The sequence below is a fragment of the Celeribacter baekdonensis genome (assembly GCF_003047105.1).
Classification (GTDB): Bacteria; Pseudomonadota; Alphaproteobacteria; order Rhodobacterales; family Rhodobacteraceae; genus Celeribacter; species Celeribacter baekdonensis_B.
In genome coordinates, this window is the sequence record NZ_CP028475.1 from 561,245 (window position 1) to 617,224 (window position 55,980).

The 55,980-nt window shown below is 57.7% G+C and carries 58 protein-coding genes and 1 pseudogene (2 of these 59 only partly in view); 41 read left to right on the forward strand and 18 right to left on the reverse strand.

The features are described from left to right. The 5 genes from DA792_RS06190 to DA792_RS06210 form a co-directional block, all read left to right on the forward strand. Positions 1-692 carry the 3' end of an ABC transporter substrate-binding protein gene (locus DA792_RS06190; protein ID WP_107719050.1) on the forward strand. Its footprint begins 883 nt before the window's first position, so only the last 692 of its 1,575 coding nucleotides appear in the window; its start codon lies off the left edge, out of view; it ends in the stop codon at positions 690-692. An 84-nt stretch (positions 693-776) separates the two neighbouring features. Next, a complete protein-coding gene (locus DA792_RS06195) occupies positions 777-1,724 on the forward strand; it encodes an ABC transporter permease (RefSeq protein WP_107719052.1) in 948 nt (315 codons plus the stop codon). Continuing rightward, on the forward strand, positions 1,724-3,604 hold the full coding sequence (locus tag DA792_RS06200; protein ID WP_107722583.1) for a dipeptide/oligopeptide/nickel ABC transporter permease/ATP-binding protein: 1,881 nt from the start codon (positions 1,724-1,726) through the stop codon (positions 3,602-3,604). Before DA792_RS06195 ends, DA792_RS06200 begins: the two co-directional genes overlap by 1 nt. Next, entirely contained in the window at positions 3,601-4,596 is a 996-nt protein-coding gene (locus DA792_RS06205; RefSeq protein WP_107719054.1) for an ABC transporter ATP-binding protein, read from the forward strand. The genes DA792_RS06200 and DA792_RS06205 overlap by 4 nt, the downstream gene beginning before the upstream one ends. Positions 4,597-4,752: 156 nt before the next feature. Continuing rightward, entirely contained in the window at positions 4,753-5,541 is a 789-nt protein-coding gene (locus tag DA792_RS06210; RefSeq protein WP_107719056.1) for a DeoR/GlpR family DNA-binding transcription regulator, read from the forward strand. Between the two features lie 35 nt (positions 5,542-5,576). Here the strand turns inward: DA792_RS06210 and DA792_RS06215 are convergent, their stop codons facing one another. Together DA792_RS06215 and DA792_RS06220 are read right to left on the reverse strand one after the other, a co-directional pair. Beyond that, positions 5,577-6,902 carry an aspartate aminotransferase family protein gene (locus DA792_RS06215; RefSeq protein WP_107719058.1) on the reverse strand — a complete coding sequence of 442 codons (1,326 nt, stop codon included), beginning with the start codon at positions 6,900-6,902 and terminating at the stop codon, positions 5,577-5,579. Further along, positions 6,899-7,915, reverse strand: a complete 1,017-nt coding sequence (locus DA792_RS06220) for a phosphotransferase enzyme family protein (RefSeq protein ID WP_254679369.1) — start codon at positions 7,913-7,915, stop codon at positions 6,899-6,901. The genes DA792_RS06215 and DA792_RS06220 overlap by 4 nt, the downstream gene beginning before the upstream one ends. A gap of 211 nt (positions 7,916-8,126) precedes the next feature. Between DA792_RS06220 and DA792_RS06225 the strand changes: the two genes are divergently transcribed. The 6 genes from DA792_RS06225 to DA792_RS06250 all read left to right on the forward strand — a co-directional run bounded on the left by DA792_RS06225 (position 8,127) and on the right by DA792_RS06250 (position 13,540). Next, positions 8,127-9,260 (forward strand): ABC transporter substrate-binding protein, encoded by a 1,134-nt coding sequence (locus DA792_RS06225; RefSeq protein WP_107722585.1) that lies wholly within the window; start codon positions 8,127-8,129, stop codon positions 9,258-9,260. 66 nt (positions 9,261-9,326) lie between these two features. Continuing rightward, on the forward strand, positions 9,327-10,397 hold the full coding sequence (locus DA792_RS06230; RefSeq protein ID WP_107719060.1) for an ABC transporter ATP-binding protein: 1,071 nt from the start codon (positions 9,327-9,329) through the stop codon (positions 10,395-10,397). Continuing rightward, on the forward strand, positions 10,381-11,238 hold the full coding sequence (locus DA792_RS06235) for an ABC transporter permease (protein WP_254679370.1): 858 nt from the start codon (positions 10,381-10,383) through the stop codon (positions 11,236-11,238). Before DA792_RS06230 ends, DA792_RS06235 begins: the two co-directional genes overlap by 17 nt. Beyond that, complete coding sequence (locus tag DA792_RS06240; RefSeq protein WP_107719065.1) at positions 11,235-12,035, forward strand: ABC transporter permease; 801 nt, start codon at positions 11,235-11,237, stop codon at positions 12,033-12,035. The genes DA792_RS06235 and DA792_RS06240 overlap by 4 nt, the downstream gene beginning before the upstream one ends. Before the next feature lie 53 nt (positions 12,036-12,088). After that, entirely contained in the window at positions 12,089-12,868 is a 780-nt protein-coding gene (gene fabG / locus DA792_RS06245; protein WP_107719067.1) for a 3-oxoacyl-ACP reductase FabG, read from the forward strand. A 3-nt stretch (positions 12,869-12,871) separates the two neighbouring features. After that, positions 12,872-13,540, forward strand: coding sequence for a cysteine hydrolase family protein (locus tag DA792_RS06250; protein ID WP_107719069.1), 669 nt, complete (start codon positions 12,872-12,874; stop codon positions 13,538-13,540). Positions 13,541-13,609: 69 nt separating this feature from the next. Here the strand turns inward: DA792_RS06250 and ald are convergent, their stop codons facing one another. From ald to DA792_RS06265, 3 genes are all read right to left on the reverse strand, one after another. Next, on the reverse strand, positions 13,610-14,722 hold the full coding sequence (gene ald, locus DA792_RS06255; protein WP_107719072.1) for an alanine dehydrogenase: 1,113 nt from the start codon (positions 14,720-14,722) through the stop codon (positions 13,610-13,612). A gap of 175 nt (positions 14,723-14,897) precedes the next feature. Beyond that, on the reverse strand, positions 14,898-16,019 hold the full coding sequence (locus tag DA792_RS06260; RefSeq protein ID WP_159075183.1) for a surface lipoprotein assembly modifier: 1,122 nt from the start codon (positions 16,017-16,019) through the stop codon (positions 14,898-14,900). A 44-nt stretch (positions 16,020-16,063) separates the two neighbouring features. Next, complete coding sequence (locus tag DA792_RS06265) at positions 16,064-16,765, reverse strand: hypothetical protein (RefSeq protein WP_107719076.1); 702 nt, start codon at positions 16,763-16,765, stop codon at positions 16,064-16,066. Between the two features lie 366 nt (positions 16,766-17,131). Here DA792_RS06265 and tig point away from each other — a divergent pair, with 366 nt between their 5' ends. The 3 genes from tig to DA792_RS06280 all read left to right on the forward strand — a co-directional run bounded on the left by tig (position 17,132) and on the right by DA792_RS06280 (position 19,739). Next, a complete protein-coding gene (tig, locus tag DA792_RS06270) occupies positions 17,132-18,460 on the forward strand; it encodes a trigger factor (RefSeq protein ID WP_107719078.1) in 1,329 nt (442 codons plus the stop codon). A 176-nt stretch (positions 18,461-18,636) separates the two neighbouring features. Next, positions 18,637-19,326, forward strand: a complete 690-nt coding sequence (aqpZ, locus tag DA792_RS06275) for an aquaporin Z (RefSeq protein WP_107719080.1) — start codon at positions 18,637-18,639, stop codon at positions 19,324-19,326. Positions 19,327-19,442: 116 nt separating this feature from the next. Beyond that, positions 19,443-19,739 carry a hypothetical protein gene (locus tag DA792_RS06280; protein ID WP_159075184.1) on the forward strand — a complete coding sequence of 99 codons (297 nt, stop codon included), beginning with the start codon at positions 19,443-19,445 and terminating at the stop codon, positions 19,737-19,739. On the opposite strand, the gene DA792_RS06285 is transcribed toward DA792_RS06280, so the two are convergent. The 4 genes from DA792_RS06285 to rpsF all read right to left on the reverse strand — a co-directional run bounded on the left by DA792_RS06285 (position 19,736) and on the right by rpsF (position 21,643). Continuing rightward, positions 19,736-20,218: a lytic transglycosylase domain-containing protein gene (locus DA792_RS06285; RefSeq protein WP_107722586.1), complete on the reverse strand. Its 483-nt coding sequence runs from the start codon at positions 20,216-20,218 to the stop codon at positions 19,736-19,738. The two genes, DA792_RS06280 and DA792_RS06285, sit on opposite strands and share 4 nt — an antisense overlap. A gap of 205 nt (positions 20,219-20,423) precedes the next feature. Next, on the reverse strand, positions 20,424-21,026 hold the full coding sequence (gene rplI, locus DA792_RS06290; protein WP_107719084.1) for a 50S ribosomal protein L9: 603 nt from the start codon (positions 21,024-21,026) through the stop codon (positions 20,424-20,426). A gap of 11 nt (positions 21,027-21,037) precedes the next feature. Continuing rightward, positions 21,038-21,265, reverse strand: coding sequence for a 30S ribosomal protein S18 (gene rpsR / locus DA792_RS06295; RefSeq protein ID WP_005852865.1), 228 nt, complete (start codon positions 21,263-21,265; stop codon positions 21,038-21,040). A gap of 21 nt (positions 21,266-21,286) precedes the next feature. Beyond that, a complete protein-coding gene (gene rpsF, locus DA792_RS06300) occupies positions 21,287-21,643 on the reverse strand; it encodes a 30S ribosomal protein S6 (protein WP_009571394.1) in 357 nt (118 codons plus the stop codon). Positions 21,644-22,124: 481 nt separating this feature from the next. On the opposite strand from rpsF, the gene DA792_RS06305 reads away from it, so the two are divergent. The 5 genes from DA792_RS06305 to DA792_RS06325 all read left to right on the forward strand — a co-directional run bounded on the left by DA792_RS06305 (position 22,125) and on the right by DA792_RS06325 (position 25,741). Next, complete coding sequence (locus tag DA792_RS06305) at positions 22,125-22,676, forward strand: hypothetical protein (protein ID WP_159075185.1); 552 nt, start codon at positions 22,125-22,127, stop codon at positions 22,674-22,676. A gap of 333 nt (positions 22,677-23,009) precedes the next feature. Further along, positions 23,010-23,294, forward strand: coding sequence for a hypothetical protein (locus DA792_RS06310; protein ID WP_107719089.1), 285 nt, complete (start codon positions 23,010-23,012; stop codon positions 23,292-23,294). A 207-nt stretch (positions 23,295-23,501) separates the two neighbouring features. After that, a complete protein-coding gene (gene fabD / locus DA792_RS06315; RefSeq protein WP_107719091.1) occupies positions 23,502-24,431 on the forward strand; it encodes an ACP S-malonyltransferase in 930 nt (309 codons plus the stop codon). 111 nt (positions 24,432-24,542) lie between these two features. Beyond that, positions 24,543-25,280 carry a 3-oxoacyl-[acyl-carrier-protein] reductase gene (gene fabG / locus DA792_RS06320; protein ID WP_107719093.1) on the forward strand — a complete coding sequence of 246 codons (738 nt, stop codon included), beginning with the start codon at positions 24,543-24,545 and terminating at the stop codon, positions 25,278-25,280. Between the two features lie 227 nt (positions 25,281-25,507). Next, positions 25,508-25,741 carry an acyl carrier protein gene (locus tag DA792_RS06325; RefSeq protein ID WP_009571390.1) on the forward strand — a complete coding sequence of 78 codons (234 nt, stop codon included), beginning with the start codon at positions 25,508-25,510 and terminating at the stop codon, positions 25,739-25,741. A 99-nt stretch (positions 25,742-25,840) separates the two neighbouring features. Here DA792_RS06325 and DA792_RS06330 read toward each other — a convergent pair whose 3' ends face one another. Beyond that, complete coding sequence (locus DA792_RS06330; protein WP_159075186.1) at positions 25,841-27,031, reverse strand: PilZ domain-containing protein; 1,191 nt, start codon at positions 27,029-27,031, stop codon at positions 25,841-25,843. A 206-nt stretch (positions 27,032-27,237) separates the two neighbouring features. Between DA792_RS06330 and fabF the strand changes: the two genes are divergently transcribed. The 3 genes from fabF (at position 27,238) to DA792_RS06345 (ending at position 30,920) form a co-directional block, all read left to right on the forward strand. Beyond that, positions 27,238-28,500: a beta-ketoacyl-ACP synthase II gene (gene fabF / locus DA792_RS06335; RefSeq protein WP_107719097.1), complete on the forward strand. Its 1,263-nt coding sequence runs from the start codon at positions 27,238-27,240 to the stop codon at positions 28,498-28,500. Beyond that, positions 28,500-29,666 (forward strand): endolytic transglycosylase MltG, encoded by a 1,167-nt coding sequence (gene mltG, locus DA792_RS06340; protein WP_107719100.1) that lies wholly within the window; start codon positions 28,500-28,502, stop codon positions 29,664-29,666. The genes fabF and mltG overlap by 1 nt, the downstream gene beginning before the upstream one ends. A 63-nt stretch (positions 29,667-29,729) precedes the next feature. Further along, positions 29,730-30,920 (forward strand): hypothetical protein, encoded by a 1,191-nt coding sequence (locus DA792_RS06345; protein ID WP_107719103.1) that lies wholly within the window; start codon positions 29,730-29,732, stop codon positions 30,918-30,920. A gap of 3 nt (positions 30,921-30,923) precedes the next feature. Here the strand turns inward: DA792_RS06345 and DA792_RS06350 are convergent, their stop codons facing one another. Further along, entirely contained in the window at positions 30,924-31,697 is a 774-nt protein-coding gene (locus DA792_RS06350) for a potassium channel family protein (RefSeq protein WP_107719105.1), read from the reverse strand. Positions 31,698-32,026: 329 nt separating this feature from the next. Between DA792_RS06350 and DA792_RS22425 the strand changes: the two genes are divergently transcribed. The 19 genes and pseudogenes from DA792_RS22425 to cysE all read left to right on the forward strand — a co-directional run bounded on the left by DA792_RS22425 (position 32,027) and on the right by cysE (position 48,585). Continuing rightward, complete coding sequence (locus DA792_RS22425; protein ID WP_199908210.1) at positions 32,027-32,368, forward strand: hypothetical protein; 342 nt, start codon at positions 32,027-32,029, stop codon at positions 32,366-32,368. After that, positions 32,316-33,652: pseudogene (locus DA792_RS06355) on the forward strand (DNA-packaging protein). Before DA792_RS22425 ends, DA792_RS06355 begins: the two are co-directional and overlap by 53 nt. Positions 33,653-33,753: 101 nt before the next feature. Then, positions 33,754-34,098 (forward strand): hypothetical protein, encoded by a 345-nt coding sequence (locus DA792_RS06360; protein ID WP_107719107.1) that lies wholly within the window; start codon positions 33,754-33,756, stop codon positions 34,096-34,098. 553 nt (positions 34,099-34,651) lie between these two features. Further along, positions 34,652-35,875, forward strand: a complete 1,224-nt coding sequence (locus DA792_RS06365; protein WP_107719109.1) for a phage portal protein — start codon at positions 34,652-34,654, stop codon at positions 35,873-35,875. A 1-nt stretch (position 35,876) separates the two neighbouring features. After that, positions 35,877-36,452: an HK97 family phage prohead protease gene (locus tag DA792_RS06370; protein ID WP_107719112.1), complete on the forward strand. Its 576-nt coding sequence runs from the start codon at positions 35,877-35,879 to the stop codon at positions 36,450-36,452. Positions 36,453-36,554: 102 nt separating this feature from the next. After that, on the forward strand, positions 36,555-37,769 hold the full coding sequence (locus tag DA792_RS06375) for a phage major capsid protein (protein WP_417268436.1): 1,215 nt from the start codon (positions 36,555-36,557) through the stop codon (positions 37,767-37,769). Positions 37,770-37,940: 171 nt separating this feature from the next. Then, positions 37,941-38,537, forward strand: a complete 597-nt coding sequence (locus DA792_RS06380; protein ID WP_107719116.1) for a head-tail connector protein — start codon at positions 37,941-37,943, stop codon at positions 38,535-38,537. Further along, positions 38,537-38,878 (forward strand): head-tail adaptor protein, encoded by a 342-nt coding sequence (locus DA792_RS06385; protein ID WP_107719118.1) that lies wholly within the window; start codon positions 38,537-38,539, stop codon positions 38,876-38,878. The genes DA792_RS06380 and DA792_RS06385 overlap by 1 nt, the downstream gene beginning before the upstream one ends. Further along, complete coding sequence (locus DA792_RS06390) at positions 38,875-39,285, forward strand: DUF3168 domain-containing protein (RefSeq protein ID WP_107719121.1); 411 nt, start codon at positions 38,875-38,877, stop codon at positions 39,283-39,285. The genes DA792_RS06385 and DA792_RS06390 overlap by 4 nt, the downstream gene beginning before the upstream one ends. Positions 39,286-39,310: 25 nt before the next feature. Then, positions 39,311-39,724, forward strand: a complete 414-nt coding sequence (locus tag DA792_RS06395; protein ID WP_107719123.1) for a phage major tail protein, TP901-1 family — start codon at positions 39,311-39,313, stop codon at positions 39,722-39,724. A 3-nt stretch (positions 39,725-39,727) separates the two neighbouring features. Next, positions 39,728-40,042 carry a gene transfer agent family protein gene (locus tag DA792_RS06400; protein WP_009571377.1) on the forward strand — a complete coding sequence of 105 codons (315 nt, stop codon included), beginning with the start codon at positions 39,728-39,730 and terminating at the stop codon, positions 40,040-40,042. A gap of 10 nt (positions 40,043-40,052) precedes the next feature. Beyond that, positions 40,053-40,280, forward strand: a complete 228-nt coding sequence (locus DA792_RS06405) for a rcc01693 family protein (RefSeq protein ID WP_107719125.1) — start codon at positions 40,053-40,055, stop codon at positions 40,278-40,280. Then, positions 40,273-40,950: a phage tail tape measure protein gene (locus DA792_RS06410; protein WP_107719127.1), complete on the forward strand. Its 678-nt coding sequence runs from the start codon at positions 40,273-40,275 to the stop codon at positions 40,948-40,950. The genes DA792_RS06405 and DA792_RS06410 overlap by 8 nt, the downstream gene beginning before the upstream one ends. Before the next feature lie 54 nt (positions 40,951-41,004). After that, on the forward strand, positions 41,005-41,637 hold the full coding sequence (locus DA792_RS06415; protein WP_107719129.1) for a DUF2460 domain-containing protein: 633 nt from the start codon (positions 41,005-41,007) through the stop codon (positions 41,635-41,637). Beyond that, positions 41,637-42,560: a DUF2163 domain-containing protein gene (locus tag DA792_RS06420; RefSeq protein WP_107719131.1), complete on the forward strand. Its 924-nt coding sequence runs from the start codon at positions 41,637-41,639 to the stop codon at positions 42,558-42,560. Before DA792_RS06415 ends, DA792_RS06420 begins: the two co-directional genes overlap by 1 nt. A gap of 4 nt (positions 42,561-42,564) precedes the next feature. Further along, positions 42,565-43,005 (forward strand): NlpC/P60 family protein, encoded by a 441-nt coding sequence (locus tag DA792_RS06425; RefSeq protein ID WP_107722587.1) that lies wholly within the window; start codon positions 42,565-42,567, stop codon positions 43,003-43,005. Then, positions 43,005-46,910 carry a baseplate multidomain protein megatron gene (locus DA792_RS06430; protein ID WP_107719133.1) on the forward strand — a complete coding sequence of 1,302 codons (3,906 nt, stop codon included), beginning with the start codon at positions 43,005-43,007 and terminating at the stop codon, positions 46,908-46,910. The genes DA792_RS06425 and DA792_RS06430 overlap by 1 nt, the downstream gene beginning before the upstream one ends. After that, entirely contained in the window at positions 46,903-47,616 is a 714-nt protein-coding gene (locus DA792_RS06435; protein WP_159075187.1) for a DUF2793 domain-containing protein, read from the forward strand. Before DA792_RS06430 ends, DA792_RS06435 begins: the two co-directional genes overlap by 8 nt. Positions 47,617-47,772: 156 nt before the next feature. Continuing rightward, complete coding sequence (gene cysE / locus DA792_RS06440) at positions 47,773-48,585, forward strand: serine O-acetyltransferase (protein WP_107719137.1); 813 nt, start codon at positions 47,773-47,775, stop codon at positions 48,583-48,585. Positions 48,586-48,712: 127 nt separating this feature from the next. On the opposite strand, the gene DA792_RS06445 is transcribed toward cysE, so the two are convergent. The 7 genes from DA792_RS06445 to DA792_RS06475 form a co-directional block, all read right to left on the reverse strand. After that, positions 48,713-50,020, reverse strand: a complete 1,308-nt coding sequence (locus DA792_RS06445; protein WP_107719139.1) for a pyruvate dehydrogenase complex dihydrolipoamide acetyltransferase — start codon at positions 50,018-50,020, stop codon at positions 48,713-48,715. A 12-nt stretch (positions 50,021-50,032) separates the two neighbouring features. Further along, a complete protein-coding gene (locus DA792_RS06450; RefSeq protein ID WP_107719141.1) occupies positions 50,033-51,406 on the reverse strand; it encodes a pyruvate dehydrogenase complex E1 component subunit beta in 1,374 nt (457 codons plus the stop codon). A 19-nt stretch (positions 51,407-51,425) separates the two neighbouring features. Further along, complete coding sequence (gene pdhA, locus DA792_RS06455) at positions 51,426-52,451, reverse strand: pyruvate dehydrogenase (acetyl-transferring) E1 component subunit alpha (protein WP_107719143.1); 1,026 nt, start codon at positions 52,449-52,451, stop codon at positions 51,426-51,428. A 157-nt stretch (positions 52,452-52,608) separates the two neighbouring features. Further along, complete coding sequence (locus DA792_RS06460; protein ID WP_107719146.1) at positions 52,609-53,217, reverse strand: lytic transglycosylase; 609 nt, start codon at positions 53,215-53,217, stop codon at positions 52,609-52,611. 58 nt (positions 53,218-53,275) lie between these two features. Next, positions 53,276-53,578, reverse strand: coding sequence for an FtsB family cell division protein (locus tag DA792_RS06465; protein ID WP_107719148.1), 303 nt, complete (start codon positions 53,576-53,578; stop codon positions 53,276-53,278). 210 nt (positions 53,579-53,788) lie between these two features. Continuing rightward, positions 53,789-54,682 (reverse strand): fructose bisphosphate aldolase, encoded by an 894-nt coding sequence (locus DA792_RS06470; RefSeq protein ID WP_107719151.1) that lies wholly within the window; start codon positions 54,680-54,682, stop codon positions 53,789-53,791. Between the two features lie 299 nt (positions 54,683-54,981). Beyond that, positions 54,982-55,980, reverse strand: partial view of a phosphoglycerate kinase gene (locus tag DA792_RS06475; protein ID WP_107719153.1) — the 3' portion only. The gene runs 189 nt beyond the window's last position; 999 of the gene's 1,188 nt are visible here — the last part of the coding sequence; the start codon falls outside the window, past its right edge — the gene reads right to left on this strand; its stop codon occupies positions 54,982-54,984.

Here is a 55,980-nt window from a genome sequence, read left to right on the forward strand (position 1 = left end):
GGCTGCGTCAAGCGGCGAACTATGCGATCAACAAAGAGGCGATCGTCAATGATGTGCTCGAAGGCACGGCTGAGGTGGCCGCTGGCCCGACCCCGCCCGCCTTTGCCTGGGCCTATAATGATGCGCTTGACCCCTATCCCTATGATCCCGAGCGCGCGCGGGCGCTGATTTCCGAGGCCGGAGCCGAAGGGGCGGAGCTGACGTTTTATGTCACCGAAGGCGGATCGGGGATGTTGGACCCGGTGGCCATGGGCACCGCGATGCAAGCCGATTTGGAAGCCGTGGGGTTTGACGTCAAGATTGAGACCTATGAGTGGAACACGTTCTTGGGCAATGTGAACCCCGGTCTTGAGGGCAAAGCGGATATGGCGGAAATGGCGTGGATGACCAATGACCCGGACACGTTGCCGTTCTTGGCGTTGCGCACCGAGGCATGGCCCGACAAAGGCGGGTTCAACTCCGGCTATTATTCCAACCCGAAGGTGGATGACTTGTTGGATGCCGCTCGCGTTGAAACCGATCAAGCGGAGCGCGCACGCCTCTACAAAGAGATGCAAACCCTCGTGCATGAGGACGCGCCTTGGGTGTTTGTCGCCAACTGGAAACAGAATGCGGTGACGTCGGATCGGGTCGAAGGGTTCTCGCTTCAGCCATCGTTCTTCTTGCTTTTGGGCGATGTGACCAAAAACTGATCGCGGCTTTTGACGCTTTGGCCCTGTCGGCGGCTGGCTGGCAGGGCTCCTTTTTCAGACCGTCTTTTATCACGGGATTAGGACATGACTGGATATATCCTCAAGCGGTTGATCTCGGCCATCCCGGTGTTGCTTGGCATCAGCATCATCGTTTTTTTGATCATGGCGATGATCCCGGGCGATCCGGCGACGGCGATCCTTGGATCCTATGCCACGCCGGACAATGTTGCAAAATTGAACCGTGATCTGGGCCTCGATCAAGGTCTGGTGCCGCGCTATTTCATCTGGCTGAGCAATATGTTGCACGGCGATTTTGGCCGCAGCTTTGCCCTCAATCGCCCGGTGTTGGATGAGGTGACGGATCGGTTCGGGGCCACACTTGTGTTGGCGGGAACGTCTTTTGTGATGTGTTCGATCCTTGGCATCGTTGCCGGGGTGATTTCGGCGGCGCGCCAATATGGTTTGGCCGATAAGGCGATCACTTTTGTCGTTCTTTTGGGCATCTCCATCCCGTCATTTTTCCTCGGCATGATGATGATTTTGATCTTTGCCGTGCGGCTGAAATGGGTCCCGGTGTCGGGCATGTGGCCGATCTACGGCGACCGCACTCTCTGGGTGTTGCTCAATCATTTGGCCATGCCTGCCTTTGCTCTGGCAGTGGTGGCGACCGGGGTGATTGCGCGTCTGTCACGCTCGGCGATGTTGGAAGTCCTGCGCCAAGATTTCATCCGCACGGCCCGCGCCAAAGGCGTGCGCGAGCGTGGCGTGATTTGGCGGCATGCCCTACGCGCGGCGATGGTGTCGATCATTCCGGTGCTGGGCATTCAGGCCGGGTTCGTGCTGTCCGGCGCGGTCTATATCGAGATGGTATTTCAATGGCCCGGCGTTGGCCGGATGTTGGTGGATGCGATCCTCAAACGCGATATTTTACTGGTGCAGGGCGGGGTGGTGTTCATTGCCGCCTGTTATGTGCTGTTCAATATCCTTGTCGATGTGGCGCAGGCGATGCTTGATCCGAGGATCAAGACATGATGGCGTTTCTCAAACTTTTGGCCCGCAATCGCTTGGCCTTGGTCGGGCTTGTGGTGATCTGCGCCGTCGTGGGGTTGGCTGTGATCACGCCGCTTTTGCCGCTGGCCGACCCGAATGTGACGGACACGGCCAATCGGTTCAAACATCCATTCACCGCAGGCGCGCTCTTGGGCACCGATCATTTGGGCCGCGATCTGTTGAGCCGCTTGCTTTGGGGCACCCAACTCAGTCTGGCGATGGGCTTTGCCGCCGCAGTGATTGCGGCGGCTTTGGGATCGGCGGTGGGCATCATTGCGGGCTATTATGGCGGGCGCATCGACAACCTGATCATGCGCGGTGTCGATATGTTGATGGCCTTTCCCTATATCCTCTTGGCGCTGGCGATTGTTGCCGCGCTTGGCCCCGGTTTGACCAATGCATTGATCGCGGTGGCGGTGGTGAACGTGCCGTTCTTTGCCCGCAATATACGCGGCATCACAGTGGGGATCGCGCATAAAGAATTCATCGACGCCGCACGTTTGGCCGGGATGCGCGACCGCGACATCATCTTTTCCGAAATTCTGCCCAATGTGGTGCCGGTGATCGTCATCGCCATGTCGACCACGATTGGTTGGATGATTTTGGAAACGGCAGGCCTGTCGTTTTTGGGCCTTGGTTCGCAACCACCACAGGCGGATTTGGGGTCGATGTTGGGCGAGGCGCGTTCGGCGTTGATCACCAACCCGCACACTTCCATCGTGCCGGGGGTGATGATTTTGCTGATCGTGATGGGGATCAACCTGTTGGGTGACGGGGTCCGCGATGCGTTGGACCCGCGGTTGAAATCCGGCGCATTGAGCCGTCCGATGGCAGCGACAAAGGTGGATCGCACCGGTCCGGGTCCAGCCGCGCAGAGCCAAAGCCTGTTGGACATCACCGGGCTGCGCACCGAATTTCGGGTGCGGGGCCGGGTGTATCAGGCCGTTGGTGGCGTTGATTTGCATGTGGCCAAGGGCGAATGCCTTGGCATCATTGGGGAAAGCGGTTCCGGCAAATCGGTGACCGCGCTCAGTATTATGGGGCTTGTCGCCTCGCCGCCCGGTGTGATCACCGGCGGTGCGGTGCATTTTGACGGGGTGGATCTGATCGGCGCGCCTTATGAGGTGTTGCGCAGCCTGCGTGGGCGCCGTGTCGCCTATATTTTCCAAGACCCTTTGGCGACCCTGCATCCGCTCTATAAGGTCGGCGATCAGTTGATCGAAGCGATCCAAAGCCATGACCCGGTCTCGCGTCAAGCGGCCCATACCCGTGCCATTGCTTTGCTCAAATCGGTACGTATTCCCAATGCCGAAAGCCGGATCGACAGCTATCCCTTTGAAATGTCAGGTGGAATGCGTCAGCGCGTGGGGATCGCGATGGCCTTGGCCAATGATCCCGATGTGATCATCGCGGACGAACCGACCACTGCGTTGGATGTGACCGTTCAGGCGCAAATTCTTTCGGTTCTAAGCGATCTGCGCCGCGAACGCGGCTTGGCGATCATCTTTATCACCCATGATTTTGGCGTGGTTGGCCAATTGTGCGACCGGGTGGCGGTGATGTACGCGGGCCGGATTGTCGAAGAGGGGCCAACCGAGGCGGTGCTGCGCGCGCCGCAACATCCCTACACCAGCCGTTTGATCGACTGTGTGCCAACATTGGGCGGGGGACAGCGCAAATTGGCGGCGATCCCCGGTCTGCCGCCGGTGGTGGATCGACTGCCGGAGGGCTGTGCTTTTGCCGAGCGCTGTGACAAGGCGCACTCTGCCTGCCGAACGGGAGAGATCGCCTTGGCCTCCACCGGTCCAGGCCGCAAAACCCGCTGCATTGCCCCAGACCAACCGAAGGAGGCGCTGTCATGACTGCGGCTTTGACCCTGACGAACCTGTCGAAATCCTTTCCCGTCGGCAAGCGCCTGTTTGGCCGCCCAAAGGCGATGGTCCATGCGGTTCAGCCGCTCGACATCACGGTGCAGACGGGGGAGACATTGGGCATTGTGGGCGAGTCGGGGTGTGGAAAATCGACCTTGGCCAAGATGTTGGTTGGGTTGTTGCCCCCCAGCACTGGCCATATCGAGATTGAAGGCGCGGCTTTGGACACTGCATCGGCAGCCGCCTTTGGCAAGCGCATTCAATACGTGTTCCAAGACCCGATCAGTAGCCTCAATCCACGCAAAACCATCCGGCAAATCATGGACGTGCCGCTTCGAAAGTTGCACCGGATGGACGCCGCCGCGCGCGCTGTGCGCATTCGCGAGATTTTCGATGCGGTGAACCTGCGCGAAGAATTCCTTGACCGCTATCCGCATGAGTTTTCTGGCGGGCAGGCGCAGAGGATCGGTATTGCCCGCGCCTTGGCCGCACAGGCGCGCATTTTGATTTTGGACGAACCTGTCTCTGCGCTCGATGTTTCGGTGCAGGCACAGGTGTTGAACCTTTTGGCCGATTTGAAACAGGAGTTTGGCCTCACCTATCTGTTCATCAGCCATGATTTGGCGGTGGTTGAGGCAGTCAGTGACCGGGTTGCGGTGTTGTATTTTGGCGCGGTGGTCGAGATCGGTGCGGCCCGCGACATTTTTGCCAACCCGCGCCATCCCTACACTCAGCTTTTGGCCCAAAGCGCACCTGTGGTCGGGCGACCCATTGCCGCGCCTGAACAGGCCGAAACCGAATTGCCCGACCCGTTGTCTCCGCCCACAGGCTGTGCGTTCCATGACCGTTGTGCCTATGCAACGGATCGGTGTCGTGTGGAAAGGCCGGTTTTGACGGCGACGGGGGGCGATCGCGACATTGCCTGTTTCAACCCCCTGCCAGTGTCGATGCCAGTGTCGATGCCTGCGCCGTTGCCCGAGTAGTTGCCCGTATCAGAGCGCGAAACGGCTCCATCTGCCTTGACTTCATAAGGCGACAGCGGACACTACATGTCACGGGCCTGTTGTAGGCCGTTGGCATGGGGCGTCTTTGGGCCTTGGACACGCCGTTTGAGACCGATCAAAGAAGAGGAGCCGTCAATGCGTGAAGGCGCTGTCAGATTGTCAAAGCGCGCCCAGCGTCAAAAGGACATTCTACGGATTTTGTCCGACGAACCCACGATGCGGGTCAAATCACTTGCGGCGCAATTGGCGGTGACGACGGAGACGATCCGGCGTGATCTTGAGGAATTGGCCGAACAGGGCGTGATCAGCCGGACCTATGGCGGGGCGATGTTGAAGGCGGAAAACGAGCCGGTTTTGTCGCATCGTGAACGCCATCTGGTACGAGAACGCGAAGCCATCGCGCGTCAGGCCTTTCCTGTGATCGCGGAGGGGCGCACGTTTATGATTGGGTCGGGGGCGACGACAACGATTTTGGCCAAACGGCTGGCCTTCGAGCTGCGCAATGTCACGGTGATCGCTCATAGTTTTGCGGTCGCCACCGCCTTGGCACAAAACCCAACCATTCGCACCATTATGGTGCCCGGCCTTTATCATGCCGGAGAGGGGGCGATGCATGGTGCGCAGGCGGTTCGGTTCCTACAAGATTACACCGCCGATTGGACCATTCTCGGCGCCTCCGCCTTGTCCCCGGATGGGCCGAGTGACGCCCTGATTGAGGCCGCCGATGTCTATGCGACCATGCTGCGCCAATCGACGCAGAGCCTTGTCGTCGCTGATCATAGTAAATTCGACCGCATCGCCACGGCCCGCTATGCACAGTGGAGCGACATTGACGTTTTGGTCAGTGACGGTCGGCCCGAGGGTCCGTTGATGCGGGCGCTGGAGCGCAGCGAAGTTCGATTTGTACAGGCCTCGCCACGCTGAGCCTCGGGGGACACTCTCTGTGTGGCCCGTGGGGATCACCGCGACAACGCGGTTTTGAAACAGGTGATGAATTGTGCCGCTTCGGCCTCGTTGAGGCAGAGGGGCGGGCGGACTTTCAGGGTGGCACCATAACGCCCCGCCGCGCCGATCAACACAGCTTGTTGGCGCATGGCATCCATCACCCGCACTGTCAGATCGGGATCCGGGCGCCCGCTGTGCTCATCGGACAGGTCGATGCCGATGAACAGCCCTGCGCCACGCACATCAGAGACGCGCGCATCCACAGCGGCGATCTCGCGCAGGCCGTCTTGCAACAGCGCGCCGATGGTGCGGGCGTTGGCCTGTAGCGCCTCGTCCCGGATCACCTCCAACACGGCCAAACCGGCGGCGGCGGCGACGGGATTGCCGCCAAAGGTGTTGAAATAGCCAACATCGGCGCAGAACCGATCAAGATACTCGGGGCGTGCCGCCAGTGCGGCCATCGGAAATCCATTGCCCATCGGTTTGCCCATGGTGACCAGGTCGGGAATGATGCCGTGGCGTTCGAACCCCCAAAAGGCCTCGCCCGTGCGGCCAAACCCCGGCTGGACCTCATCGGCAATGAACAGCCCCCCGGCGGCGCGGATGGTGGCCACGGCGTCGGTCAGAAATCCGGGCGGATCGGCAAAAATACCGTCCGACGAAAAGATTGAATCGACCAAAAGGGCGGCAGGCCGGATGCCGCGGCGGGCGAATTCAGCAAGCGCAGTCTCGACGCTGGTGCGAAAGCCCTTGGCAATCTCGGAGCCATAGTGATGTCGGCTGGGCGGGGGCACGGCGATGACATGCGGGGGCAAACTGCCGCGTTTGAGCGAAGAGGGCGAGACCTCCGTCACAAGCCCGGTGTTGCCGTGATAGGCGGTTTCGGTGACGATGATGCCTTGGCCGCCGGTTGCAGCTTGGGCCACTCGGATGGCAAGGTCATTGGCCTCACTGCCCGAACAAGTCATGGCAATATTGGACAGGGGCTCCGGCAGGTGGGATTTGAGGGCCTCGATATAGGTGTCGACGATGGGCACGATGTAGCGGGTGTGGATGTTGATTTTTTGAATCTGCTCCGCCACGGCCTGTGCCACCTTTGGGTGGCTGTGACCGACACTGGGCACGTTGTTGTAAAAATCCAGATAGCGCGTGCCGTCCTTTGCGGTCATCCACGCGCCCTTGGCAGAGACCATTTCAATCGGTTGGCGGTAAAACAACACCGAAGCGGCCCCGAAATTGGACAGCCGACGTTGCACGGCCGCGCTGCCTGTGGTGGCGGGATCAAACGCATTCATATCAAGGATGGGGCGCGCCCCGTCGCGGGGAGGAGAGGTCGTCATAGTTGATCCTCCAGATAGCGGGCGGCCAACTCTATGGTGCCTTGGGTGTAGCGGCCATGTCCGGCCTCGCGCGCGGTTTCTGTTTCGGCGTGGCTGGCAATCCAAGCGGTCAAAAGCGTGCGGCGGAACATGATGAAGTCGGGGATCATCGCGATGTCAGCCTCAGAGAGGGCACGCGCGCTGGCGTAGCCCTCAAGCCACGCGGTTTTCAAATCCGGTACAATCGGGTTGAGTTCGTGAAAGGAAATGGCGGCGGCAAAATCATAGATGAACCAAGAAAAACCGCAGTCGTCAAAGTCGATGACGCCAATGCCGTCGTCGCGTTGGAGCAGATTGGCCAACCGCAGATCGGCATGGATCAGGCCGAACCGATTGCCGCTTTTGCCATAGGCGTCAAGCCGGTCTTTAAGTTTATGGAGGGCACGGGTGATGAGGGTTTCGCCCGCCTCACTCAGCCCGATCGCGTCGCGCCAATCGCCCCAAAGTGGAGATGCCCCAAAGGCGCTTTCATAGTCCCATGTTTTGCGCGTGAACCCCGCCGGTTTGACCCAGGTTTCGACATGGCTGTGCAGCCGGGCAGAGATGTTGCCCAAAAGACGAAAACCGGCGATCAAAGAGGCATCTGCATCCGGTTCGCGCCCGGCCATAAAATCAAATGCGACCACATATCGGGTGTCCTCACCGTCCTGGAATGAGGTCAAATATGTGCCGTCAAGTGTCGGGACGAGGGCCGGGGTGTCGACAGCGCCTTCTTGTCGCAACGCAGAAATCCAGGTCAATTCAGACTCAATTTCTGTGACTTGATGGTAGTTTGGTCTGTGAACTCGCAGAATTATAGATGACTGCCGGTCTGGGTCCTGCGCAATGAAAGTGGCGTTCTCCGAGACTGTCAAAAGCCGCAATTCGGTTGAATCACTCAATTCCCATTGAGGAAGAAGGGATTTTAGCCCGTTTTCGAGCCGCGCGATGAAGTCGTCTTGATAGAGCACGGTGAAATTTTCCTCATTCGCCAATCTACAGTGTCATTAGTAAATCAAAAAATCTGTGACTTGCAACATTTCTCTTGCAACTGCGGAAAATTTTTGGAAGCGTGACCATAAGGCGCTCATCAGAAGCCGCTGTAAATGTCTTTCCCTCGATGTCCCGCGGCCTATGCGTGTCGCGGCCCACCTCTAAATGTCTCGGCTCGTTTGGGCCGGATGTCCGACAGATATGGAGAACACCATGAACCTTACCCGCCGGTCTTTCACCGCAGGCCTTGGGGCCGCAGGAGCCGCCAGTCTGATCCGTCCCACACGTGCTTTTGCCGAGCGCAGCAGCGAGCTTAATATCCTGTGTTGGGAAGGCTACAACACCGATGACGTGTTGGGCCCGTTCCGCGATTTGCATCCGGGCGCAACCGTGCGTGCCGAAAGTGGCACCTCTGATCCTGACATGATCAACAAGCTGCGCGCAGGGGAGGTGAAGGTTTGGGATCTGATCAACCTCAATCAGCCATGGGCGCGCGGCGAACTTTACCCGGCTGGCCTGATCAAGCCGCTCGATAAAGAGCGTTTCATGCCATATTTTGAGAAAATGACGCCGGACTATGGCACCCCTCCGTACCCGCTGGCCTTTGGTGAGGATGAGGAATTGATTGGGATGCCGCAACGCTACGGTCCATTCTCTTTCGTCGTCAATACCGACAAAATCAGTCGCGAAATGGCCGAAGATATGGGCTGGAAACTGTTCCTGGAGCCTGACATGGCGGGGCGGTTTGGCATCCTGACCTATGACAATTGGAACCTAATTCACATGTGCCTGACCGGGGATCTCAACCCGTTCAATCCGCTGGATGAGGCCGGGTTTGCCACTTTTGAAGCGACTGCCAAGACCCTTTTTGGCGGCGCGAAATTGATGACGGATGATCTTGTGGCGATGAACACCGCCTTGATCAACGGTGAGATCGACGCCTATTTCACTGGCGGCACCTATACCTCATCACCGGCGCGTCTCGATGGCATGACCCAAGTGCGGGCGGTGACGCCGAAATCCGGGCCGATTGACGGCAAAGGGGGTGTGGTTTGGGCCGAATTGACCTCCTTGGTCAACAACCCGGACGCAAGCCCCTTGGCCTCCGATTTTCTTGAGTTTGTACAAAAGCCTGAGATTGCCAAAGCCGTTGGCTTTGCCGAAGGCACCTATAATCCAGTGGCGCAAATGGGCGATCCTGAGGTGTTTGCGCTTTGGGATACGGACGAGCTTGATGCGATCCAATGGGACAGCCTCGAAGAGGAAAGCGCCCGGTCGGTCGAATACAGTTCCGTGGCCGATTACGACAAGTTGATGGAAATTTACACCAACGCACGCCGCGGATGATGTCCCCCGACGGCTGCGCTTGGCCCCTTTGGGCGCAGCCGTCCTTTTCAGAGATAGAAGAAGACGATGACGCAAGCCTCCCCGATCCTGCGGATCAACGCGCTGACCAAGACCTTTGACACGTTCACTGCGCTGCATGGCATTGATTTGAATGTCTCAGATGGTGAATTTCTGGCCATCGTCGGACCTTCCGGGTCTGGCAAAACCACTCTGATCCGCATTTTAGTGGGGATGGATGAGCCCTCGGATGGGGCGGTATGGCTGCGTGACACACGGATCGACGTGATCCCCGCCAACAAACGCCCGACCTGTATGGTGTTTCAGTCGCTGGCCCTGTTTCCACATCGCACGGTGGGTCAAAATATCGAATTTCCACTAAAGCTGCGTGGCGTGGCACGCGCGGACCGCAAGGCGCGTGCGCTCGAGCTGTTGGATCTTCTGCGGTTGCCACAGGAGTATTACGACAAGCGGATTCAGCAATGTTCGGGCGGGGAAAAACAGCGCGTCGCTTTGGCGCGGGCACTGGCCTATGATCCCGAAATCCTGTTTTTCGACGAACCCCTCTCCGCCCTCGATTACCGCCTGCGCAAGACCTTGGAGAAAGAACTCAAGGACCTGCACCGCCGCACCGGCAAGACCTTTATTTACATCACCCATTCGCTTGAAGAGGCGATGGTGATGTCAGACCGGATTGCGATCATGAAGGCCGGGCGGTTTGAACAGATCGCGCCTGCCGAAGAAATCTATGCCCGCCCGGTGTCCAAATTTGTCGCTGAATTCATGGGCGAGGTGAATTTCTTTGATCTGAGCGCGGGGGATGCCGCCGGGGTGACGATATCGCCAAGGGCCAAAACCGCGCTTGGGGCGGCCACGGGCACGTTGACGATCCGACCCGAAAGCCTTCGCACATTGGGTGCGCAGGAGACGGCGGATTTGTCCTTTGAAGGGGTGATCGTCGCCGAATATCTGCTTGGATCGCGGGTGCAATACCGGATGGAATTGGCCACGGGCCAAGAGATGATCGTCGAAGTGTTGCGCGAAAATGCGGTGTCGGGCGGGATTGGGGCGCGCTTGATCGTGGGCTGCGATCTGAAGGCGGCGCATTTGATTGAGGAGGCCCATGATGCAGCGGCGTGAACGCAAACTGGGGCTGCTCTATTCCGCACCGTTGTCGCTTTTTCTCGGGCTGACGTTTCTTGCGCCCATTCTGTTGGTCGCGGCGTTTTCGATCATGCCTGAAAAGGTGTTTACCCTGACCCAGATGCCAGATTTTTCCGCCTACCGGGTTGTGGTTGAGCAGGGCTATTGGCGCTCAGTGGCGTGGTCGCTTTTCATGGCTTTCGTGGCGACGCTGATCTTGTTGGTGGTGTGTTGGCCGCTGGCCTTTGGCATGGCGAAAGTGTTCAAACGGTTTTCACTGGTCTTGACCATCGGCGTGGTGATGACGCTGTTCGTGTCGGAAAACATCCGCCTGTTTGGCTGGGTTTTGACACTGATGAAGGGCGGGTTGATCGAAGGCTATTGGCGGCACTGGACCGGCACGGGTTTTGATGCGCCGCTGTATAATGGTCCGGTCATCGTGTTTGGACTGGTCTATGTCTATTTGCCCTTCATGTTGTTTCCGTTGGCGCAGGGCATTTCGATGGTGCCCGATGATGCCCGTCAGGCGGCCTATGATCTGGGAGCGTCGCGGTGGCAAATTCTCAAAGAAATTGATCTGCCGCTGGCGATGCCGGGGATCATGGTCGGCGCGCTTTTGACCTTTGTTTTGGCGGCGGGGGCGATGGCGGAATCCAAACTTTTGGGCGGACGCGCCATCATCACCATCGCAGACGAGGTTCAGACCGCGTTCACCTATGGCCAAAACTGGCCGCTGGGATCGGCCCTTGCGATGGTGTTGATCGCGATCATTGGCACGGTGGCCATTTGGGCGATTTCCAAAGCGGATTTGGACAAAATGATGGGGCGAAAATCATGAAAACCTCTCGTCTGTCTGCCGCATGTCTTGTGGCCTATGGCTGTGTGATCCTGGCCTTTTTGTACCTGCCTTTGGTGTCGGTCGGCCTCGCGTCCGTGTCGAAAGCGCGCTACCTGTCTTTTCCGATCAAAAAATACGCCTTTGGCTGGTATGAAGAGGCGGTGACCTCGGGCACGGTCCACACGTTGTTGACGATTTCTCTGAAGGTTGCGGGCATCGTCACTGTGGCCTCTATGATCATCGGGTTCTTTGGCGCACTGGCCTTTGCCCGCTACAATTGGCGCTATCGCAAGACCTATCAAAAGCTCATCCTGTTGCCGATTTTCTTTCCTCAGACCGTGCTTGGGCTGGCGCTTTTGATGTGGTTCAACGCGCTCGGGATCATCCCGTCATGGAAAACCGCCATCATCGCGCATTTGGTCTGGATCGCGCCCATCGCCACGCTGGTGGTGTCGATCCGGGCATTTTCTTTTGATGCCGCGTTAGAGGAAGCCGCGCGCGACATGGGGGCGACACAGTGGCAAACCCTGAAAGAAGTCACCATTCCTCTGTTGATGCCGGGGGTAACCTCAGCGGGGTTGTTTGCCTTTTTGCTGAGCTGGGGCAACTTCCCTCTGTCGCTGTTTTCAACTGGCGCTGACAGCACCTTGCCCGAGTGGTTGTTTGCGAAAATGGTGTCCGGTTATTCGCCACTTGTGCCCACAGTCGGCATGTTGACTGTCGCCACCTCAGCCATTTTGGTGTGCGCGGGCTTGCTTTTGGCTTGGGCGTTCAAACGGCTGCGCGCGCCCTCCTGATACAGATCACACATCCATAAAGACCATCCATAAAGACCATAAGGGAGCCTCCCATGTTGAGCACAATCGCAGGAAAAACCACCATCGTCACAGGCGGTTCGAAAGGCATCGGCAAAGGCATTGCCAAGGTGTTTGCCGCCCAAGGGGCCAAAGTGATGATCGCAGCCCGCACAGAAGAGGCCGCCAAAGCCGCCGTTGCCGAGATTACAGCCGCAGGTGGCACAGCGGCCTATCATCTGTGCGATGTTGCTGATTGGGCCGAGGTCGAGGGGCTGATCACGGCGACAAAAGCGGCCTTTGGCTCTGTTGATATCCTCTGCGCCAATGCCGGTATTTTCCCGCAAAAGAAGATGGTCGATATGAGTGCTGAGGACTGGGACGGGGTCATGGCCACCAATCTCAAATCGACCTTCCTCTGTGTCAAAGCCTGTATTCCCGAATTTGAGGCCAACGGGCAGGGTCGCGTGATTGTCACCTCTTCGATCACCGGGCCGGTGACCGGCTATCCGGGGTGGTCGCATTATGGCGCATCGAAGGCCGGTCAACTTGGCTTTATCAAAACCGCCGCGATGGAACTGGCGCGGTACAACACCACGATCAATGCGGTCATGCCCGGCAATATCGTGACCGAGGGGCTTGAGGGGTTGGGAGAGGGGTATCTCGCCACGATGGCGGCCTCGATCCCGTTGAAACGGTTGGGCTCGGTCGAGGACATTGGCAACGCGGCGCTGTTTTTCGCCTCTGATGAGGCGGGTTATATCACCGGACAGCAGATCGTCGTGGATGGCGGGCAAATTCTGCCGGAAAGCCTTGAGGCGATTGCGGAGATTTGAGCGATGGGGTGGAAAACGGAATGGCGCTCCTTTTATTATGAGACTGCCGAAGAGCCTGCGGATCTTCTTCTGGAACCACAGGAAACGGCGCTGTTGGTGATTGACCTTCAAAACACCTATCTTGAGGTGCCAGAGGCGCCCGAAGACGCGGCGCGGTGGCAGCCGTTTTTGACCCGGATGCAGGAGATCGTCCTTCCCAACACCCGTGCGGTGCAAGACTGGGCGCGGGGGCAGGGGATTGAGGTGATCCATGCCCGCATTGCCTGTCTCAAACAGGACGGGCGGGACAGATCGCTGAGCCAAAAGAAACCGGGGTTCAACCATTTGCTTCTTCCGAAAGATCGCGCCGACAGTCAGATCATCGAAACTGTCGGACCGCTGGCGGATGAGATTGTGGTGACGAAGACCACGGATTCGGCGCTGACCGGCACGAACCTGCGGATGGTGCTGCATAATATGGGGATCAAGCGGGTGATTTGCGCCGGGATTTTCACCGACCAATGCATCTCCTCCACCGTGCGCAGTTTGGCCGATGAGAGCTTTGATGTGATCGTTTTGGAAGATTGCTGTGCGGCGGCGACGCGGGCGTTGCATGAGCATGAGCTTCGGGTCATCAACATGATTTATTGTCAGGTGATGGCCGCTGATGAGCTAAAATCGTTGATCGTCTGAGGCCGCTGAACGCAAGCCCCGCTCATTTGTCATGGGCGGGGCTCTTTGGTCAGGGATCAGTCAGAGGGCCTAAAGCAAACTGCCCGCATCGACGGTGTCGATCCCCAAAGCGTTCCCAACCGCAGCATAGGTCAATTGCCCGGCATGGACATTGAGACCGTTCAACAGATGCGGATCGGCGCGGCAGGCCTCTTTCCATCCCTTGTCGGCCAGAGCCAACATGAAGGGCATGGTGGCGTTGCCAAGCGCCAACGTCGAGCTGCGCGCGACCGCACCGGGCATATTGGCGACGCAGTAATGCATCACGCCATCGACTTCATAGATCGGATCTTGGTGGGTGGTGGCACGCGAGGTTTCGAAACAGCCGCCTTGGTCAATTGCCACATCGACCAGAACCGCACCGGGTTTGAGGTCTTTCAACTCATCACGCGAGATCAGTTTGGGGGCGGCGGCACCGGGGATGAGGACCGCGCCGACGATCATATCGGCCTGGCGCGCCAGATCCAGAGTGGCGGCTTTGGAGGCGTAGCCGGTTTTGAACATGCCGCCGAATTGATCGTCGAGCTGCCGCAACCGGGGCAGGGAGCGGTCCAACACGGTGACATCCGCCCCCATGCCCGCCGCAATCCGTGCGGCATGGGTGCCAACAACGCCGCCGCCGATGACCAGCACACGCGCAGGGGCCACGCCCGGCACACCGCCCATCAATACGCCGCGACCGCCATTGGCCTTTTGCAGGGTCCATGCGCCAACTTGCGGTGCCAAACGGCCCGCCACTTCGGACATCGGCGCCAAAAGCGGCAAGCCGCCGCGCGCGTCGGTCACGGTTTCATAGGCGATACAGGTTGCGCCGGAGGCCATAAGCGCCTTGGTTTGCGCCGGATCGGGGGCGAGGTGCAGATAGGTGAAGAGAATTTGACCCGCGCGCAGCATGGCGCATTCGACCGGCTGCGGCTCTTTGACTTTGACAATCATGTCGGCGCGCTCAAACACGGTTACGGCGTCGGGGGCAATTTCTGCACCTGCTGCGATATAATCATCATCGGTGAACCCTGCGCCAACCCCCGCGCTGGTTTCGATCAAAACGGTATGGCCATGCGCCACGGCTTCGGCCGCAGCGTCGGGGGTGAGGCCGACACGGAATTCTTGAGGTTTAATCTCTTTCGGACAACCGATGCGCATAAATGTCTCCTGTTGGATTGCGGTGTGGTTGCCGAGAGTTTCGCCCGATTTTAGGGAGAAATCGTACCGAAATACGGGATATATGCAAAAAATATGGGAGAATAATTTAGTTTAATCAAAAATACCGGGACGTATCTGCGCTGCAATGCAGCGTCATCTGGGATTTATCCCGCGCTTAGAAATCGCGCCGAAACGAGAGAGAGCAATCGACCGCGTTGTAATCATAAAGCGCCACGTTTGAGCCGTGATCGCGTAGGGTGCAAGAGAGCATCGGGGAGGTGTCGCGGAGTTTGAGTTTGGCATGAGACAGGCCTAAACTTACCTCATTGACTTGATCCTCGCGGGCATAGGACAGCGCGGTGAACGTGTCATCATAGGACCGCAACGTGGCGGCCGCCCCCAATTCCCAAGACAGGCCGGATGCAGTGGTGCGGCCATATCGGGCCCCCAGTTTGATGGAGCGGTAGGACAGGCTTTCACGGGTGAGATCGGCCTGTTCCAGAGTGGTTTGAACCGCGATCTGGGATCTGCGGGACAAGGGGTGGGTGTAGCCGATGGACAGCGCGGTGGTGAGGCCATCGCGATAGGCGTAATAGGCCTCATCTGAGTTGCGGACACTTGCGGTGAACGACCCACGCAGGGTGTCGCCGGAGGCAAGTTTTCGCGCCGCAGACATTGAAAGACCAACGGCGGTCCAATCGAGCGACGGGTCTCCATCATGTTCAGAGTATTGCGCCATGTCGTGGAACAGGCTGAGCGCATAGGTGGCGCCGGTGCCGTACCATTCATGACCCAACCTCAGGCGTAGAAAGGCCGAAGACAGATCACGGTCACTGTAGAGGTTGCCCCCAAGATCCACACCGATCGAGATTTCCCGCCCCGGCTGATAGGCGCGGGCGGCGCTGGTGGAGAGGGTGAGGTTGAGGCCAAGGCCGCTGTGATCTTTGTCGCTGTCACCAAGGTAATAGGTGCCACCGTCGGTGTAAAAATAACTCTGCGAGCTGGCGCGTTTGAGGTTGGTTGAGGGGGCAAGGGCGGCCGAGGTGCCAAAGGTGAGGGGCTTGCCGTCCCGCAGTTTGGCCAAGGCTTTTTGATAGGTCAGGCTATGGGAGGGGTGATCCGTGTCGGTGAACAACAACCAACGCAGGCGGTCGTAGGCGCGCTCCTTTTTACCAGCCCGTGCATCGGCCTGTGCGCGGACGAGGTTTGCGATCACCTCTTGCGGCTCAAGCGCGTGCGCGGGGAGAGCGACAAGCGGCAGCCCGAGTGCCAAGAGGCAACCGGCAATCCGTGTCAATCTGCGTGCGAGCCTCGCGTGGTGTGGCGTTCGGCGCATCGCGCTTATTCGCCGCTGCACAGGCTTTCACAAACGACAAAGCCGGTTTCGTTTCCGTTTGGGGCAAGAAAGTCGTACCCATCGGTGAGGTCATAGATTGTGCCTGTGGCGTCCCCGATCACGGTGATGTTGCCTTCAAAGTTCCCAATGGCTCCCAACTCCGAGAGGACACCGTCTGTGACCGTGTAAAACGTCCCTTCCATATCGACGTAAAGGTCATATTGGGTGCCATCAGTGCGGGTCAAAATTCCATCAAAATGGCTGACGGCCGTGTTTCCGGAAATGGTTCCCGAATAGGCCATTGAGCCAGAAAGCGGTTCAACGGAGCCTTCGACATGCGCGCCGCTTGCATCATCAAAGGCAATGAAGTTGTTGGTCATGGCGCCAGACACCGTGTCATTGCCGAAATTCGCGGTCATCGACATTTCACCAAGGATCGCGTCGGTGCCAAGCAGGTCATCGGATTGGATGCCATAAATGCCGCTCATTTCGACCGTGTCACTGCGCGCATTTGCGGCGGCAGTGTCCAAAGCACTGGCGGTGGCGACCAAATTGTTGTCCTCGATGGCGTCATGGGCGGCGTTGTAGGTTTCATAATCACTTTGCGACGTCCCGGAACTGTTGGAGTCTGCGTCCCCACCGGCGGTGCCGCAGGCCGCAAGGCTAAAGACAATCAAAGACAAGCCGGTAAACGTCGAAATATTCATAAAGTCCCCCAGAGGATTACGGGTTTTATCGTGGTTTTGGTCGACCTTTATGGGCCGACATCGTGGTCCGGGACATCAGGAATCCCAGAGGGCGAAAGCATCCAATGTCAGATGGTTAACCGATGACAGGTCGGGGGTCGATGAAAACTTATGTCTGAGGGGATGCCAAAGATCATCTTGATCCTCACTGTGGCCTTTGTTCCACATGACAAGAGACGAACCGGCTTTGAGCCTTGGGCGGGGAAGGGATGGTTATGCCGGATGGGTGGAATCGTCTTGCACGATGGACGTTCACCCCCTAGAAGGGCGTCTGATTTAGTGGTCGCCTTGTTGCGGCCTGAGAGAGACGTAAGAAGGACGCCCAAGATGCAGGTCACCGAGACCCTGAATGAAGGTCTGAAGCGCGGCTATCAGATCACGATCACTGCCGCTGAGCTTGACGCCAAAGTCAACGCAAAGCTTAAAGAATCTCAGCCTGAGATCGAAATGAAGGGCTTTCGTAAGGGCAAAGTCCCGATGGCGCTTTTGAAAAAGCAGTTCGGCCCGCGTGTGCTGGGCGAAGCCATGCAAGACGCCGTTGATGGTGCAATGAACGAGCATTTTGAGGCCTCCGGCGACCGTCCGGCGCTTCAGCCGGATGTCAAAATGGATGCGGGCGAAGAGTGGAAAGAGGGCGACGACGTTGTTGTCACCATGTCCTACGAAGCTCTGCCCGAGATCGCTGAGACCGACCTGTCCGGTGTGAAACTTGAGAAATTGGTGGTGAAAGCCTCTGACGCCGAAGTTGACGATGCTTTGGCAAATCTTGCTAAAACCGCTCAAAACTTTGTTGAAAAAGACGGCGCAGCCGAAGATGGCGATCAGGTTGTGATCGACTTCTTGGGGAAAGTCGACGGCGAGCCTTTTGAAGGCGGTGCAGCCGAAGATTACCCGCTCACGCTGGGCTCCGGGTCTTTCATTCCGGGCTTTGAAGAACAGCTTGTCGGCGTCAAAGCCGGTGAAGAAAAGAACGTCGAAGTCAATTTCCCCGAGGAATATGGCGCCGAGAACCTGGCGGGCAAAGCCGCTGTGTTTGAATGCAAAATCAAAGAGGTCAAAGCACCTGCGGATGCTGAGATTGATGATGAGCTGGCGAAAAAATTCGGTGTGGAAGACCTCGCGACCCTCAAAGGTCAAATCGCTGAGCGTCTTGAATCCGAATATGCCGGTGCTGCGCGCGCTGTGATGAAACGCGGTCTTTTGGACCAGCTCGACGGCATCGTGTCGTTTGACTTGCCGCCGTCCTTGGTGGAAGCCGAAGCCAAACAGATCGCTCACCAGCTGTGGCACGAAGAAAACCCGGACGTGCATGGCCACGATCACCCGGAAATCGAGGTGACCGACGAGCACAACACGCTGGCCGTGCGCCGCGTGCGTTTGGGTCTTTTGTTGGCGGACATCGGTCAGAAACAAGAGCTTCAGGTCTCTGACGCAGAATTCACCCAAGCGGTGATGACGCAGGCCCGTCAATATCCGGGCCAAGAGCGACAGTTCTTTGAATTCGTTCAGCAAAACCCGCAAATGCGCCAGCAAATTCAGGCTCCTTTGTTCGAAGACAAAGTGGTGGATTGGATCGCTGAGCAAGCTGACGTGACCGAAAAAGAGATCTCGAAAGAAGAGCTCGAAAAGGCTGTAGAAGCTCTCGACGAAGAGTAAGACACGCCACTCGTTTGAACGAACGAGGGACAGATCAAGCCGCTCCAGAAATGGGGCGGCTTTTTTATGCGCTGCCTTTGGGTGTCCTAAGGGAATGGCTGCAACATCGGAAAATTTCCCCATGCATAGCTCCGGGATCTTCACATATGCGTGAGCATCACATTTGGAGAAAGATGATGTTGAAGAAACTTATGGCCGAAGGCGTTGGTACGTTCTGGTTGGTTTTTGGCGGGTGCGGCAGCGCGATCTATGCCGCCGGGGTGCCGGGTGTTGGGATTGGCTGGCTGGGCGTGGCGCTGGCCTTTGGTTTGACGGTTTTGACCATGGCCTATGCGGTCGGGTCGATTTCCGGCGGCCATTTTAACCCGGCTGTCACGCTGGGTCTTGTGGTGGCTGGGCGTCACCCGGCACGCGAGTTGCCAGCCTATTGGGGCGCGCAGGTGCTGGGGGGCATTCTTGCCGCCGCAGCCCTCTATGTCATTGCCTCCGGCCAGTCCGGGTTTGAGGGCGTGGGCGGTTTTGCTTCCAACGGCTATGGCGCTTTGTCGCCAAACGGCTATGGCATGACGTCGGCTTTGGTCATTGAAACCCTGCTGACGGCGGTGTTCTTGATCATCATTCTGGGGGCCACGTCATCGCGTGCTCCGGCAGGGTTTGCGCCGATTGCCATTGGGCTGGGTCTGACGTTGATCCACCTGATCTCGATCCCGGTGACCAACACATCGGTGAACCCGGCACGCTCAACTGCGGTTGCACTTTTTGCCCAGACCGATGCTTTGGGGCAGCTTTGGCTGTTCTGGGCCGCGCCTCTTGTGGGGGCTGTGATCGGGGCTGTGATCTGGAAGATCATGTCCACTGAGGATTGAGGCTGAGACCCGCTCACGAGAAGGCCGCCCATTTGACCGGCGGTCTTTTTTTTGGATAAGGCCTGACAGAACATAGGGTGCAGGAGATCAGATGATGCGTTTTTGGCTTTTGGCTTTTGGCTGAGCTGATGATGCCAGGGGCGGCACAGGCGATTTCGCCGGAATGGACGTCTGAGAAATGTGCCCGGTTTGAACGGGCATGGGACATGGCGACAGATGGTGAGACGGTCGACGGTTTAACGCCGGAGTTTGTCGCGGCCAATCGCGCCTTTCTTGAGGCGGGCTGTGCCATCCGAGGGGCGGCATGCCCACAGACGCCGGAAGAGCGGGAGCTTGCAGATATGCTGTCGCTTATGGCTATGGCTGAGGGCGCAACCGGGTCGTTCCTGCCCTTTCGCTGCCTTGCCGACTAGCTTCTGAGACCCGTTTCATAAAGCAGGCCCTTTTTCTTGGCCTCGTAATAATAGCCTTTGGCATACCATTTCATCGCGGCATCAATGTTACCGCCGGACACGATATAGGCCCCACGCAGGTATTTTCCGGCGTATTTCAGGTTCACATTCGGATCCAAAAGCTCGCTTGGCGGACCGTCATGCCCCATGGTGCGCGCGGTTTGCGGCAGGATTTGCAGCAGGCCGTAATAGGGCCCGTTGCGCGCTTCTGGGCGGTGGGTGGACTCTCGGATGGCCTGACGATGGATCAATTCGCGCGGAATTTGGTAGACGTCAGCCCATTTGTTGATGAGCTGGCGCAATTCCGGCGTTTCATTGGGATACAGCGGCGGGTTATAGGCGCGGCTGACCTCCGGCTCTCGCTGGCCGCAGGCGGTGAGCGCGAGGGTTGATACGGCGAGAGTGGACAGCATAAAGGCACGGCGGGTCGGGTGAGGCATGTAAATCTCCGAAAGGTCTTGGGGACAAAACCACGGGCGCTGTGTTTCGCCAAGAGCCGAAGCGTCGCGGGGAGGGGGCATCGGCAAGGATACGCTGAGGCCTGAGGCTGTGGGGCTCCTATAGAGGCGGGATTTGGCTTTGCTGAGCGCCATAAAAAAAGCCCCGCCAAACAGGCGGGGCTTTCTGATCAGTGATGTGAGAAGATTAGGCTTCGTCGGTTGCCGGAGCAGAATCGTAATCGTCGTCATTCGCAGCCGAACCCATCTCGTCGAAGAGTTCGGAGATTTCGAATTCAGCTTGAGCTTCGGCTTCTGCGGCGAGTTCCTGAATGGATTTGCCTTCGGCCTGAAGCGTTGCTTCTTCGACAGAGCGCGCCACGTTGAGAACGATGGTGGCGTCAACTTCCGGGTGCAGGAGGACGTGCAACTCGTGCAGGCCAAGGTCCTTGATCGGAGCTTTGAGAGCGATCTGTTTGCGATCCACGGTGAAACCGGCTTCTGCGGCGGCATCTGCGGCGTCACGCGGAGTAACAGACCCGTAGAGCGAACCGGAATCGGACGCGGAACGAATCACAACAAAGACCTGACCGTCGAGTTTGGCGGCAGCAGCTTCGGCCTCTTTTTTGGTTTCCAGGTTGCGGGCTTCGAGTTGCACTTTCTGAGCTTCAAACGCCTTGATGTTGGCGTCGGAGGCGCGGAGGGCTTTCTCTTGCGGCAAAAGGAAGTTGCGCGCGTAACCGTCTTTGACGGAGACGACATCGCCCATTTGACCGAGTTTGGCCACGCGTTCGAGAAGGATAACTTGCATGTGCTTTCTCCTTACTTCACGGCGTAGGGCAGCAGGGCGAGGAAACGGGCGCGTTTGATGGCACGAGCCAGCTCACGCTGTTTCTTCGCAGAGACTGCGGTGATACGGCTTGGCACGATCTTGCCACGCTCAGAGATATAGCGCTGAAGAAGGCGGGTGTCTTTGTAGTCAATCGCAGGCGCGTTGTCGCCGGAGAACGGGCAGACTTTGCGACGGCGGAAAAATGGTTTAGCGGCCATAGGTTAGGTCCTTTCCTAAGATCAAGGGCGACGCGGGCGGCGCTCTTCGCGCTCGTCACGTTTCTGCATTTGGACGGACGGGCCTTCTTTGTGCTCGTCGACTTTGATGGTGAGAATACGCATCACATCATCATGCAGACGCATCAGGCGTTCCATTTCCTGCACGGCTTCCGACGGGGCGTCGGTGCGCAGGAAGGCGTAGTGGCCTTTGCGGTTTTTGTTGATCTTGTAAGCCATCGTTTTGACGCCCCAGTACTCGTGCTCGACGAGTTTACCGCCGTTGTCGGCGAGGACGGTGCCAAAATGTTCGATGAGACCTTCGGCCTGCGCGTTGGACAGATCCTGACGCGCAATGAAGACATGCTCGTAAAGCGGCATGGAGACTCCAGTTCATAAATCAAGCGCATTTCATAGGGCGGGCATTTTGGCCTTTTCACGGCCCGTCCACGAGAGGCTGCGCGGTTCACATGTCGTGTGAAAAGGATGTGCCCTTATACGCATCTTAGGTTTTGGTTCAAGGTCCAAATCCCAAAGGGATGCGCGAGGGCGATGGGTGTTTCTGTCCTGTGGCCAGTCCGGTCTGTAGTGGGCATGGGTGGACCTGTCCAAAAACGACCTGCGCTGGTCATATTCGTGCCTTTATTAACCATAATTTAAGCATCAGGCAATGTGATGAGGAAGGCTTGAGACGATGGCGGTGACCACAGCTCGGCTGAGCGAGACAAGACGCAGTGGAAAGACATCTGGGCGGTTAGGGTCGGGGATTGTCCGACACGACACCGCTTGGGGGTATTGTCTTTTGAATGACTATGGCGGACCGACTCAAATTTTATGTCGTTTTGAACAGGTGGCGCGCGCAGTGTCTATTTTGGCCTTTGCGATGATGGCGGGGCTCTGGCTTTTGCCGAACGCCAATTTCACAGCGGCCGTGATCGGGATCAAAGCGGCGTTGTCGCTCAGTCTTGGTCTGATTGCGCTGGCGTTTGGCAGTCTTGCGAAGAGGGGATTGCACCGTGAGGTTCAGATCGACACCCAGCGCGGTCAAGTGCGCGTTGTCTGGCGCAACCGCAAATCGGCGGTGCGATTGCATACGGTGATCGGGTTTGACGAAATTGGCTCGGTGTTTTTGCGCCGCTCGCTCGCGCCGTTTAATGGGGTCCATTTGGATGTGCGCTATGGCCGCAAAGGTGAGGTGATCACCTTGCTCAAAGGCGAGGAGGCGCGCCTTCGTGAGATTTGGCGGGATTTGAATGTGGACCTGCGTCAGGTTTCTAGTCCTGCGGTTCCCCCCGAAAGAGGCGTGCAGAGTGTAACGCGGCCCTCCCGGCGCGGCACGCCGCCGCCACGCAGAGCCCATATGTCGTCCTCAGCTGTTGGATCGGTCTCTCAGGTGCCGCAAACTCTGCGCTGATCACGGGGGGCTCCACTGGCGCACCAGAATCGCTTTGCGGCGAATTTTGGTGCGTTTGCCATATTTCGCGACCTTTGGGCGCTGATCTGTTTCTGATGGGGCAGAGATGTGGCGCGGCGGCGTTGATGCCGTGTCTTCGAAAATTTTATGAAAATATGCGACGATAAAATCGGTAAATAATCGGCGATAATGCCCCCCTAATATGGGGATGAAATTCCGATAATGTACTCATATTAAGTGACAAAATATGTTTTAGTGCCGTTAACCAATGCCTGATCTTTTGCTAGACGTTGCCCCTACGTCAGGGGCTACTCTAGGGCAGAGATGAAGGTGATGACCATGTTTATGACTCGGATGAAAATGAACGATGCGGCGGGACTGCCTGATCCCGCACATGCCACGTCCTATTGGACTTGGGGGCAGGGTATTTTCTTTGCAGCGGTCTTTGCTTTTGTCGTGGTTGGCTTTTTCGGAATGGTTGTAGGGGCGAGTTTCGATTTTCCAGGCGCGCTTGAAGATCATATCGACGCGATTGAGGCGGGAAACATTCCGTGCCCGATCCATGATGGTATGGTGCTGACACTTGAAGGTCATCGGCGCATCGCGGATCCGAGCTAAGTGCGATCGAGCGTATGCGGACGTCTTTTGACATTTGAGCGCCCGTCGAAGCATCCCCCGAGATTTGTGTGACGTTACGGCAGGGTGTGACGGTGAAATGCGCCCGCCCGGGCTTGCCGCGCGCCTGTTGGGCGGGTAGACCAATGTCCAACTTAAATCCAAATTAACACATGTCCGCTTTCAGGGCGGCATGGGGAGGGGGCGAAGATGACGCGCGCATTCGTGTTTCCGGGGCAAGGGGCTCAGACGATTGGGATGGGCAAGGCTTTGGCCGAGGCCTACCCCGCAGCAAAAGCGATTTTTGATGAGGTGGATGAGGCGCTTGGTGAAAAGCTCTCGGCGCTGATTTGGGATGGTGAGATCGAGGCGTTGACGTTGACGCAGAACGCCCAACCGGCACTGATGGCGACTTCTTTGGCGGCGCTGCGTGCACTTGAGGCTGAAGGCTATGCGGTGACGGATGCCGCCTTTGTGGCGGGGCATTCGCTGGGCGAATATTCCGCGCTGGCGGCGGCTGGATCTTTGAGCATTGGCGACACCGCGCGACTTTTGCGCATCCGCGGTGAGGCGATGCAAAAGGCGGTGCCCGTGGGCGTTGGCGCGATGGCGGCGCTTTTGGGCTTGGATTTCGAAGCGGTCAAAGAGATCGCCGCAGAGGCGGCGCAGGGGCAGGTCTGTCAGGCAGCCAATGACAACGATCCGGGCCAGGTTGTGGTGTCTGGCCACAAAGACGCGGTGGAACGCGCGGTTGAGATTGCCAAGGGCAAGGGCGCGAAACGGGCGGTTTTGCTACCAGTGTCCGCACCGTTCCATTGTGCGTTGATGGGGCCTGCGGCGGATGTGATGGCCGAAGCGCTTGATAATGTTGATATTAACGCTCCTGTTGTGCCGCTGGTGGCCAATGTGCGTGCTGCGGCTGTGACGGATCCGGCGACGATCCGGTCGCTTTTGGTTGAACAGGTCACAGGGTCCGTGCGGTGGCGCGAGAGCGTTGGCTATATGGCAGCGCAGGGCGTCACGGAGATGTGGGAAATCGGCGCAGGCAAGGCGTTGTCGGGCATGGTGCGGCGGATTGACAAGAGCATCGCCTGCACGGCCATCGGGACGCCTGAGGACATCGCGAAACTGAAAGAATAAAGGGCAGGGGCGCTGCCCCTCGCCGGACCTTTTTGAAGGCCCGGCTCATCACGGGATATTGCCCGGAATATTGCAAGACAAAAGAAGCAGGACGCTTCGGGAGAGAGTCACATGTTTGATCTGACAGGAAAAAATGCGCTGATCACCGGTGCATCGGGTGGCATTGGCGGCGCGATTGCCAAGGCGCTTTATGAGGCTGGCGCAACGGTTGCACTGTCTGGCACGCGGGTTGAGCCTTTGGAGGTGCTGGCCGCAGAATTGGGCGAGCGCGCGCATGTGCTGCCCTGCAACCTGTCCGACAAAGAGGCCGTTGAGGCGTTGCCGAAACAGGCGGCTGAGGTGATGGGCTCGGTTGATATTTTGGTCAACAATGCCGGGATCACCCGTGACAACCTGTTTATGCGGATGTCGGATGACGAATGGGACAGCGTGTTGAGCGTGAACCTGACCTCGACGATGAAGCTGTGCAAAGGCGTGATGCGGGGCATGATGAAGGCGCGTTGGGGCCGGATTGTGAATATTTCTTCGATCGTTGGCGCGACGGGCAACCCCGGTCAGGCCAATTATGCAGCCTCGAAAGCGGGAATGGTCGGCATGTCGAAGTCGCTGGCCTATGAGGTCGCATCGCGCGGAATCACGGTGAACTGCGTGGCTCCCGGATTCATTGCCACGGCGATGACGGACAAATTGACCGACGATCAAAAAGGCAAGATCAACGCGCAAATTCCGGCGGCACGCATGGGCACACCAGAAGAGATTGCGGCGGCTGTGTTGTATTTGGCCTCACAAGAGGCTGGGTACACCACCGGGGCCACCCTGCATGTCAACGGCGGGATGGCGATGCTTTAAGCGTAAAAATCCCTTTTGGCATGTTGAGCCCGACGTGGGGTCACAAACCATTTGCCACGGGGGAGGATTGTGCTATGAGCAGCGAAGATTGGGCCTAGGGAGCGTCAGCGACCGTGGTGTATGCCGTGGCGAAAACTTGATTATCGTTTCGCAATGGACATGTAAGAAGAGCGGCCCGCGGGCCAAAGCTAATGTGGGCACTTCGCCCCAAACTATGAGGAAAGAACATGAGCGACATCGCAGATCGCGTGAAAAAGATCGTTGTCGAGCATCTCGACGTTGAAGAGGACAAAGTGACGGAAACAGCGTCCTTCATCGACGATCTTGGCGCTGACAGCCTCGACACAGTTGAGCTGGTTATGGCTTTTGAAGAAGAGTTTGGCATTGAGATCCCGGACGATGCAGCCGAGACCATCCAGACCTTTGGCGACGCGGTGAAGTTCATCACGGAAGCCTCCTAAGTCGGCTTTGATCCTGATTTAGGATCGTAAGGTTTTAAAGCGGCGCTGTTTTGCAGCGCCGCTTTTATTTTGACTGAGCGTCCTTGAAGGGGCGACGGGTCAGGCGGCCAGATCAGGATCTGGGGGCCGAGGATTTGAGGCGGGCGTGAGGTCCTGTGTGTCTTCGCGCGTGCTGTCCCCCCGATCGGAAGACAGGAACGCCTGTTCTAGCGCCGCCGCATCATCGGCGGGTGCGTCCGCATTCGGATCAAAAAACGGCGCGGTGTCGCGATCCAAGCCAACTTGTTGGGCAAAATCCCCCAAAAGATATTTCATTTCCGCCTCTGTGAGCAACTTGTCAAATTTTACACCGATAAAATGATTGCTGCGCCACATCACACGGGCTTTGCGCACAACGGGACCAATGGTGAGTTTGATCTTTTGTCGATCATAGAGCTCCAGCGTGGTTTCGAGCTTGGCGCCAATTTGGCTCATATCCAAAATTTCACCGAGAACAGGAACGATGCCGTCGAAAATCACCACGGGTAGGGTGCAGGGATAGCGTGTGGCGCGGCGTTGGACGATGCCATAGCGCATCCAGGCCCAGGAGGTGATGGCGGAAATGAAGGTGAAAATGCCAAGGGCAAAGGCGGCGTTTCCTGAGGGGCTTAGGGTTACTGGCGAAGCTGTGGGGGCCGTGGCTGCTGTTGGGCGGAACTCATCAAAATTATTCGGATCAAAGGTCAAAGCCGTCTGGGCTGCGGGTTTTGGGTCTTCATGGGCCACGACATCGACAATTTCTTTGACCCCTTCGCGAACACGATCCAGGAAGGTTGATTTTTGTTTGCCGTCAGATTCAAGGAAATCCGGAGCACTGGGGTCGCATGCGGTTGCGGAGAGGAAATGTGACAGGCTTTGAGATTGCGACGAAAAACGTGGGTCGGTGCCGTAGCGACGGGCCATTTCGCCCCAATTGTCACGCTGTAAATCGAGCAGGTGGTGACGTGAGGCGATGAAATCAAACAGGGCTTTTTCATTGGACCCCAAGCCTGCCGCATTGATTTGTTTGAGCAATTTGTCGCGCTCATACCGTTCCATTTCGATGCGAAAGCTACGAGCAGCTTGGAGTTCGTCGGCTGTACCGAGGGATTTGATATAGGTGTTGGCGCTGTCATCGAGCGCGCTGAGCCAGCTTTCCAACCGGCAGGACGGGGCGGAAAAGGCGGGTGTGGCGATGAACAGCACTGAGGCGAGGCAAAAGACTGCGATCGGAGCAAAGCCCGCGCGGAAAATCCAAAAAGTGCGTTTCAAAGCAAAGGTCATCGGAACGGGCCACGCGTTTTGATCTTTGATAGCCGAAAAAGCGTCAATATCTGGTTTACACGACCGGAGCGCAGCAACGGTCAAAGGGCATATGGCGATTTTCCGGTTGCGGAAATGCGCCCGAGCACGGTCTCGGACTTCCATCAGCGGAAAAGGCCGTGTATTGAAGGGCTGATCAAAATGAGGGGGCCAAAATGCGCCGAGTAGTTGTCACAGGACTTGGGATGGTTTCGCCGCTGGCGTGCGGTGTTGAGGAAACATGGACGCGCCTATTGGCGGGGGAATCGGCCGGGGGCACGATTCAACGGTTTGACGCGAGCCATTTGGCCACCGATTACGCCTGTGAGGTGAAAATCGGAGATGGCACCAATGGGACGTTCAACCCCGAAGATTGGATGTCGAACAAAGAGCGTAAAAAGGTCGATGATTTCATCCTTTTTGGTATTGCGGCGGCTGAACAGGCGCTGACAGATGCAGGATGGAAGCCGGAAGACGAGGAAGATCGTCTGCGCACGGGCGTGTTGATTGGCTCGGGCATTGGCGGCCTGTCGTCGATCGCGGATGCTGCGGTTTTGCTAAAAGAAAAAGGTCCGCGCCGGATTTCGCCATTCTTTATTCCGGGCTCGTTGATCAACTTGATCTCGGGCCAAGTGTCGATCCGCTACGGGTTTAAAGGCCCGAACCATTCGGTCGTGACCGCCTGTTCTACGGGCGCACATGCGATTGGCGATGCCGCACGTCTCATCCAATGGGGCGACGCGGAAGTGATGGTCGCGGGTGGCGCGGAAGCGGCGATTTGCGAGCTGGGCATCGCAGGCTTTAACGCCTGTAAAGCGCTTTCGACCAAACGCTCTGACGATCCGGCCAAGGCCTCGCGGCCCTATGACGATGATCGTGACGGTTTTGTCATGGGCGAGGGCGCGGGCATTGTGGTGCTGGAAGAATACGAGCACGCCAAAGCGCGCGGCGCGAAGATTTATGCGGAAATCGTTGGTTATGGCCTGTCTGGCGATGCCTATCACATCACCGCACCGGCCTCCGATGGCGATGGCGGGTTCCGGGCGATGCAAGCGGCGCTGAACCGCGCCGGTCTTGAGCCGAAAGACGTGGATTACATTAATGCCCACGGCACATCGACCATGGCGGATACGATTGAATTGGCGGCTGTGGAGCGGCTTTTGGGTGATGCGGCGGCGAAAACCACCATGTCCTCGACAAAATCCTCCATCGGCCACCTTTTGGGCGCGGCTGGCGCTGTCGAGGCCATTTTTTGCGTCTTGGCGATCCGCGACCAAGTGGCCCCGCCGACAATCAACCTTGAAAACCCGGCGGTGGAGCCGGTGTTGGATTTGGCACCGAACGCGAAACGCGAGCGTGAGATCAATGTCGCGCTGTCCAATTCCTTTGGCTTTGGCGGCACCAACGCGTCGCTTGTGCTGAAGAAGGTGACAGATTGATGTGGAGGTCTATTGCCTCGAATGCGCTGACACTTATGATCGTGGTGTTGATTGCTTTTGCGGGAGCAATTGCATGGGGCAAGCGCGAATATACGGCGGCAGGTCCTTTGGAACAGGCCGTGTGTTTGCGTGTGCCCTCCGGGTCGACGATGCGTCGTGTGTCGGATGATTTGGCCTCACAAGGCGCCATTTCGCACCCGTCTATTTTTCGCATTGGTGTGGAATATTCGGACAAATCGCAGCAGTTGAAAGCCGGGTCGTTTTTGGTGCCGGAAGGCGCGTCAATGGCGCAGATCACCGATCTGATCACCCGGGGCGGGGCCTCCACCTGTGGCACCGAAGTGGTGTACCGGATTGGGGTGAACCGGGCACAGATGCAGGTGCGTCAGTTGGATCCGGCGACATCGGCCTATGTTGAAACGGTTGAGTTTTTGCCGGGCGAAGAGGGCGTTGAGACGCCTGAGGCCTATACCAAGGTGCGCGGCGAGGCGGACACGCGGTATCGCGTTTTGGTGGCCGAGGGCACAACGGTGTGGCGCGTGGTGGAGAGCCTGAAACAGGCGGATTTCCTCAGCGGCAGCGTTGAGGCCGAGGAGATGCCGAAAGAAGGCATGTTGGCACCTGACAGCTATGAGGTGCGTGCGGATTCCGATGTGGATGATCTGATCGCACGGATGCAAGAGGCGCAGCAGATGCGGATTGATACGATCTGGGCGCAGCGCACCGAGGGCTTGCCGTTTGCGACACCGGAAGAGATGCTGACACTGGCGTCGATCATCGAGAAAGAGACCGGCGTGGCGGAAGAGCGGCGTCAGGTGGCCTCGGTGTTTGAGAACCGTTTGAAACGTGGCATGCGGTTGCAAACCGACCCGACGGTGATTTACGGCGTGACCAATGGCGTGGGTGTTTTGGGGCGTGGGTTGCGGCAATCTGAGCTGCAATCGAACAGCCCGTATAACACTTATGTGGTCGAAGGCTTGCCGCCGGGGCCGATTGCCAATCCCGGGCTTGCCTCTTTGGAGGCGGCTGTGAACCCGGATACGACGCCTTATCTGTTCTTTGTGGCAGATGGTACGGGCGGGCATGCCTTTGCCGAGACCCTGGCCGAACACAACGCCAATGTTGTGAAATGGCGCGAAATCGAGGCGCAACGCGCGAGCCAGTAAGTCAGTGATATCGTTTTAAGAAGGGCGCGTTCATCGCGCCCTTTTTCGTCTTAAGGAACGAGAATGGAAAACATTGGCATTCTGAGTGTTACGGTGATCATCGCAGGCATTTTGATTTGGCCCAAGGTGTCGCAGGCCAAACTTTGGCGAGCGACGGTGACGCCTTTGGCCTCGATCATCGGCAGTGGGTTCTTGGTGCTTGGGCCGATCTTGGCGCAGTCTTATGGCGCGTGGACGCCGCTGGCGATGGCGCTGTTGTGTCTGTTGGCCTATGCGATTGGTGCGGCGGTGCGGTACAATATCATGGCGCTGGACCGGCAAGATCACAGCCCGCTGTCGGACAGGTTGGAACGCATGGCGTCTTGGGCGCTGGCCTTTGCCTATGTGATTTCAGTCGCCTATTACCTCAACCTTTTGGGGTCTTTCGCGGTCAGCCTGACGCCATGGGACACGCCGACAGCGGGGCGGATCGTGACCACCGCCGTGTTCGCACTGATCCTGTTTTTGGGCTGGACCAAAGGCTTTCACGCGTTGGAGCGCTCAGAACAGATTTCTGTGGGCGTAAAATTGGCCATTATCGCCGGGCTGTTGTTTGGGCTGGGTTGGTACTTCGTTGGTCGTGTGGGCGAGGGGACATTGGTGTTTTCACCGACACAGGTCAGGGGGTGGGGGGCGGCGGGCCTTTTGTTTGGGCTGTTGGTGACGGTGCAGGGGTTTGAGACGTCACGCTATTTGGGCAAAGAGTACAGCGCGCAAACGCGGGTGCGCTCCATGCGGTTGGCGCAATGGATTTCGACTGGGATTTACATGGTGTACGTCATTTTGATTGCCTATGTGTTTCACCCCGATCAGATTGAGACCTCAGAAACGGCGATCATTGACATGATGGCGCTGGTGGCCCCGATCTTGCCAATGATGTTGGTCGCAGCCGCCCTTGCAGCGCAGTTTTCGGCGGCCGTGGCGGATACATCCGGGGCAGGTGGATTGGTTGTGGAGCTGACCAAGGGCCGGGTCCGGGTGAAGATGGGCTATGCGATTTTGGTGGCTCTGGGGCTGGTGCTGACCTGGGGATTGAACGTATTTCAGATCATCTCTTGGGCGTCCAAGGCCTTTGCGGTTTACTATACGATCCAAGCGGTGATGGCGGTCATTTTGTCGAAACGGGACGGGAAATCCGCAATGGTTTGGGGAGGCTTCGCCTTTGTGGCCGTGTTGGCGGCGATGGTGACGATATTTGGCGCGCCAGTGGAATAGAACTCAGTTGAGCCCTTCGGTGTCGATATGGACATAGGCGCCGCAATGTTTGCAATGGATCGCATCGGCATCATGCAGCATCAAGCCGCAGGTGGTGCATTCATAGCGGACCTTTGAGGGGCGAAACAGCACCTGTGCGAGACGCAAGAACAGGGTGACGCCAAAGAACATCACACCGATGGAGAGAAGCCGCCCCGTGGTGCCCTGAAGGGTGATGTCACCAAAGCCGGTGGTTGTGAGCGTGGTGATGGTGAAATAGAGCGCATCGGCATAGTTGCGGATTTGCGCGTTATGCCCATGTTCGAGCGCATAAATCAGGCCGGTGGTGACAAAGATAAAGACCAAAAGGTTGATGGCGGCGACAACGACCTCTTCGTGTTTGCGAAAGAGTTTAAAGTCTTGGCGCAGGCGGTTCATCAATTGATAGGTGTGCAAGAGGCGCAGGGTGCGCAGGATGCGTAGAAAGCCCAAGCCTTCGCCCGCGAAGGGCGCGAGAAAAGAGATCATCGCCGCCACATCAGCCAGCGTGGAGGGGCGGGTGAGATAATGCAGCCGCCGCGATGACACAAAGACCCGCGCCGAGAAATCCATCAGGATCAACAGGCCGAAAATCAGGTCCACGACTTCGATCCAAAGGGCGCGGGCGAAGAAGGAGGTGACGATGACAAAGCAGATCGTGACGAGGTCAAATCCCAACAGCACGTAGCGGAAACTGTGCGCACGCGGGGTCTCGCCTTCATAGAGTTCGGTGAGTGTGGTGGAAAAGCCGGATGCCATGGGAAACTTTCATCTGCGCGTCTGTCCGCGTGGTGATGTTCGATTACGCGTTTGTTTTCAAGGGGAAAGGCGCGGGGGTGCAAAAGGTTAAGGGCGTGGAAAGGTCGGCGTTCTTTTGATTAACCTATTGAAAGTATTAAATAACTTGACGTGAGGGCGGTTTGATGGCAGCCTTGTGGCATGCTAGAAGACGTGGGTGAAGCGGCCAAAGTGGGTGCCTGAGGGGGTGCGCGCGATGGGCCGCTTTTTCTTTGAGCGGTCGGTATGTCACCACCGCCAAAGCGCTCGCCTCTCTCGTGCGGAGATTCAATGCATGAGAGGCAGATCCTATGAAAATAGAGACTTCATCTGTGGGGGATGACCGCAATCTCGACAGTCTTGTGGAGATCGCAAATGAGAGTGTGGTCCGGGCGATCCGGGCCATTCACGATGCCATTGACGGCGTGCGTGCCGGAGATCCGAAATCGGCGAGTGAGATCGCCAAACATATGGCGGATCTGAACAAAGCGCTGAATATTTCGTTTGAGGAAAGGAAGCGTCTCGATGACCACAAACGCAAAACCGGAGAGCTTGGGGGCGGAGAGCTTGACCTTGGGGCAGCCCGATCTCAGATCCTTGATGGCCTGGGTCGCCTCAGAGCCGCGAGAGGTTCAGGACCAATTTCTCAATGATCTCGATGAGGGGGCGCTTTTGGCGCTCCCTTTTTTGTTTGAGGCTTGGGCTTTGGATCACCAATTGCCCCCGAGGGGGATTGGCGCACCTGGGTGATTTTGGGCGGGCGCGGCGCAGGCAAAACGCGGGCCGGGTCCGAATGGGTGCGCGCCATGGTCGAAGGATCGCGGGCGTGTGATCCGGGGCGCGCCAAACGCGTGGCCTTGGTGGGGGAGACCTATGATCAGGCGCGCGAGGTGATGGTGTTTGGCGACAGCGGCATTTTGGCCTGTAGCCCGCCGGATCGGCGTCCGAAATGGGTGGCAACCCGGCGGACGTTGGTGTGGCCCAATGGGGCGGAGGCAACGGTGTTTTCTGGCAATGACCCGGAGGCGTTGCGGGGCCCGCAGTTTGATGCGGCCTGGATTGACGAATTGGCGAAATGGAAAAAGCCGCAAGAGGCGTGGGACATGCTGCAATTCGGCCTGCGGTTGGGCGATGACCCGCGTGCGGTGGTGACGACGACGCCGCGCAACATTGCGATTTTGAAGGCGCTGTTGCAGCGGTCCTCGACGGTCTCGACCCATGCGACGACGGAGGCGAATGCGGCGAATTTGGCGGCGTCTTTCTTGGAAGAGGTGAAAACGCGTTATGCGGGAACACGCCTTGGCCGGCAGGAATTGGACGGCGTGTTGATTGATGAAGAAGAGGGCGCGCTATGGTCTTTGGCCCGACTTGAAGAGATGCGGGCGGACGCGTTGCCGGAGTTTGATCGGATCGTCGTGGCGGTGGACCCGCCGGTGACAGGTCATGCGGGATCGGATGAATGCGGGATCGTTGTGGTCGGCGCGGTGACGCAGGGCGCGCCGCAGAATTGGCGGGCCTATGTGTTGGAGGATGCAACGGTGTCGGCGTCCTCACCGACGGTGTGGGCCAAGGCGGCGATTGATGCCTTGGCGCGCTGGGACGGTGATAAGATCGTGGCCGAGGTGAACCAAGGTGGCGATTTGGTTGAAACCGTGCTGCGGCAGATTGATCCGATGGTGTCATATAAATCGGTGCGCGCGACGCGGGGCAAGGCGGCAAGAGCGGAACCTGTGGCCGCGCTCTACGATCAGGGCCGGGTGCGGCATGTCTGGGGCGGGTTGGATGCGCTCGAAGATCAGATGATCAAGATGACGGCACAAGGGTTTCAAGCGCCGGGCAGCCCGGACCGTTTGGATGCGCTGGTTTGGGCCGTGCATGAACTGATGATTGTGCCAGCAGCGGGGCATTTGCGGCCACGGATACGGACGCTTGGGTGATTGTGGTGGAGCGGGGTTTGTGAGCGGTAGCGGCGCAAAGCCCGCTTTGCCCATTGCAGGGCGATATAGCCAGAGAGGGCGAAAAACCCAATGAAAAAAAGATGTATCGAGATCAAACCCGCAGTCAGTTCGATGAAGCCGCGCGGATCGCTTTTGGGCGTGCCATTATTTTTGGGCGTGCCATTATAGAGTGTCGTGCCCCAGACCATCCAAAAGAGGAGGAGGAGGGCGCTAAAGGCATGAGCAAAATAGGCACTGAGGGGCTTGAGCTGTACGATGAGGCGTTTTTCCGTGTCACCGCTCATAAAAGTGTCGCAGTGAACCATCCCAAACAGACGAAGACTGAACGGGGGCCGATTGAGCGCAGTGTTTTGGATCTCAGAGATTTTGGTTTGAGGCAAGTCAGCCAAAGCGTGGTTTATATCGACCAGAGGCAGGTCGTGTGACGCCGCAGAGATGGCCCAGTTGGCAGGCCAGAGATATTTGAAATTCATCCAATATATTTCTTTGGTACAGGCTGTTTCGCGGCCGGTTTTTGGGTCAAGGGCATGCCTTTTGGGGCTTGATTTCAAGAGGCGTAATAATTTTTTCAAAGAAATCAAGGCAAAGTCAGAGATTTAAGCGGGTGTTGCGTGTCGCGCGGAGCAGCGCACGGTCTGCTTAGAACTTCTTTTACCCTGTCGTTTAGAACGTTTTTACCGAAGGCGCAGGGATGGAAACATCAAGGAGCCCAAGGGGCGGGAGAGCCCGCGAGAGGTCTCGGGGAGGCGCGGGCGCCACGACAGGTTTGGTGAGGTTGAAAGACCCCATCATGCTCCCTTTCCGGGCCTCGTGAGCCTCAGGCGGATCGGGGCAGATGCCCGGACGCGCCAACGCCACGAGGCCGAAACATTCGAGAGTAACAGCCAAGGCTTGGCGGGGTTCTTTGAGGGCCGCGCACAGTGGCGGCATGGATGCCAAAGCGGCATCGCCGGACAAGAGATGAGGAGAGACACGGATATGGTGTTTGACTTTCTGAAGCGGGGCGCAAGCGAGATGCCCGAGACGAAGGCCTCGGCGACCGGGCCGGTTGTGGCGTCGGTTTCCGGCGTGGGCCGCGTGGCCTGGAGCCCGCGCGATACGGTGACGTTGACGCGGGTGGGGTTTATCGGCAATCCGGTTGGGTTTCGCTCGGTGAAATTGATTGCGGAAGCGGCGGCGGCTTTGCCTTTGGTGTTGCAAGACGCAGAAGCACGCTATGACGCGCACCCGCTATTGTCGGTGATTTCGCGCCCCAATCCGGCGCAGGGCCGGGCGGAATTGTTTGAGGCGCTCTATGCGCAGCTTTTGTTGTCGGGCAATGCCTATCTTGAGGCGGTTGGCGACTGGGATGCCGCCCCGCAGGAGTTGCATGTGTTGCGCTCGGACCGAATGAACCTTGTGCCCGGTGCGGATGGTTGGCCGGTTGCCTATGAATATGCGGTGGGCGGGCGCAAGCATCGCTTTGACGTCATAGATGGGCATTCGTCGATCTGCCACATCAAAACCTTTCATCCGGCGGATGATCATTACGGATTGTCTCCGATCCAAGCCGCGGCGACAGCGATTGATGTGCATAATTCGGCCTCGCGTTGGTCGAAGAGCCTTTTGGATAATGCGGCGCGGCCCTCGGGCGCGATTGTATACAAGGGCGTGGATGGTCAGGCGTCGATGGGGGCGGATCAATATGATCGGTTGCTCAGCGAGATGGAGAGCCATCACCAAGGCGCGCGCAATGCGGGTCGGCCGATGTTGTTGGAAGGCGGACTTGATTGGAAGCCCATGGGGTTCAGCCCCTCCGACATGGAATTTCAAAAGACCAAAGAGGCGGCGGGGCGCGAGATCGCGCTGGCCTTTGGGGTGCCGCCGATGCTTTTGGGCATCCCTGGCGACATGACCTATTCGAATTATCAAGAGGCGAACCGGGCGTTTTACCGCCTGACGGTGCTGCCGATGGTGAGCAAGGTGACGGCGGCGATTGGGCATTGGTTGTCTGAACGCACGGGGGCGGCGATTGAGCTGAAACCCGACCTTGATCAGGTCTCCGCGCTGTCGAGTGAACGCGACGCGCAATGGAACCGGGTGGCGAGTGCCGATTTCCTCACCCCGGAAGAGAAGCGCGCGATGTTGGGGTTGCCGCCACTGGCGACGGACCTGGCACCTCAGAGCGCTGAGGATCAGACCCAAGAAGATGAGGGGAACTGAGATGAACAAGGAGTTTCAAGGCGGTCTTGAGCACAAGTTTAGCCGATTGGGCGAAGATATTGTGGTGACGGATGGGGTTGAGATCGAAGGCTATGCTTCGTTCTTTGGGCTGACAGATCAAGGCGGCGATGTCGTTTTGAAAGGGGCCTACGCCAATTCTCTCAAGGCGCTGAAATCGAAGGGCCGTTCGGTAAAGATGCTGTGGCAGCATGATCCGAGCCAGCCCATCGGCATTTGGGACGAGGTGCGTGAGGACGCGCGCGGTCTCTATGTCAAAGGACGCCTGCTGACCGACGTTGCAAGAGGTCGCGAAGCGGTGGCGTTGATCGAGGCGGGGGCGATTGACGGATTGTCGATCGGATACCGCACCGTGAAGGCGCAAAAGGACGCGAAAGGCGCACGCCTTTTGTCCGAACTGGAGCTTTGGGAGGTGTCTTTGGTGACATTCCCGATGCTTCCCGAAGCGCGGTTGAGCGCGGAGGCAAAGGGGGATGACCCGTTTGCGACCGAGGCGATGCTGCGTGACCTTGCGGACGCTTTTAGCAGTGCCCGCAAGCAGCTGGCCAGCGAGAGCTAACGCCAGCGCAGTCACCCGCGATACCCAACACAACAACGAAGGATTGTTTGGATGAGCAAAACCGAGACGAAGGCCCAAGGCGGCTTTCAGGCCGGGACCGGTATGTCCGAGACCTCGGCCTATAAGGGGGGCCAAAGCGGTGCCCAAACCGGGGCCCATGTTGGGACCGGACCGGCCAATGAGGTGAAGACCGCGCTGGCCGAATTCGTAAGTGATCTCAAAGACTTTCAAACTGAAATTAAATCGAAGCTTCAAGAACAGGAAGAGCGACTGACCATGCTTGATCGTAAATCCCACACCTTTGGCCGTCCGGCCTTGTCCGCAGCGCGTGATGTGGACATGTCCCACAAATCGGCTTTTGTGACCTATGTCCGCAATGGCGATGATGACGCGTTGCGTGGCGTTGCCCTCGAAGGGAAATCCATGTCCACCGCCATCAATGGCGACGGTGGCTATCTTGTGGATCCGCAGACCTCCGATGTGATCAAATCGGTGTTGAAATCCACCGCCTCTATCCGGTCCATCGCGACTGTGGTGAATGTCGAGGCGACCTCGTATGATGTGCTGATCGACACCACGGATATTGGCTCCGGTTGGGTTACGGAAACCGGCGCTGTGGGCGAAACCTCCACGCCGACCATTGATCGTATTTCGATCCCGCTGTTTGAGTTGTCGGCTTTGCCGAAAGCCTCTCAGCGTCTGTTGGACGACTCTGCGTTTGACATTGACGCTTGGCTTGCTGGTCGTATCGCTGACAAATTCGCCAGCGCTGAGGCCTCGGCCTTTATCAACGGTGACGGCCTGGATAAACCGACCGGCTTTTTGGCCCATGCACAAGTGGCCAACGACAGCTGGGCCTGGGGCAGCCTTGGCTATGTCGCCACAGGCACTGACGGTGCATTTGATCCGACCAATCCGGCAGATGCGATTGTGGAGCTGGTCTATGCGCTTGGCGCACAGTACCGCGCCAACGGCACTTTTGTGATGAACTCGAAAACCGCAGGCCAAGTGCGCAAGCTCAAAGATGCGGATGGCCGTTTCTTGTGGTCTGACAGTTTGGCGGCGGGTGAACCAGCGCGTTTGATGGGCTACCCGGTTCTGATCGCAGAAGACATGTCGGACATTGCCTCTGATGCGGCTGCGATTGCCTTTGGTGATTTTGCCTCTGGCTACACTGTTGCCGAACGCCCGGACGTACGCATCCTGCGCGATCCGTTCTCGGCCAAACCGCATGTGCTGTTCTATGCCACCAAGCGCGTGGGCGGTGATGTGTCTGACTTTGCAGCGATCAAGTTGCTGAAGTTCTCGGTCTCCTAAGATCGTTTGAAGACGTGCCCATGGCCGCACCGCACCGGTGAGGTCATGGGCAATGGATGCGCGCCCCATAAAGCCCGTGTTGTCTAGCTGCTCCCCCTCCGTCCGAGCAACAAGGGGGGATGCGCATCCATACTCACTGCAACCAGGGGGACCCGGAAACGGAGATGTACCATGATGTTAATGGAGCAGACCCAGGTGCCAAGCGCGGCATTGCCGGTCGCTGAATTCAAAGATCATTTGAGACTGGGCACCGGGTTCGGCGATGATGGGGTTCAGGACGGGGTCCTTGAGACGTTCCTACGGGCGGCGATGGCGGCTGTCGAGGCGCGGACCAACAAGGTTCTGATCACCCGCGACTACACCTATACGCTCTCGGCGTGGCGTGATCTTGGCGCACAGGGGCTTCCTGTGGCTCCGGTCAGTGCGATTACGGCCTTTGTGATTACGGATCGTTTGGGCGTGGAAACCACGATTGATCCGGCCAAATATGTGCTGGAGCAGGATATGCACCGCCCGCGGCTTGTGTCGACGGGGTTCGTGTTGCCGCAGATCCCGGTCGCCGGACAAGCGCGGATCGAATTTACGGCCGGGTTTGCAAGCGTCTGGGGCGATTTGCCTGCGGATATTGCACAGGCCGTGATGCTTTTGGCGGCGCATTACTACGAACATCGTCATGAGACGGCGGTGGGTGAGGCGACCATGCCTTTTGGTGTGAATGCCCTGCTTGAGCGGTATCGCAACATGCGTCTGTTTGGAGGGCGTCTGTGATGGCGGCGGTCGTTCATCTCAACCGCAAACTTGTTTTGGAAGAGGCCAACCGGGTCTCTGACGGGGCGGGTGGCTATGTCGAAACTTGGGCGCAGGTTGGCACGCTTTGGGCGTCCATTCAGTCGGGAACGGGGTCTGAGACCTCGGAAGATTTTCTGACCGTGAGCCGGGTGCCGATGAAGATCATCGTGCGGGGCGCCCCGGTTGGATCGCCCCGACGTCCGAAACCCGATCAGCGATTTGTCGAAGGCGGGCGGATGTTTCGCATCCTCTCGGTGACAGAGCTTGATCCACAGGGGCATTACCTGACCTGCAATGCACGTGAGGAGGTGGCGTCATGAGCTACGGTGTTGCGGCAGCTTTGCAGACAGCGGTGTATCAGGCGCTTGTGGCCGATCCGACGCTGACGGGGATGGTGGGCAGTGCGATTTACGATGCGGCCCCGACCGGCACATTGCCCGCTTTGTATGTGAGCCTTGGCCCGGAGGACGTGACAGATGCGTCTGACAAAACCGGAGCGGGGGCGCGCCACGAATTCACGGTGTCCGTGGTGGCGGATACGGCGGGTTTTTTGACGGCAAAACAGGTGGCCACGGCCATTTCCGACGTGCTTGTCGATGCGGATCTCACGCTGAGCCGCGGCGTGCTCGTTGGGCTCTATTTCGTGTCGGCCAAGGCCCGGCGCGTTCAGGACAGTGATGTGCGCAGGATTGATTTGAAATTCCGCGCGCGGGTTGAAGACAACTGATTATTCCAAGACGGAGTACACGAAAATGGCTGCTCAAAACGGCAAAGACCTTCTCATCAAGCTGGACATGACGGGTTCCGGCTCTTTCGAAACCATTGCGGGGCTGCGGGCCACGCGGATTTCCTTCAACGCCGAAAGTGTGGACGTGACCTCGTTGGAAAGCTCCGGCGGCTGGCGCGAACTGCTTGGGGGTGCTGGGGTGAAGAGCGCGACGATTTCGGGCTCTGGTGTGTTCAAAGACCAAAGCACGGATGAACGGGCCCGCCAGATTTTCTTTGACGGTGAAGTGCCCAATTTTCAGGTGATCATCCCGAATTTTGGCGTTGTCGAAGGGGCGTTTCAGCTGACTTCGATTGAATACGCCGGCTCGTATAATGGCGAGGCCACATATGAATTGGCGATGTCGTCGGCCAGTCAGCTGACCTTTACGGCGGTGTAAGTCATGGCAAACCCCTTTCAAGGTGAAGTGGCGCTGACGCTTGATGGTGAACGCCATGTCCTGAAGCTCACGCTTGGGGCGTTGGCGGAACTCGAGGCAGGTCTGCAAACGGATACGTTGGTGGAGTTGGTCGAGCGCTATGAAGCGGGACGGTTTTCGTCCGCAGATGTGCTGCGTGTTGTTGTTGCGGGTCTACGCGGCGGCGGCTGGAAGGGGCGCTATGACGATATTCTGACGGCAGAGATCGAAGGCGGGCCGCTTGAGGCGGCGCGGGTTGGCGCAGAGCTGATCACGCGAGCCTTCATGGTGCCGGGTTGAGGGGGTCTCCATGAGCCTGATGACAGATAAGGGCGGTTTCGATTGGCCGGCGCTGATGCGGCTCGGCATCCGGGGACTTGGGTTAAAACCCGATGAATTCTGGCGACTGACGCCTGCCGAACTGTTGCTGATGTTGGGCACAGGAAGTGGCACGGCCCCAATGGGGCGCACCCGGCTCGATGAATTGGCCAAAGCCTTCCCTGATGAAGGCGTAATGAAAGGGCAAGACGATGGCTGAGATCAATGGCACAGATGTAAATGGCCTTGACGCCTTTGAAGATAAGGTCACGCAGATGGAAAGCGCCATTGGCGGTGCCGAGGCGATGGCGGCAGCTTTTAACCAAGAGATGGTGCGGTTACAGGCAACGGTGGCCGAGACCCAGCGCGAGATCTCCGTGCTTGAACGCGGGATATCCCGTGGGTTGAAAAAGGCGATTGATGGTTTGGTCTTTGATGGCGACACGCTGGCACAGGCGCTCAAGGGCGTTGGTACGTCGATGTTGGATGCGGCTTACAATGCGGCATTGAGGCCGGTGACGAGCCACGTGGGCTCTGTGTTGGGCTCCGGTCTTGAGAGTATCATTCAAGGTCTCATGCCGTTTGAAAAAGGCGGGGCTTTTGCACAGGGCAATGTGATGCCCTTTGCCAAGGGCGGCGTTGTGTCCAGCCCGACCTATTTCCCAATGCGCGGTGGCACGGGCCTTATGGGCGAAGCGGGGGCGGAAGCGATCATGCCGCTGACACGCGGGGCCAATGGCAAATTGGGCGTTCAAGCCTCCGGATCGGGCAGTCCGGTTAATATTACGATGAACATCACCACGCCGGATGTCGCAGGCTTTCAGCGCAGCCAAAGCCAAGTGGCCGCACAGCTCAGCCGCGCGCTGGGCCGTGGGCAACGCAATCAATAACGCAATACGGGCCGGGACCGGCCTCAACCGCCATTCGAATGGAGGGGAACACCTATGGGTTTTCATGATGTGAGATTTCCGGCGAACCTGAGCTTTGGGTCCGTTGGGGGACCGGAGCGGCGCACCGATGTTGTGACGCTGGCAAACGGGTTTGAAGAACGCAACACCCCATGGGCACATTCCCGTCGGCGGTATGACGCGGGGCTTGGGATGCGGTCCTTGGATGATATCGAATTGCTCATCGCGTTTTTTGAGGCGCGGCAAGGGCAACTCTTTGGGTTTCGGTGGAAAGATTGGTCGGACTATAAGACCTGTCGGGCCTCTGATGCCATTGGGTTTGAGGATCAGATTGTCGCTTATGGCGATGGCGAAACCACGCAATTCCAACTTACCAAGAACTATCAGTCAGGGGATGCCGTTTACGTCCGCCCGGTGAAAAAGCCAGTGTTGGGCACTGTCAAAGCGGGCGTGCAAGGTCAGGAGCTTTTTGAAGCGATTGATTGGGAGGTGGATACCCTGACGGGGATGATCACCTTTGCCACGCCGCCGGCGGAGAACGCGGCGGTGAGTGCCGGGTATGAATTTGACGTGCCTGTACGGTTTGACACCAACCGGATCGCGACCTCTGTTGCGTCATTCCAGGCGGGCGAAGTGCCCAATGTGCCAATTGTGGAGGTGCGAGTCTGATGGCTTTTCCAGAAGATCTACAAACGCATTTGGCCAGTGGGACGACCACGCTGTGTCGTGCTTGGGTTTTGGTGCGTCGCGATGGTGAAACCTATGGGTTTACCGATCATGACAATGATTTGAGTTTTGAAGGGCTTGTTTTTAAAGCGGATACGGGACTTACGGCCAACGCGCTGGAACAATCCACTGGCCTTTCTGTGGATAACACTGAGGCGTTGGGCGCGCTGACTTCGGCGTCAGTTCAGGAAAGCGACATTCGTGCCGGGCGTTTTGACGGAGCTCAGGTGCGCTCTTGGCTTGTGAACTGGGCGGATGTGGACCAGCGCGTGCTGTTGTTTAGAGGGACCTTTGGCGAGATCACCCGGGTTTCGGGGGGATTTCGTGCGGAATTGCGCGGCTTGACCGAGGAACTCAACCAGCCGCAAGGGCGGATCTATCAACCTGGTTGTTCCGCAATTCTGGGCGGAGAAGGCTGTGGGTTTAACCTCAATCAGCCAGGCTATTTTTCCGAAGTTGCGGTGGAACGCGTTGAAAAAGCGAAACTTTTTTCGTTTTCCACCTTTGAGGGATTTGATGACCGTTGGTTCGAGCGCGGGCGTTTGATTGTTCAAACGGGTGCAGCGACAACCCTTGTGGGGGTGATCAAGAATGATCGCCTGTCCGCGGATGGGCGTACAATCGAACTCTGGGAAGAGCTCAGAGCCGAGATCCTCCCCGGGGATGTCATTCGGATTGAAGCGGGGTGTGATCGGCGTGCGGCGACATGTCGGCTGAAGTTTGACAACTTTCCGAACTTTCGCGGTTTTCCTCATATTCCGGGCGAAGATTGGTTGGCCAGCTATCCGATCCAAGGCAAGCCAAACGATGGTGGCAGCCGCAGTTCGATATTTGGCGACATAAGCTCTCCGATTTTTGGGGGCTAGAATGATGGATTTGACGATTGCAGATCGTGCCCGTGGCTGGCTTGGAACGCCCTATCGACATCAAGCTTCCTGCAAGGGGGCGGGAACGGATTGTCTTGGGTTATTGCGTGGAATTTGGCGCGAGGTTTATGGCGAAGAGCCTGAAATGATCCCGCCATACACGAAAGATTGGAGCGAGCCGCAAAACGAAGAGCGGCTTTTGGATGCGGCGCAACAGCACCTCATTGCCAAGCCGGTGAGCGAGATGGCTGTAGGTGATGTGCTTTTGTTTCGAATGCGCGATGGCGCTGTGGCCAAGCATCTTGGCATCGTTGGACGGGTGGGTGAACGCCCCTCTTTTATTCATGCCTATTCCGGCCACGGGGTCATCGAGAATGCGCTGAGTACACCATGGCGCAGGCGTGTTGTGGCCTGTTTTTCATTCCCATCTAAGGGAGATAAGTAATGGCAACTATTGTACTTTCGGCTGCGGGTGCAGCGATTGGGGCTTCTGTTGGCGGAGGTGTCTTTGGCCTGTCTTCGGTGGTCATTGGTCGCGCGATCGGGGCCACGCTTGGGCGTGCGATCGACCAACGTCTTATGGGCGTGGGGAGCCAGACTGTGGAAACCGGCCGAGTGGAACGGTTTCGCCTGACGGGGGCCTCAGAGGGAGCGCCTGTTGCGCAGATTTACGGGCGAATGCGCGTTGGCGGACAGGTGATCTGGGCAACCGAATTTCAGGAAAATGTCGCCACATCAGGTGGCGGAGGCAAAGGAGCCCCAAGTGCCCCCACAGTCAAGCAGTATAGCTATTCTGTGTCTTTGGCGGTTGCCCTCTGTGAAGGTGAAATTTCTCGTGTTGGCCGGGTTTGGGCCGATGGCAGTGAGATTGATGTCAGCACGTTGAACATGCGTGTTTACGCGGGCACGCAAGATCAGCTTCCCGACCCAAAAATGGAAGCCGTGGAAGGTGCGGGAAACGTGCCTGCATATCGTGGGATTGCGTATGTTGTGCTCGAAGATGTCGATCTGACGGCATTTGGTAACAGGGTGCCGCAGTTTACGTTTGAGGTGATGCGTCCAGATCAGGCTGTGGGGCAAAAGAGCGATTTGACCCATTTGGTCGAAGCCGTTGCGATGATCCCTGGGACGGGGGAATACGCGTTGGCGACGACGCCTGTGTATTTGCAAGGCGGCGCGGGGGATGTCGCCGCGTCCAACGTCAATTCCGCCTCAGGTCAACCCGATTTCACAACCTCTTTGACAGCAATGTCGCAGGAGTTGAAGTCGTGTCAGTCGACGTCGCTTGTGGTGTCGTGGTTCGGGGATGATTTGCGCTGTGGATCGTGTCAGCTACAGCCAAAGGTGGAGCAAGCGGAGGCGGATGCGTCGAACATGCCGTGGTCTGTATCTGGGGTGTCGCGTGGCTCCGCAACCCTCGTGCCGCGTGATGCTGATGATCGGTCTGTATATGGTGGGACGCCGACGGACCAGTCCGTGGTTCAGGCCATTCATGCGCTGCACGATGCCGAGCAGGAGGTCATGTTCTATCCGTTTATCCTGATGGACCAGCTTGCAGGCAATGGTATGGTTGATCCATGGACCGGGGAGCTTGAACAGCCGGCACTGCCATGGCGCGGGCGTATTACCACGTCTTTGGCACCCGGCATTTCGGGGACCACAGATGGCACTGCCTCTGCGGATGCCGAAGTCGCTGCGTTTTTTGGGATCGCGCAGGCGACGGATTTCTCAGCCTCGGGATCAACCGTGTCTTACACGGGGCCAGCCGAGTTTTCGTATCGCCGGATGATCCTGCATTATGCGCATCTATGTGCGTTGGCAGGTGGGGTTGAGGCGTTTTGTATTGGTTCCGAGATGCGGTCTCTGACGCGCATTCGTGGTGTGGCTGGTTTTCCTGCCGTTGACGCCTTGGTCCAGCTTGCCGCAGACGTGCGTGGCATCCTTGGAGCTGAGTGTAAAATCGGCTATGCGGCGGATTGGTCTGAATATTTTGGCCATCAAGCGGACGGCAATCTGTATTTCAATCTTGATCCGCTTTGGGCGGATGCAAACATCGATTTCATCGGGATCGACAATTATATGCCGCTGTCCGATTGGCGCGATGGTGATGATCATGCCGATGCCGATTTTGGTTCGATCTATAATCTTGACTACCTCAAGGCCAATATTGAAGGCGGCGAGGGGTATGACTGGTATTATGCGTTTGATGAGCACGATAAGGCGCAAATCCGTACTCCGATTGTAGATGGTGCCTACGGTGAAGAGTGGGTTTGGCGGTATAAGGACATTCGGGGATGGTGGCAGAACGATCACCACGAACGGGTGGGCGGCGTGCGCAATGAGACACCAACGGCGTGGGTGCCAGAGTCCAAGCCGATTTGGTTCACGGAAATGGGCTGTGCCGCGATTGATAAGGCGACCAACCAGCCCAACAAGTTTTTGGATGCGAAATCTTCCGAAAGCTCACTGCCGAAGTATTCTTCCGGGCGCCGGGATGATTTCATTCAGCTTCAGTATGTCCGGGCGATGACTGACTACTGGAAGGATGAGAGCCATAACCCGATGTCTGACATCTACGAAGGCGCAATGATCGACATGAGTCGGGCCCATGTTTGGGCTTGGGACGGCAGGCCGTACCCGGCATTTCCCTCGGTGACTTCGGTATGGAGTGATGGTGATAATTACGCCAGAGGACATTGGTTGAACGGTCGCAGCACCTCGCGGTCTCTGGCCGATGTTGTGACCGAAATCTGTGCGCGTTCAGGTGTTTATGAGCTTGACGTGAGTGAGCTTTGGGGCGTTTTGCGCGGCTATAGCGTTAGCGATATCTCGGGAGCTCGCTCAGCCTTGCAGCCGCTTATGCTGGCCTATGGGTTTGAGGCCATCGAACGCGAAGGCCAACTCATTTTCCGGTCTCGTGACGGCAAGGCAAAGGTTGAGTTGAGCGAAGATCAAATGGCGGTCTCCGATGAATTGGCCGGCGTTCTGGAACGGACCCGCGCCCCCGAAGCGGAGGTAGCAGGCCGGGTGAAACTCACCTTTGTCGATGCGGATGGGGATTATGCGGCCCGCGCCGAAGAGGCCATGTTCCCGGATGAACAAAGCCGACTTGTGTCCCAGTCTGAATTGCCTTTGGCACTCACACGCTCAGAGGGGCGGCAGGTTGTGGAACGGTGGTTGGCGGAGTCGCGCGTGGCACGAGATACGGCCCGGTTTTCGCTTCCTCCATCGCTGTTTTCACATGGTGCGGGGGATGTAATCACTGTGACCACAGCAGACGGCGCATTGCGGTATCGGGTCGATCACGCCACCTTTGGCGATCTGCAACAGATCGAAGCGGTGCGGGTCGAGCAAGAAATCTACGTGCCCTCTGATGCGGTCGAAGAAATCATTGAGGCCAAGCCGTTTTCGGCCCCTGTACCGGTCTATCCATTGTTCTTGGATCTTCCGCTTTTGACGGGGGATGAAACGCCTCATGCGCCGTATGTTGCTGTTACGGCGAACCCTTGGCCGGGGTCTGCAGCGGTCTATGCGTCGGCATCAGACAGTGGTTATGAGTTGAACACGTTGTTGCCAACTTGGGCCACCATTGGGGTGACGCAAACGGCACTTGAGAGTGCAGCTCCGGCGGTTTGGGACCGGGGGGCCGCTTTGCGGGTGAAGCTGACCAAAGGAGAGCTGACCTCGGTCGATCTCGTCGATGTTTTGAACGGGGCCAATGTTGCGGCGATTGGCGATGGATCGTCTGGCAACTGGGAAGTGTTCCAATTCGCCACCGCAGAATTGGTTGCGCCGCAAACCTACGATCTATCTTTGCGGTTGCGGGGACAGGTGGGGACCGACGGCCTTATGGCAAGCTGGCCTGCGGGATCTCGCTTTGTCCTGTTGAACTCGGCGCTTCGACAAATCGACATTGCCCAATCGGCACGTGGTTTGGCGCGTCATTATCGGATTGGTCCATCTCAACGTGGCTATGATGATCCAAGCTATCAGCATTTGGTCGAAGCCTTCGATGGGGTCGGCCTGCGCCCCTATGCTCCGGCGCATCTCAAAGCACGGTTGACCCTTTCGGGCGATACGGAGCTGACTTGGGTCCGGCGCACACGGATTGATGGCGACAGTTGGCAATCGGTTGAAGTGCCCCTTGGCGAGGTCTCCGAGCTTTACGTCGTGAGGGTCGTTCAGGGCGGGGCCATTCTGCGTGAAACTGTCGTGGTGTCTCCAAACTGGACCTACTCCGCCAGCCAAAAAACCAGCGACGGTGTGACCGGCGCTTATGAAATCCATGTTGCCCAGATGTCTGAAAGTTATGGACCGGGCCTCTTCCAAAGGATCGAGATCAATGAGTGATACATCCCGTTTTGAATTGCCGCTGTTGCAAGCGTCGCAAGCGCAAAAACATGTAACCGTAAACGAGGCGCTGACCCGGATTGATGGGTTGCTGCAACTCACGCTCCAATCGGTCACCCTCAACACGCCACCGCTGACGCCGCAAGAGGGGGAGGCCTACGGGGTAGGGGCGGCTGCCGTCAACGCCTGGGCTGGGCAAGAGGGAATGATTGCGCTGTACATCAACGGCGGCTGGGCTTTTGTGCCCACCACCTTGGGGATGCGTGCCTATGTTGCCGATCAGAACGGTTGGGCGGGACACAATGGGGCCGGTTGGGTGCTTGGCATGCAAACCCTCTCTGCCAACGGCGCGGGCATGGTGTCCAAGGTGATCGAAGTGGATCATGCCCTTTCCTCTGGTCCAACATCCAACGCCGCTTACGCCATTCCGGGGCAATCCGTGGTGTATGGCGTCACCGGCCGCGTGCTTTCTGATATCACGGGCTCTGGCCTCACCGGGTTTTCTTTGGGCGTTTCCGGGTCCACAAACCGCTATGGCTCCGGTCTGTCGCCCGCTCAAGGCAGCTGGCTTCGTGGCCTGACCGGCACACCTTTGACCTATTATTCCAGTGAAGACCTCGTTCTCACGGCCGAAGGCGGTGATTTCACGGGAGGCACACTCCGTTTGGCCATCCATTGCGTGCAGTTCACGCTGCCTTCGGAATAATCTAAGACCATAGCGTATTTTATGCCCCGTGCCGTTCTCGGCGCGGGGCTTTTCGTGTTTGCGCGCCCCAAATGCACATCGTTTCCCCCAATCACACTCTTGTTCTTTTAGAATCCCGCCTATCTATAGTAAGCTCTCTCAAAAGAGGAAAAGCGCATGGCCAAAACACGCACGCACCTGTCCAAACTCGATCCTGTTTGGACCCAAATCGTTTCCGAGGCCCGTCAGGCCGTGGACGCAGAGCCTCTGTTGGGCGGGATGGTGCATGCCTGTATCCTGCATCACGAAACGCTTGAGGCCGCTTTGGCCTATCGCATCGCGCAAAAAATGGCCTCTGGCGAGATGTCCGAACAGCTCATCCGCGAAATTGCTGACGCTGCCTATGCCTCTGACCCGTCCTTGGCTGACTCCGCACGCGCCGATATCTCCGCCGTTTATGAGCGTGATCCGGCCTGTCATCGTTACATCCAACCTTTGCTTTATTTCAAAGGATTCCAAGCCATTCAGGCCCACCGCGTTGCCAATTGGCTCTGGCGCGAAGGTCGCCGTGATCTGGCCTATTTCTTCCAAATGCGGATGTCCGAACAATTTTCCGTCGACATCCATCCCGCTTGTCGCATCGGCAAAGGCCTGTTCCTCGATCACGCGCATTCTCTGGTCTTTGGCGAAACTGCCGTCATTGGCGACAATGTGTCGATCCTGCATGACGTGACCTTGGGCGGCACCGGCAAAGAGGACGAAGACCGTCATCCGAAAATCGGCGATGGCGTCCTGATCGGCGCTGGTGCCAAAGTGCTCGGCAACATCAAAATCGGTTGCTGCTCGCGCATCGCTGCTGGTTCCGTTGTCTTGGCCGACGTCCCGCCCGCCACCACGGTTGCGGGTGTTCCGGCCAAAGTCGTGGGCGAGGCGGGCTGTTCGCAACCGTCGGTGTCGATGAACCAACTCATCGGCGCGCGCGACAAATAAACTTTATTCAATCCTAAATAAAAAACGCCCCGCTGGACATGTCCGGCGGGGCGTTTTTGTGTGCCATGTTTTGTGTGCCATGAAGGTGTCGTAAATGCGCGGTGAACTGTCTTCGCCGCGCGTTCACTTACGCCAGCATCGCCACCGGATTCTCAAGATTATCAACGATGGCTTTGAGCAAATTCGCCCCCAAAGCCCCGTCAATCACCCGGTGATCCACAGACATCGTCACGCTCATCACGGTCGCAACTGTCAACTCGCCATCTTCGCCCACAACCGGCTTTTTCACACCTGCGCCGACAGCCAAAATGCCCGCATGCGGCGGGTTCACGATGGCGTCGAAATTGTCGATGCCGAACATGCCGAGGTTGGAGATTGCGAACGACCCCCCTTGGTATTCATGCGGCGCGAGCTTGCGGTCGCGGGCTCGGTGGGCGAGGTCCTTCATCTCTTTCGAGAGCGCTGAAAGGGATTTCATGTCGGAGTCTCTGAGCACCGGCGTGAACAGCCCACCCTCAATTGCCACAGCCACAGCCACATCTGACGACTTCATCTGCAACACACGATCACCAGCCCAAACGGCGTTGGCCTCGGGGACCTCTTGCAGCGCATTGGCGACGGCTTTGATGATGAAATCATTGACCGAAAGTTTCACACCCTTGCCGGTGAGCTGATGGTTCAACTCAGCGCGGAATTTCAGCAATGCGTCGAGTTTGATGTCGCGGCGCAGGTAGAAATGCGGGATGGTCTGTTTCGCTTCGGTCAAACGCGCGGCAATGGTTTTGCGCATGCCGTCGAGTTTGATCTCCTCGTAGTCGCGATCCGCGTACATCTTCGCAACCATATCGGCGGTCGGACCCGTTGGAGCCGCTTTCGCAGGGGCGGCCTCGGTGGTTGCGGAGGCTTTCGGAGCCTCCGCTTTCGGTGCCGCCGTGGCGTTTTCAACATCGGCTTTCACGATCCGGCCTTTCGGGCCAGATCCGCTCATGGTGGCCAGATCGAGACCCTTTTGCGCCGCAATCCGACGCGCCAAAGGTGAGGCAAAGATGCGCTCGCCGGAGGCCGCAACCGGAGCTGCCGGGGCAGGGGCCGCAGCACTGACCTCTGCCTTCGGAGCCTCCGCCGGAGCCGTTTCTGTCGCCGCGGCAGGGGCGGGAGCCGCCCCCATGTTGCCCATCGCAGAGGCGTCTTCGCCCTCTTCCAACAGGATCGCGATGGCCACATTGACCTTCACGCCCTCAGTGCCTTCTGACACAAGGATCTTGCCGATGACACCTTCGTCCACCGCCTCGAATTCCATCGTCGCCTTGTCGGTTTCGATCTCTGCGATCACATCGCCAGAGGTGACCGTGTCGCCCTCTTTGACCAACCATTTCGCCAAAGTGCCTTCCTCCATCGTCGGGGAGAGCGCGGGCATAAGTAGTTCAATTGCCATTGTCTTTTCTCCTTAACGGTAGGTGACGTCTTTGACGGCCTGGATCACGTCAGCCGTGGTCACAAGCGCGAGTTTTTCCAAATTGGCGGCGTAGGGCATTGGCACATCTTTGCCCGCACAGGTGATCACCGGCGCGTCGAGATAATCAAACGCCTTTTGCATGATCACAGACGAGATGTGATTGCCGATGGAGCCCACTGGGAAGCCTTCTTCGACGGTCACGCAGCGGTTGGTCTTCATCACCGAGGCAATCACCGTGTCATAGTCGATCGGGCGCAGGGTGCGCAGGTCGATGACCTCGGCGGAGATGCCCTCTTCGGCCAGTTTGTCGGCGGCTTCCAACGCATAGGTCATGCCGATGCCAAAGGAGACGATGGTCACATCCGTGCCCTCGCGCCAAATCCGCGCCTTGCCGAACGGGATGGTGAAATCGTCCATCACCGGCACTTCAAACGACTTCCCATAAAGGATTTCGTTTTCGAGAAAGATCACCGGGTTCGGATCGCGGATCGCGGTTTTCATCAGGCCTTTATAGTCGGCTGCCGAGTAAGGCATGACCACTTTCAGACCCGGAATATGCGCATACCATGCGGCATAACATTGCGAGTGCTGTGCGCCCACACGAGCGGCTGCACCGTTCGGACCCCGAAACACCATCGGTGCGCCCATCTGACCGCCAGACATATATAGCGTCTTGGCGGCAGAGTTGATCAGGTGATCAATCGCCTGCATTGCAAAGTTAAAGGTCATGAATTCAACGATCGGCCGCAAGCCACCAAAGGCCGCGCCCGTTGCGATCCCGGCAAAGCCGTGCTCGGTGATTGGCGTGTCGATGATGCGTTTCGAACCAAACTCGTCCAACATGCCTTGGGAGATTTTATAGGCGCCTTGGTATTCGGCCACCTCTTCGCCCATCAAAAACACGCTGTCGTCGCGACGCATCTCTTCGGACATCGCGTCACGCAAGGCTTCGCGCACCGTTTGTTGTTTCATCTCCGTGCCAGCCGGGTAATCCGGCTCAACCGCTTTCGATACAATCGGTGCGGCGGCCTTGGCGGGCGCTTTGGTCGGGGCAGGGGCCGCAGCCTCAACCGGTGCCGCCTCTTCAGACGGGGCAGAGGCAGACAGGTCGGAGGCGTCTTCGCCCTCTTCCACGAGGATCGCGATCGGGGTGTTCACTTTCACACCCTCCGTGCCTTCCGCGATCAGGATTTTCCCCATGATCCCTTCGTCCACGGCTTCGAATTCCATCGTTGCCTTGTCGGTTTCAATTTCCGCGATAATGTCGCCGGAGGACACTGTGTCCCCCTCTTTGACGAGCCATTTCGCAAGCGTGCCTTCCTCCATGGTTGGAGACAGCGCGGGCATCAGCAGTTCGGTAGCCATTGTCGTCTATCCTCCCAAATCAGGCGTCATGCTGCGGAATTTCATCCGCATAAATGTCAGTCCAAAGTTCGCTCAGCGCCGGTTCCGGGCTTTCTTTCGCGAACTCAGCAGAGGCGTTCACCACCGCTTTGATGTCTTTGTCGATGGCTTTGAGATCGTCTTCCGTGGCGTGGTTGCCGGTCAACAGAATGGACCGCACGGCCTCAATCGGATCGCGCTCTTCACGCATCTTTTGGACCTCTTCGCGGGTCCGGTATTTCGCCGGGTCGGACATCGAGTGGCCACGATAGCGATAGGTTTTGACTTCAAGAATGTAGGGGCCTTTGCCTGCGCGGCAATGCGCCACGGCGCGCTCTGAGGCGTCTTTGACCGCCAAAACATCCATGCCGTCGACCTCTTCGCCTTCGATCCCGTAGGCTGCTCCGCGACCCCAATAGCTTGGCGATTTGGTCGAGCGTTGGGTCGAGGTGCCCATGGCGTATTGGTTGTTTTCGATGACGAAAATCACCGGCAAATCCCAAATTTCGGCCATGTTATAGGTCTCAGCAACCTGACCTTGGTTCGCTGCGCCATCGCCAAAATAGGCGAAGGTCACATTGTCATTGCCTTTGTATTTGTCGGAAAAGGCCAGCCCCGCACCCAGCGGCACTTGTGCGCCGACAATGCCATGGCCGCCATAGAAATGCTTCTCCTTCGAGAACATATGCATGGAGCCGCCTTTGCCTTTGGAATAACCGCCTTCGCGCCCGGTCAATTCGGCCATCACCCCTTTCGGGTCCATGCCGCAGGCCAACATATGGCCGTGGTCACGATACGAGGTGATGCGTTTGTCGCCCTCTTTGGTTGCGGCCTCAAGCCCAACCACAACCGCCTCTTGGCCGATGTAGAGGTGACAAAAACCGCCGATCAGGCCCATGCCATACAATTGGCCAGCCTTTTCTTCAAAACGGCGAATAAGAAGCATATCCTTGTAATAGGCGAGCAATTCGTCTTTTGAGACGTTCGCTTTGCTCGCCGGCGTGGATGCTGATTTCCGGGTTGCCATATGGCCTCCTCCTCCAAAGTCCGACATATAGTTTAGTGTTAAACTATATGATACAGACGCAACGTCACGAATGCACGGGTTTTTTGAGTTGCAATTTGGGATGCAGCTATGCACCTAAGGAATGGCTTTGTCTGGGGGATGGCTATGTCTGGTGGCCTTAGCGACAGCTTATAAGCTGTGCCTCATAGCGCGCTGCGCGCACAGCGACCGCGTCGGCAGTACTCAAAAGCCAGGATTTGCTCAGGTGAGTGCCGCGACGGTAGCCCGTTCGGCCTTCGTGATAGGCCAGATAGCTGTTGCGGGCGTCGCTGTTTGAAATGCCAAGGGCGGAGTTGTTGCCGCTGACATACCAACCGATGAAATCGGCGGCGTCTCGGATGTTGCTCCGGCTTGCGCCCGCGCGCCCCGGTCCATCGCGATACTCGTCCCATGTTCCGTCGAGCGCCTGCGCATAGCCGCGTGCCGAGCTGGCGCGGCCTTTGGGGATGATACCAAGGGCATAGCGCTTGGGCGGGCGGGCCGTCGCGCGAAAGGTGGATTCTTGATAAATCAACGCCATTTGCACCGGAATTGCGACGCCCCATTTGCGTTCTGACGCTTTGAGTGCCTGCCGATAATGCGGCCGTTCTTTGAAAATCGAACAGGCGTTTTCGGGGTCGCGTGGTGGAGTGCCTCCGCCGCTGCACGCCATGAGTGCGCCAAGCAAAAGGGCCGCAAATCCCAATTTGGAGCGGCGCGTCAGTCGGGTCGGAAACGTGGTTTTCATGTCGGGACTCGTTTTGCTCGTGTGTCCTTGGTGATCCGCCTTTGGGTCCGGCATTGGCTTAGCGAATGACGATCTCATCCGAACGCAGATAGCCCAAAATATCGCGGGCCTGTTCGTCCAGAAGGTCAAGATCAAGATAGCTGTCTGACAGGCGCATCGTTTTATTGCGCATCACCGCCAGATCGGCGTCAAGTTGGCCGCTCACCGTCTGCAAATCCGACAATTCAGCCTCGATTTGCAGGCGGCGAAAGAGCCCGTATTCACCCTGCACGGAGGCAAAAGTGAAATAGCCACCCAAGGTGACAATCACGCCAGTGTACAAAAGTACGGCCAGCGACGGACGTTTGCGCGGATGAGCCATGATAGGCTTCTTGCCTTTGTATGATAGGTGCTTTTGGCACCGGTACTGCCTCAAAACGGGCCACCTCATTGGTTGGGTCGCTCCGTAACTCTCTTATGACACAAGTGATTCGCTGTGTGAATCCCAAAAACGAATCATCGGCGGAAAAAAGCTCTCAAAAACAAATCGCCCCAGAATGGAGCGCTTTGCTGTCTTGTTATAGAGGCGGGCTCAGCCGGCGATGGAGGCGGCGTGGATGCTGTCCACGGCTACCTGCAGCATGGCGTCAAACTCCGCGTCGCTTTGTTTGGCGTTCAAGCCTTCGGACAGAGCGCGCGAGAAGGACGCGATCATGCCGGTGTTTTGGCTCAGGATGGCGTTGGCGTCATCGCGGGAATAGCCGCCTGAGAGGGCCACAACCTTCAAAACACGCGGGTGATCGACCAGCGGTTTGTAGAAATTCGCCACGGTGGGCAGCGACAGCTTCAACATCACCTTTTTGCTCTCATCCAAAGCGTCGAGATGGGCCAGAATTTCGTCACGCAGGATCGCTTCGGCCTCGGCCTTATCCGCAATGGTGATGGTCACTTCTGGCTCAAGGATTGGCATCAGACCCGCGGCAATCACTTGCTCGCCGATCTCAAATTGCTGCGCCACAACCGCTTTGATCCCAGCCGGGTTGGCGGCATTGATCACTGAGCGCTCTTTGGTGCCAAACACGCCCAATTTGAACGCGCGCGCCAAAAGGTCGTCCAGACCCGGCATCGGCTTCATCAATTGAACGCCATTTTCCTCGGACTCAAGCCCTTTGTCGATTTTCAAAAACGGCACAACGCCCTTTTCTTCCCAAAGGTAATGCGAGGTCGGTTTGCCCGCCACATCGCGGTCCATCGTCATTTCAAACAGGATCGCACCGATCACTTTTTCGCCGGTAAACGCCGGAGATTGCATGATCCGCGACCGCATCGCATGCACCGCGTCAAACATTTCCGCTTCGCCGTTATAATCGCTTTCCTCAACGCCATAGAGTTTCAGCGCCTTGGGTGTCGAGCCACCCGATTGGTCCAGTGCTGCAATAAAGCCTTGGCCTTCGCTCATCTTGGCGGTCATTTGTTCAATAGACATCTGTATCCTCTTTTGGCTCACTCGTTGCTCACTTGGCCCCTCATCAAAGGGGAGGCTGCGGGTCTTGCTCCGGGTTACCGTGCCCTGCGGTTTGTCGCAATCGTGGTGGCGCTAACATTTTGGATGATTGCGCTCACGGCCCCATCGCGTCACACCCTAGGCGTTTTTGCAGGCAAAGGATTTGATTTGGAGCAACAGAGGGCCACATCGTCGCCATGCAATCTCACAACAGCCCCCAAACGAAAAAAGGCCCCCCGGATCATCCGAGCGGGCCTTGTCATGTGTTGAATGCAGGACGTTTAACCGAGTGCCACAACCCCCGGAAGCGCTTTGCCTTCCATCCACTCAAGGAACGCGCCGCCTGCGGTTGAAATATAGGTGAACCCATCGGCAGAACCCGACATGTTGATCGCCGACACCGTGTCGCCGCCACCGGCCACCGAAATCAGCTTGCCGGCTTTGGTCTGCGCCTCGATTTCCGCCAACATCGCGAAGGTGCCGGTGTGGAATGGGGTCAATTCAAACACGCCCAGCGGGCCATTCATGATCAATGTTTTTGCCTCGTCAATGATCTCGTTGATGCGTTTGACCGACGATGGCCCGGCATCAAAAATCATTGCATCGCTCGGACATTCTGTCACCGGAACGACCTCATTGGCCGCATTCGCTTTGAATTCGCGCGCCACGACCACGTCGATGGGCAACACAATCTCACACCCCGCCTCATCGGCCTTTTTCACGATCTCAAGCGCGGTTTCCGCCAGATCATGTTCGCACAAGGATTTGCCAACATCGACGCCCTCTGCGGCCAGAAATGTGTTGGCCATGCCGCCGCCGATGATGAGATAATCGACCTTGCGCACGAGATTTCCCAACAAATCCAGTTTGGTGGACACTTTCGCCCCACCGACCACAGCCACCACCGGACGCTCCGGCGTGGCCAAAGCGGCCTCAAGCGCGGAAAGTTCCGCCTGCATCAACCGACCAGCGCAGCAGGGTAGAAGTTTTGCCAAGGCTTCGGTCGAGGCATGAGCGCGGTGTGCGGCCGAGAAGGCGTCATTGACATAGACATCGCCCAAAGCGGCCAGGGAGGCGGCGAATTGCGGATCATTCTTGGTCTCACCCTCATGGAATCGGGTGTTTTCCAGCAAAAGCACCTCACCCACACCAAGCTCGGCCACCGCCGTTTTCGCCGGGGCGCCAATGCAGTCGCTGGAAAATTTCACCGGCACACCCAAGACTTTCGCCACGGCATCCGTGATCAACCCAAGGCTCATCTCGGGGACAACCTGACCTTT

Coding starts and splice junctions, on each gene's coding strand:
- DA792_RS06195 (WP_107719052.1), top strand. CDS start 777: ATGACTGGATATATCCTCAAGCGGTTGATCTCGGCCATCCCGGTGTTG.
- DA792_RS06200 (WP_107722583.1), top strand. CDS start 1,724: ATGGCGTTTCTCAAACTTTTGGCCCGCAATCGCTTGGCCTTGGTCGGG.
- DA792_RS06205 (WP_107719054.1), top strand. CDS start 3,601: ATGACTGCGGCTTTGACCCTGACGAACCTGTCGAAATCCTTTCCCGTC.
- DA792_RS06210 (WP_107719056.1), top strand. CDS start 4,753: ATGCGTGAAGGCGCTGTCAGATTGTCAAAGCGCGCCCAGCGTCAAAAG.
- DA792_RS06215 (WP_107719058.1), bottom strand. CDS start 6,902: ATGACGACCTCTCCTCCCCGCGACGGGGCGCGCCCCATCCTTGATATG.
- DA792_RS06225 (WP_107722585.1), top strand. CDS start 8,127: ATGAACCTTACCCGCCGGTCTTTCACCGCAGGCCTTGGGGCCGCAGGA.
- DA792_RS06230 (WP_107719060.1), top strand. CDS start 9,327: ATGACGCAAGCCTCCCCGATCCTGCGGATCAACGCGCTGACCAAGACC.
- DA792_RS06235 (WP_254679370.1), top strand. CDS start 10,381: ATGATGCAGCGGCGTGAACGCAAACTGGGGCTGCTCTATTCCGCACCG.
- DA792_RS06240 (WP_107719065.1), top strand. CDS start 11,235: ATGAAAACCTCTCGTCTGTCTGCCGCATGTCTTGTGGCCTATGGCTGT.
- fabG (WP_107719067.1), top strand. CDS start 12,089: ATGTTGAGCACAATCGCAGGAAAAACCACCATCGTCACAGGCGGTTCG.
- DA792_RS06250 (WP_107719069.1), top strand. CDS start 12,872: ATGGGGTGGAAAACGGAATGGCGCTCCTTTTATTATGAGACTGCCGAA.
- ald (WP_107719072.1), bottom strand. CDS start 14,722: ATGCGCATCGGTTGTCCGAAAGAGATTAAACCTCAAGAATTCCGTGTC.
- DA792_RS06265 (WP_107719076.1), bottom strand. CDS start 16,765: ATGAATATTTCGACGTTTACCGGCTTGTCTTTGATTGTCTTTAGCCTT.
- tig (WP_107719078.1), top strand. CDS start 17,132: ATGCAGGTCACCGAGACCCTGAATGAAGGTCTGAAGCGCGGCTATCAG.
- aqpZ (WP_107719080.1), top strand. CDS start 18,637: ATGTTGAAGAAACTTATGGCCGAAGGCGTTGGTACGTTCTGGTTGGTT.
- DA792_RS06285 (WP_107722586.1), bottom strand. CDS start 20,218: ATGCCTCACCCGACCCGCCGTGCCTTTATGCTGTCCACTCTCGCCGTA.
- rplI (WP_107719084.1), bottom strand. CDS start 21,026: ATGCAAGTTATCCTTCTCGAACGCGTGGCCAAACTCGGTCAAATGGGC.
- rpsR (WP_005852865.1), bottom strand. CDS start 21,265: ATGGCCGCTAAACCATTTTTCCGCCGTCGCAAAGTCTGCCCGTTCTCC.
- rpsF (WP_009571394.1), bottom strand. CDS start 21,643: ATGCCGCTTTACGAGCATGTCTTCATTGCGCGTCAGGATCTGTCCAAC.
- DA792_RS06310 (WP_107719089.1), top strand. CDS start 23,010: ATGACCATGTTTATGACTCGGATGAAAATGAACGATGCGGCGGGACTG.
- fabD (WP_107719091.1), top strand. CDS start 23,502: ATGACGCGCGCATTCGTGTTTCCGGGGCAAGGGGCTCAGACGATTGGG.
- fabG (WP_107719093.1), top strand. CDS start 24,543: ATGTTTGATCTGACAGGAAAAAATGCGCTGATCACCGGTGCATCGGGT.
- DA792_RS06325 (WP_009571390.1), top strand. CDS start 25,508: ATGAGCGACATCGCAGATCGCGTGAAAAAGATCGTTGTCGAGCATCTC.
- fabF (WP_107719097.1), top strand. CDS start 27,238: ATGCGCCGAGTAGTTGTCACAGGACTTGGGATGGTTTCGCCGCTGGCG.
- mltG (WP_107719100.1), top strand. CDS start 28,500: ATGTGGAGGTCTATTGCCTCGAATGCGCTGACACTTATGATCGTGGTG.
- DA792_RS06345 (WP_107719103.1), top strand. CDS start 29,730: ATGGAAAACATTGGCATTCTGAGTGTTACGGTGATCATCGCAGGCATT.
- DA792_RS06350 (WP_107719105.1), bottom strand. CDS start 31,697: ATGGCATCCGGCTTTTCCACCACACTCACCGAACTCTATGAAGGCGAG.
- DA792_RS22425 (WP_199908210.1), top strand. CDS start 32,027: ATGAAAATAGAGACTTCATCTGTGGGGGATGACCGCAATCTCGACAGT.
- DA792_RS06360 (WP_107719107.1), top strand. CDS start 33,754: ATGTATCGAGATCAAACCCGCAGTCAGTTCGATGAAGCCGCGCGGATC.
- DA792_RS06365 (WP_107719109.1), top strand. CDS start 34,652: ATGGTGTTTGACTTTCTGAAGCGGGGCGCAAGCGAGATGCCCGAGACG.
- DA792_RS06370 (WP_107719112.1), top strand. CDS start 35,877: ATGAACAAGGAGTTTCAAGGCGGTCTTGAGCACAAGTTTAGCCGATTG.
- DA792_RS06375 (WP_417268436.1), top strand. CDS start 36,555: ATGTCCGAGACCTCGGCCTATAAGGGGGGCCAAAGCGGTGCCCAAACC.
- DA792_RS06380 (WP_107719116.1), top strand. CDS start 37,941: ATGATGTTAATGGAGCAGACCCAGGTGCCAAGCGCGGCATTGCCGGTC.
- DA792_RS06385 (WP_107719118.1), top strand. CDS start 38,537: ATGGCGGCGGTCGTTCATCTCAACCGCAAACTTGTTTTGGAAGAGGCC.
- DA792_RS06390 (WP_107719121.1), top strand. CDS start 38,875: ATGAGCTACGGTGTTGCGGCAGCTTTGCAGACAGCGGTGTATCAGGCG.
- DA792_RS06395 (WP_107719123.1), top strand. CDS start 39,311: ATGGCTGCTCAAAACGGCAAAGACCTTCTCATCAAGCTGGACATGACG.
- DA792_RS06400 (WP_009571377.1), top strand. CDS start 39,728: ATGGCAAACCCCTTTCAAGGTGAAGTGGCGCTGACGCTTGATGGTGAA.
- DA792_RS06405 (WP_107719125.1), top strand. CDS start 40,053: ATGAGCCTGATGACAGATAAGGGCGGTTTCGATTGGCCGGCGCTGATG.
- DA792_RS06410 (WP_107719127.1), top strand. CDS start 40,273: ATGGCTGAGATCAATGGCACAGATGTAAATGGCCTTGACGCCTTTGAA.
- DA792_RS06415 (WP_107719129.1), top strand. CDS start 41,005: ATGGGTTTTCATGATGTGAGATTTCCGGCGAACCTGAGCTTTGGGTCC.
- DA792_RS06420 (WP_107719131.1), top strand. CDS start 41,637: ATGGCTTTTCCAGAAGATCTACAAACGCATTTGGCCAGTGGGACGACC.
- DA792_RS06425 (WP_107722587.1), top strand. CDS start 42,565: ATGGATTTGACGATTGCAGATCGTGCCCGTGGCTGGCTTGGAACGCCC.
- DA792_RS06430 (WP_107719133.1), top strand. CDS start 43,005: ATGGCAACTATTGTACTTTCGGCTGCGGGTGCAGCGATTGGGGCTTCT.
- DA792_RS06435 (WP_159075187.1), top strand. CDS start 46,903: ATGAGTGATACATCCCGTTTTGAATTGCCGCTGTTGCAAGCGTCGCAA.
- cysE (WP_107719137.1), top strand. CDS start 47,773: ATGGCCAAAACACGCACGCACCTGTCCAAACTCGATCCTGTTTGGACC.
- DA792_RS06445 (WP_107719139.1), bottom strand. CDS start 50,020: ATGGCAATTGAACTACTTATGCCCGCGCTCTCCCCGACGATGGAGGAA.
- DA792_RS06450 (WP_107719141.1), bottom strand. CDS start 51,406: ATGGCTACCGAACTGCTGATGCCCGCGCTGTCTCCAACCATGGAGGAA.
- pdhA (WP_107719143.1), bottom strand. CDS start 52,451: ATGGCAACCCGGAAATCAGCATCCACGCCGGCGAGCAAAGCGAACGTC.
- DA792_RS06460 (WP_107719146.1), bottom strand. CDS start 53,217: ATGAAAACCACGTTTCCGACCCGACTGACGCGCCGCTCCAAATTGGGA.
- DA792_RS06465 (WP_107719148.1), bottom strand. CDS start 53,578: ATGGCTCATCCGCGCAAACGTCCGTCGCTGGCCGTACTTTTGTACACT.
- DA792_RS06470 (WP_107719151.1), bottom strand. CDS start 54,682: ATGTCTATTGAACAAATGACCGCCAAGATGAGCGAAGGCCAAGGCTTT.